Genomic DNA, 57671 nt, shown 5'->3' with positions numbered 1-57671 from the left:
TTCCAGTTCGCCGAACTGGGCGGCGTCGTTGGCATCCGCGATAGAACCGGGGCGCAGTCCGTCGCCGAGGCTGAAGGACACGTCGTAGGCCTTCATGATTTCGCAGATGTCTTCGAAGTGCTCGTACAGGAAGCTTTCCTTGTGGTGCGCCAGGCACCACTTGGCCATGATGGAGCCACCGCGGGACACGATGCCGGTGGTACGTTTCGCGGTCAGCGGCACGTGATGGAGCCGCACGCCGGCGTGGATGGTGAAGTAGTCTACGCCCTGTTCTGCCTGCTCAATTAACGTGTCCCGGAAGATTTCCCAGGTCAGGTCTTCGGCCACGCCGCCCACTTTTTCCAGGGCCTGGTAAATGGGCACGGTGCCGATGGGCACCGGCGAGTTGCGGATGATCCACTCGCGGGTTTCGTGGATGTTCTTGCCGGTGGACAGGTCCATCACCGTGTCGGAACCCCAGCGGATACCCCAGGTCAGTTTTTCGACTTCGTCTTCGATGGACGAGGTGACCGCCGAGTTGCCGATGTTGCCGTTGATCTTCACCAGAAAGTTACGGCCGATGATCATCGGCTCGGTTTCCGGGTGGTTGATGTTGGCGGGAATGATGGCGCGGCCACGAGCCACTTCGTCGCGAACAAACTCGGGAGTGATCTCCGGCGGCAGGTTGGCACCGAAAGATTGGCCGGGGTGTTGATCCGCCAGCAAGCCATTGTCACGAGCTTCCTGCAGCTTCATGTTTTCCCGGATGGCGATGTATTCCATCTCCGGGGTGATGATGCCCTGGCGGGCGTAATGCATCTGGGAAACGTTCTTGCCCGGCTTCGCTCGCAGGGGTTTACGCTCATCCATAAAGCGCAACGGGTCGAGCTGGGGGTCTTTCATGCGCCGGCGGGTGAATTCGGAGGTGTAGCCATCCAGCTGCTCCACATCGCCCCTCTCGGCAATCCAGTTGGCGCGAACCGGGGGCAGGCCTTTTCTCAGGTCGATGGAGGCCTCAGGGTCGGTGTAAGGCCCGGAAGTGTCGTACACAACGACCGGCGGGTTCTTTTCGCCGCCCATTTCCGTGGGGGTGTCTCCCACAGTAATTTCCCGCATAGGCACGCGCAGATCGGGTCGGCTACCCTGCACATATATTTTTCGTGAGCTTGGTAATGGTTTGATTGCTGCGGAGTCCACTTTCGCGGAGTCGCTGAGGTAAGCTGGCAAGTCCGTCATGATCTGCTCCCGTTGAGGCTGATGGTGTCGGGTCGCGTATGACGGAGTTACGACAAGATGCCACCAAAGGCATGTTGACGCGGTTCATATGGTCTTAATTCCTACGCCGGTATTATCCGGATCAGGTCGCGGGTTCTGCGTTGCAATCTCAGCCGATCGCCATGTTCTGGCAATTCGGCACCCCGTCAAGACGCGATAAGTATTTTGTTTTGCTCACAAAATGGTTGAGCTATGCAAGTGTAGAGGCCGGACTGATTATTGTCCATAATGGTCAACCAATACCTTTGGGTCACTATCAGGGCAGCTCTATCACTCTGCGCGATGGCCTTCCGATTCCCGTATCCCGATCACGGATGCCCGGAGATAGCATGTCAGGAGAAACAATGAAGAAACGTTTACTTCCAGGATTGATCACCCTGCTCGCAGCCCAGCCTGCCTTTTCTCTGGATCTGATGGAAACCTACGAGAAAGCGCTATCTTACGATTCGGGCATTGCCTCGGCGCTGGCACAGTTCCAGGCGCAACAGGCGGCCAGCGATGTCAGCAGGAGCACACTTCTGCCACAAGTCGGCGCGTTTGCTGAGGCCAACCACACAGATTTCGACGCCAAGAATGGCCCGGGAGACAGCTATAAGGCCCTGAACTACGGCGTTCGGCTGAGCCAACCGGTGTTTCGTGCCGACAGCTGGTTCCGCTACGATGCCAGTCAGTTCCAGACCGAAGCCGCCCAGGCTCAGTACAACCTGGCCCAACAGCAGCTGATTCTGGACGTCGCCACCGCTTACTTCAACGTGCTGCGTGCCCAGGATACGGTGACAACCGCACGCGCCACCGAAGCAGCCATCCAGCGGCAGTACGAGCAGGCTCAGGAACGCTTTGATGTCGGCCTGATTGCGATCACCGAGGTCTATGAGGCCCGCGCCAGTTACGATGACAGTAAAAGTCAGCGCATCGCCGCTGAAAACCAGCTCAACGTTGCCCGTGAACAACTGGCGCGTTTGACTGGCGAATACGCAGAGGATCTGGAAAACCTGCGCGAGAACTTCCCGCTTGGCCGACCGGAGCCGATGGATCCTTCAGCCTGGGAAAACACCGCACTTGAGCAGAACTGGGTTATTCAGTCTGCGCTTTATCAGTTGAATGCCAACGAGGCCAACCTGAAGGTCGCGAAATCCGGCCACCTGCCTACGCTTGACCTGTTTGCGTCTTATGGCAAGTCTGAACTGGATGGCGCCAAGAATACCCAGCAGGAAGGCACACAAGGCGTTATTGGCCTTGAGCTGAACGTTCCCCTCTACATGGGTGGCGGCACACAAGCCGGCGTGCGCCAGCAGCGCTCACTGGTTACCGCCGCGCAGGAAGACCTGAACACAACGCGCCGGGATGTTCGGGTTAACACCCGCAGCCTGTACCTGACCGTAAATAATAACGTTGAAACCGCCTCAGCCCTGGAACAGACCATCATCTCCCGCCGCAGTGCGCTGGACGCGACCCGTGCCGGTTACGATGTGGGAACCCGGAACATTGTGGAAGTGCTGGATGCCGAGCGGGCGTATTACGTGGCCCTTCGGGATTATGCCAATGCCCGTTACGATTACGTGATTAACACGTTACAGCTGAAACAGGCGGCAGGCACTCTGAGCCCGCAAGACCTGATTGAACTGAACAACTGGCTCAGCGCCAGCGCCAGGGGCATCGAAGCTCTGGCAGAAGAAGATCTGACCCTGGACGACCCCACGCAGTAATGGCACTGTCGTCTGTGTGATTCCGGTGGCGACTGCCCCGGAATCACAGCCTTTCTATTATCCCCTCAACCACCCTGTCTAATGCGCCCCGGTTTTTGTTAACCACCGCCAGTGCTCGCTCCCCATAGGCTTTGCGTTCCGCCGGGTTGGCAAACAATAGATTGATCGCCCGAGCCAGATCGTCTGCCCCCTGAACCAACTGCACACCCTGGTCTGCCAGCAACCGTTCGTAGATGGTCTCGAAATTGAACACATGAGGCCCGGAAAACACCGGGATACCCCAGGCTGCCGGCTCCAGCGGATTGTGACCGCCCCGTTCGATCAGTGAACCTCCCACAAAGGCAAGGTCGCTGGCGCCGTAGAGCATCATCAGCTCGCCCATGGTATCGGCCAGATAAACCTGCGCGCCCCCGGCACTCTGCGCCTGAGATCGCCGTGCAACCTGAAAGCCCAGCTCCTGTGCCATGACCGCCACGGCGTCAAAGCGTTCCGGGTGGCGCGGAACAATAATCAACAGGGCATCAGAGTGTCCCGCAAGCACCAATCGGTGAGCCTGAAGCAGCTGTTCATCCTCGCCACTGTGTGTGCTGCCGGCGATCCAGACCGGACGGGGGCCAAGCGTGGTACGAAAACGTTCAGAGGCAAGCCGGACATCCTCCGGGATGTCTACATCGAACTTCACACTGCCCGTCACCTCAACGTGGCTTGCGGCAACCCCAATTCGACGAAAGCGTTCTGCATCTGGTTCTGCCTGGGCCGCCACCCAGGTGATGCTTTTCATGATCGGCGCCGCCAGCCCCCTGACCCGCTCGTAGCCCCTGGCAGAGCGCTCCGACAGCCGGGCGTTGATCAGAAACGCCGGCACGTTTTTGCGGCGGCACTGGCTGATCATATTGGGCCAGATCTCGGTTTCCATGATGACCAGAATGCGGGGATTGACCCGCCGAAGAAATCGACGGATGGCGCCCGGTGTGTCGTACGGCGCGTAGGCATAGGTTACCCTGTTACCAAACATTTTCCGGGCCTGGGCAAGGCCGGTGTCGGTCATGGCGGTCATCAGAATGGTGGCACCGAGATTGCGCGCCAACAGTCGACGCACCATGGGGCCGGCGGCGATGGTCTCGCCCACGGAGACCGCATGCACCCAGATTACGGGCCCGGGTATGGAAGGCACGTGGCCCAGGCGATGCTGCCAGTCTTGCCTGAGCGCCGGCGCCTTGCGGCCTTGCCACCAAAGCCGGATGAGAATAAACGGCAGAGCCAGGCGAATCAGCAGGGAATAGATAAACTGGAACACGCAGGACTCCCGGCAAAACAGTGCGTTATCATAGGGCGAAAAATGTCGAGGGGTTGCATCTTGCCCCCGGGTTAAACGTTTGTCGATGCAGGATTCACGATTTTGAAAAAGAAGTACCGCAAACTTCCAAGGAATACCGACTATTCAGCTTACCGTCATCCTCGCTGGTGGCCAACCTGGCTGGGTATCGGGTTGATGTGGCTGGTAGCACAGCTTCCCCTCCGTGTTCAGTGGTGGCTTGGCAAGGTGATCGGGTTGCTGGTTTGGAAGTTAGCTAAAAGCCGGCGGCACATTACCGAGGTCAACATCCGGCTGTGCTTCCCGGAACTGAACGAACAGCAACAGACCGCCCTGGTGCGCAACGCATTTATCGCCAATGGTATCGGATTGATGGAGCTCGGCATTGCCTGGTTCCGGGACCCGGCCAAGCTGACCGGCATGACCCGCATTCACGGTATCGAACATTTCGAGAAAGCGCTGGAAGCCGGCAAGGGTGTGCTGCTATTGGGCGGCCATTACAGCACGCTCGACCTGGGTGGCAGCCTGGTCACCGAATACATAGAAGCCGACGTCATGCAGCGTGATCACAACAATCCGTTGATGAATGCCGTAATGACCAGGGCCCGGGGCCGGCGCTATGGCAACGTACTAGGTGCCCGCGACCTGCGCGGCCTGTTCAGGAGCCTCAAGAAAAATCGCGCCGTGTGGTACGCGACAGATCAGGACTACGGCCGCAAGGACATCGTGTTCGCCCCCTTCTTCGGCATTCCCGCCGGCACCATCACAGCCACCTCGCGAATTGCCGAACGCAGCGGCTGTAAAGTCGTGCCCTTCAGCCATTTTCGCCGCGATGACAAGCCCGGCTATGACATCTATTTCCACCCCGCCCTTGAGAACTTCCCAAGCGGTGACGACCTGGACGATGCAACCCGGATCAACGCCGTCATCGAGCAGGAAATCCGCAAAGCGCCAGACCAATACCTGTGGATGCACCGGCGCTTCAAAACCCGCCCTGACCGCGAAGACCCCGGCTTTTACGGGCGCAAGCGCAAGGAATAACCCGTGAGCAATCACTCGCAAGCACCGGTTGTCTGGCTGCTGACAGACAACAAGCCCGGCCACAAAAACCAACTCAAGGGGCTGGGCAATCGCCTGCGGGTGCTGACCGGCGCGGCGCTCTACTGGATCAGTGCCGAAGAATACCCGGTACCTCTGTGGCGGGCCCTGCTGGGTGTGGCCCCAGCTATGGATACAGCACTGCCCAAACCGGACCTGATTGTGGCCGCAGGCACCGGTACTCATCGTTTATTACTGGCACTTCGGCGCCTGGGCAAGGCCAAAGCCCTGGTACTGATGAAACCGGCCTTCCCACTGGGCTGGGTAGATGGCGCGATTATCCCGATCCATGATGAGGTAAAGCCCGCTAACAACATCCTGCACACCGAAGGCGTGATCAACACCATCACACCCCTCGCCCGGCTGACCAGCAAACCGGAAGCCCTGATCCTGGTGGGTGGGCGTTCGGAACATTTCGATTGGGACGACGATGCCATTCTGAACCAGGTCAGTGACCTGATAGCCCGCTACCCTCAGTGGCGCTGGACCATCACCGATTCCCGGCGCACACCAGAAAGCACCACCGATCGGCTGGCCGAATTGCAGAGCCCGAAAATCTCCGTAGTGCATCACACCCGTACCCACGACGACTGGCTCAGCCACCAGCTCGCTGCTTCCCGCGCGGTCTGGGTAACGCCGGACAGCATTTCCATGGTGTGCGAAGCCGCCACTTCCGGCGTGCCCACCGGCCTGCTGAGTTTGAATGCGCGTGCCAACAGCCGAGTGGCGAACGGAGTAAAACGCCTGACAGAGCGGGGGCTGATTGCCCACTGGGCAGACCATGCCAGCGTGATGGCCGAACAGGCAGAAAGACATGAACGCCTCTGGGAGGCCGACCGGGCTGCCCGATGGGTGGCGGGCAACTATTTGGCTGCTTTTCAACAATCAGGAAAGGAGGCCAGACAATGAAGATTCTCCAGGCTCTTCCTGCGCTCTATAGCGGTGGCGTGGAAAGAGGCACGGTGGAATTCGCCGCCGAGCTGGTCAAGCGTGGCCATGAGTCTTTTGTGGTCTCCAACGGTGGGCCCATGGCAGAGCAAGTGCGCGGCCAGGGCTCAACCCACATCCACATGCCCATCCACCGGAAAACGCCCGCGTCTTTCGGGCAGATTCTGCCCATGCGCAAGCTGTTGCAGGAGCTGCGGCCTGACATTGTTCATGTCCGCTCCCGCATGCCCGCCTGGATTATCCATCTGGCCCTGAAGACCCTGCCTGCCGACCAACAGCCCGCCGTTGTCTCGACCTTTCACGGCATGTATTCCGTTAATCCCTACAGCGCCATCATGACCAGGGCGCACCAGATCATTGCCGTCTCCAATTGCGTGCGGGATTACGTGTTCAAGAATTTCGAGGTAGCGGAAGACAAGCTGACGGTGATCCAGCGCGGCGTCGACATCGACGCCTTCCGCAACCGCGCCATCAACGACCAGTGGCTGGACATCCTCCTGTCCCGCTTCCCCCAACTGGCCGGCAAGAAAATCATTATGATGCCCGGCCGCATTTCCCGCTGGAAAGGCCAACTGGACTACCTTGAAGCCATGGCCCGCATTGTCCGCCAGCGGCTGGACTGTCACGGCATCATCGTGGGCGGGGCCGAACCGGGAAAAGAACGATTCCTGCAGGAGCTTGAAAAAGAGCGCAGCCGGCTAGGCCTGACCGATAAAGTCACATTCCTCGGCCAGCGCAACGACATGACCAACCTGTATCTGTTCGCTGATGTGGTTTGCCACATGTCCACCAAGCCGGAACCCTTCGGACGCACGGTGACCGAAGCCCTGGCGTCCGGCACGCCAGTGGTGGCCTACAACCGGGGCGGTGCGGCGGAAACGCTGCAGGCATGCTTTCGGGACGGACTGGTGACGCCGGATGATACCGGGGCATTCGCCAGTGCGGTGCTGGGATTGCTGGATAAGCCCCGGCCAGAGATTGAGTTGCCGGAGCGGTTTTTGTTGCGGGCGCAGACGGAGGCGACGCTTCGGGTATACCAGCAGGCCCTGAACGGGAGGCCCGATTGAAGGTCGCCCTGATACTCGCAACGCCTGGTAGTGCCTGGGGTGGCATGGAAAAACATGTGGCGGACCTGGCGGAAGCCCTCACGAGCCTCGGGCATGAGGTGCACATAATCGCCCATCCTGACTACCGCTCGCACTTCCCATTCGCCGAGTTTCATCCGTGCCCGATGAAGCTGAGCCGAAACAACCCCTGGCTTCGTTGGTGCGTTTCCCGGATATTGAAGCGGGTTTCTCCCGATATCGCCCACGCCCACGGCAATAAAGCCGCCGTCATACTCGGCAGGTTGCCTCGTCAGACCTGGCAAACCGTAGGGACGATTCACGGAAGCAAATCAAACCTTCGCCCTTTCCTTGTGCTGGACAAAGTCATTGCCGTCAGCGGGTCGATCTACGAGGGCCTTAGTCACCGGTCCCTTCATCTGATTTACAATGGAATCCGGAAGGAAACCCCGGAATCGCCCCCCGGCAACTATCCACTCCCCGAAACAACGAACGTCATTGCTGCCGGGAGGCTGGAGCCAGTAAAGGGGTTCGACATGCTAATCCAGGCATGGAGCATGATCCATGACCGCTTTCCGACGGCACACCTCACCATCTTTGGTGACGGCTCTGAAGCCAGAAACCTGCATCGGCTGATTGGCGATGAAAGCCTGAGACACTCGGTGACGATGGCAGGACACCAAACAACGCTGGCATCGGCATTGTCCAATGCAGACTTGATGGTTCTCAGCTCAAGGCGGGAGGGGTTTCCTTACGTTTTGATCGAAGCCTTGGTGGCCGGACTGCCGGTGGTCTCAACCCCGGTTTCCGGCAGTGTCGACCTGCTTCCCGAGAACGCGCTCGCCAGGGACATTTCCGCGCAGGCTATCGCCGACGTCATCGCCAGCGCACTGAACAACCTGGATGGTCTTCAAGAATCTGAGCAATCCGCATTCGACTATGCGCAGACACATCTCACGCTCAGGGGCATGGCAGAGGCAACCGTCAGAGTGTATCAAGCCGAATAGCACCTGTGAGAGCGTCTTACTGCTCCTCGCCACCGGAACCACTGATTCTCTCGAGCATCTGCAATTCCCTTGCCTTCGCCAACCGCATGAAATTACGGTTTGCGGCCACTACTGAAACACTGAACCCGAACCAGCCATTCAATACCTGACGGTGGATCAGGTAATACTTCAAAAACTTCAAAGGAAATTCGACCATCAAACGCGGGGTCGAAATTCGCCTCCCCTTCTCATAGAGGAACCGGGCCTGCTCACTGGACAGTTGAATGTACTTTCTCTCCATCTGCTCCAGAGAAATCAATGTCCTGTGCAAGACATCGCCTTTGAGCTCCAACACGCTACCTGTATGCACTCTAGGCCGATCATCGTTACTGTGTTTTTCCGCATGGATCGCAGCCCGTTTCCGATTGTAGAGCCGCAGGATCTTCTTGGACTTGTCGTGCCGAAAAGGGTGCCTCGGGTTGGGGGACGACAAAACCCAACGCATACGATAACCAGCGATATCCGGAGAGATCGGCTTGGAAAACAGCTGCTTGATGTTTCGTACCAGGGTATCGGAAAGCACTTCATCAGCATCCAGATCAAGTACCCAGTCGTTCGCACACAGGCTGGCGGCATAGGCCTTCTGGCTCGCAAAGCCTTCCCATTCCCGATAAACCACCCGGGCGCCCGCGGCCTCTGCTAGTTCACAGGTTCGGTCTGTACTACCCGAATCAACAACGATGATTTCATCAGCCCAGTCCTTCACCTTCTCAAGAGATTCCGGCAGCCTCTGCTCTTCATTCAACGTGATGTAGTAAACCGATAACGGCAGTTTCATCATAAACACCCGCAAACTGGACCCTGCTCGGCCCCAAACACTGCCGAGTTAGCGCACCTGTGATAATATTCAGCCATCAGAAAAGGACAATGCTGACCGAAAGCTACGCGTGGAGCAAACACATGATTCACCCCGTCATTATGGCCGGAGGCACCGGCTCTCGCCTTTGGCCGTTATCCAGGCAACTGAACCCCAAGCAGTTCCTGAAACTGACGGACCAACATCTATCCATGCTGCAGCTGACCGTGGCCCGGCTGGATGGGATGGAATCCGCCGATCCACTCCTGATCTGCAATGAAGACCACCGTTTTCTGGCGGCCGAGCAAATGCGCCAGGCGGGCTACAAAGATGCCCGAATTATTCTGGAGCCCTGTGGGCGCAACACGGCACCGGCCATCGCTCTGGCAGCCCTGCAACTGGTCAAGAACATCGATGAAAATCAGAACCCGCTGATGCTGGTTCTGGCCGCAGACCACTTGATCAAAGACATCGCTGCGTTCCAGAGCGGCATCCAGAAGGCCATTCCTCTGGCTCAGGAGGATAAGCTGGTGACCTTCGGCATAGTACCCGGCCATGCGGAAACCGGTTACGGCTACATCCAGCAAGGCCCGAAATTGGCCGCCGACAGTTTCAGTGTCAGCCGGTTTGTAGAGAAGCCCGACCAGACTACCGCGGAAGAATACCTCGCATCCGGTGATTACCTCTGGAACAGTGGCATGTTCCTGTTCGGCGCCCGCACCTACCTTCAGGAACTGCAGAAACACCGCCCGGACATTCTCGCCATCTGCCAGGCAGCGCTGGACGACGCCAGCGAGGATCTGCACTTCACCCGCGTGAATGAAAGCGTATTCGCCGAGTGCCCGGAAGATTCCATCGATTACGCCGTGATGGAAAAGACCGATAACGCCGCCGTGGTAGCGCTCGATGCCGGCTGGAGCGATATTGGCTCCTGGTCCGCCTTGTGGGAAGTTTCCGAGAAAGACAGCTGCGGAAACGCATTCAGCGGTGATGTCATTGCCCATAACACAGAGAGCACTCTGGTCCGGGCAGACAGCCGCCTTGTGGCCACGGTTGGCGTGAAAGATCTGGTGATCATTGAAACCAAAGACGCCTTGCTGGTCGCCCATAAAGATCAGGTCCAGGATGTCAAAAAGGTGGTTGAACGCATCAAGAATGATGGTCGACACGAGCACATGAATCACCGGGAAGTCTACCGGCCCTGGGGTGTCTATGATTCCATCGATAATGGCCACCGCTACCAGGTGAAACGCATCACCGTGAAGCCCGGCGCCAAGCTGTCTGTCCAGATGCACCACCACCGGGCAGAACACTGGATTGTCGTCAGCGGCACCGCAAAGGTAACCAATGGCGAGGAGTCGTACCTGGTGACCGAAAACCAGTCCACTTACATACCGGTCGGCCAGATCCATTGCCTTGAAAACCCCGGTGTTATTGATCTGGAACTGATTGAAGTGCAGTCCGGATCCTATCTGGGCGAAGACGATATTGTACGATTCGAGGACCGGTACGGCAGATCATGAGCAAATTCAAGTATTACCTGATTGCCGGCCTGTTGCGGATGGTTAGCTATTTACCCCTGGGAGCCGCACAGTTCATCGGCAAATGGCTGGGGCTCCTGGCCTGGAAACTGGGCGGCAGGCCAAAGAAGATCACCGACATCAATCTGGACATCTGCCTGCCGGAACTCACCGAAGAGCAGCGCAGGGACCTTTCCAGAGACTCGCTGGCCCATACCGGCATGACGGCCCTGGAGATCCCGCTGATGTGGGAGTGGCCCGTCGATAAGTGCCTCGGGTTGATCAAGGAAACGGAAGGCCTGGAGCTGGTTGATGAGGCCCTGGCGACCGGCAAAGGATTGATCTTGCTAGCGCCCCACCTTGGCAACTGGGAGCTGGCCGGCCTGTTTTTCTCCTCCCGGTATAAAATGGCCGCACTATACAGCCCTCCGCACATCAAGGAATTCGAAGATTACATGATTCGGGTGAGGGGGCGCCTGGGCTCCGAACTGGTGCGCGGCGACCGTAAAGGCCTGATGCGCCTGATGGGTATTTTGAAGGAAGGCGGCGTAGCCGGCATTCTTCCCGACCAATCTCCCCGGGGCAAAACCAACGCCTACGCGCCCTTTTTTGGCATGGACGTGATGACCATGACCCTGGTCGGCAAGTTGGTACAGAAAACCGGGGCCAATGTTCTGGTGACCTACGCCGAGCGCCTGCCCAACGGCGAAGGCTTCAAGATTCTGGTCACTCCGGCGGAACCTGGCATTGGTGCCGATGATACAGTGGCCGGCGCCACCGCCTTGAATCAATCCGTGGAAAAGGTGGTGCGAATGGCCCCTGAACAGTACCAGTGGGAGTACAAACGTATGCGGCACCGGCCGCCGGGGAACCCGAATCCTTATAAGCCCGGGCAGATTTGCGACTAACCGCCCGGCTGCCAGGAACTCCCTTAGGATTGCAAGGTTGCGGAGTAGAGTCCCAGGTAACGCTCCGCTACCGATGCAGGGCTGAACGCTGTTAAGCCAGCCTGGGCAGCGTCTGCGAAAGCGGCGGCCTGCTCTGGGTTATCGAGGATAAACTGAATCGCCGAAGCCAAAGCCTCCGGGTCACCCGGAGATACCAGAAGACCATTCGCTTTATCGGAGATCAGATCAGGAATGCCTCCGGCTTTGGCCCCAACCACCGGCACATGATGTTGCATGGCCTCAAGAATCGTTGAGCCAAGCCCCTCGGAGAGTGAGGGGAACACGAAGACATCCAGAGCTGCCAACCAATCCCCGACGTTATCTTTATGCCCCAGAAAACTGACGTTGGGCAAACCCTGTGCCTGGGACTTGAGCCACTGTTCATCTGGCCCTTCTCCCAGGAAAATGAACTGCACGTCTGGCCTGAGGCTGCCCAGCAAACGCGCTGCCTCAATCGTGATGTGATAACCCTTGTGCTTCAGGAGGCGCCCCACTTGGCCAACCAGGCGTTTGGCGGGATACTGCTGCCGGATAGCTTCAACGGCGTCTGGTGCGGCGGGAAAGCCTGAGAAACTCGAGGGAATGATGACAGTGTCCACGCGGCCCAGTCGCTGTTGTACAACTGATTCAATGGCCGAACTCAGGCAGGCGACGGTGGCGGCTCCGCCATAGGCCGCAGACGTCAGGCGCCCGGTTCCGATGGGATTATCGACTCGCCGTGTGACGACGTAAGGCGTTCTACGCAGGCGGGACTCAATCCAGGCCCAGTAGACTGATTTACCGTCGTGGCAATGAACGAGGTCCCAATCCCCCTTGCCGTGGCCCAGCAGAAAATGTGCAGTCTCTCGCCTACCGAGCGATTGGATGCTTTCCAGCTCAGCCCATAGACGACTCCCCGGCCGGGCCACCAGCGATTGCTGAATGCCACGCTTCGCCAGCTCCCGAATAAGGTTTACGGTCTGTCGCTCACCACCGGAAAAACCTCCGGCCAGATTTACGTGGCAAATGTGCATACCAACTCGGCCCCGTCGATGTTTTAATGGCGGCAGTGTAAGAGATCGACCATGAAAAGGACATAACACTGTGAAGCTACTTGTAATCAGCTCCTATGTAGATACCTGGAACTCTGTTCGGCCAGAAGCCGAAATGCTGATCGGGCTGGCAAAATTGGGTGTCGAAGTTGAGCTGATGACACAACCGGATGCGGAGTACCGCTCCCGATTTGAAGAAAACGGCATCAAGGTACACGGTTTCCATCCCCGAAAGAAAATAGAGCCTGAAGCCATTCGTCGAATTCGTCACCTCCTGATCGAAGGCAAGTTTGACGCCGTGTACTGTTTTAACAACAAAGCCATCGCTAACACCAACCTTGCGGCAATCGGCCTGCCAGTCAAAGTTATGACCTATCGAGGCCAAACCGGCAATATCAGCCGCTGGGACCCAAGTGGCTACCTGACCCACTTAAGCCCACGGGTGGATCGAATTATCTGCGTTTCCAAAGCAACCCGCGATGACCTACAAAAGCACGTCTGGGGCAACAAAGACAAAGTTTGTACGGTCTATAAAGGCCACGATCTCGACTGGTACCAGGATACTCCGGTAGACCTCAAACAATTCGGCGTACCGGATGGCGCCTTTGTGGTTGGGTCGGTGGCAAATATCCGCCCCAGAAAAGGACTGCCAATTCTGCTGAAAGCCACACACCTTTTACCCGCGGACAGCAACATCCACCTATTGCTCGTGGGCCGGGGAATGGACAATCCAGAGGTTCAGGCTCTAATCCAGGCCAGCCCGATGGCCGACAGAATTCACCTGACTGGATTCAGAAAAGACGCGCCAGCCATCATTGCGTCCTGCCAGGTATCCGTGCTGGCTTCGACCAAACGCGAGGGGCTTCCAAAAACGGTGATTGAAGCTATGGCCTATGGCGTTGCACCAATCGTCAGCGATACCGGAGGAAGTGCGGAGCTCATTGAAGATGGCGTTTCCGGCATACGCGTAACGCCCGGTAGCGCTGAAGAAATTGCTGCAGGCATTCAGCGGCTGCATGAATCCCCAGAACTATGCGCAAATATGGGCCAAAGCGCTCGAGATAGAATCGCCTCGCACTTTCACGTACAGCATTCGTCTGAAGCCCTTTTGAAGGTGCTGAGCGAAACCGTCAACGGCGAGTTTTAATCCAGAGTGCTGCGTATTTGTTGAAGGCATAAATGGCGGTGGTGACGGCCAGCAAAAACCCATGCCGGCCGTCCAGAAAACCCCTTTGAAGCAGATACTTCCGGACAAATGCGCCTAAACTGTGGGTGCAGGCGGAAAACAGCGAGGCTTTCTTGCCACGGCGGGCCCGCCCCTCGGCCCAATCCTCCGCATAGCGGACGGATTTCGCCATGTAATCCGGGAAATTGGTCGCGGTATAGTGCAACAAATCCCCGTCAAGCGTTTCTACGCTGGCATCGGGACAGTGCACCTTTTCATGCACCAGCGCATCGTCATAACCGAATTCTTCACGGCGGTACAACCGGACCACTTTGTCGGGATACCAGCCAGAGTGCCGGATGAAACGGCCAAAAAACCACGACAACCGCTTCACCTGAAACACCTTCTTCGCCGGAGCCTGTTCGATGGCGCGCTGAATGGATGAGGCCAGTTCCGGGGTGACCACTTCGTCGGTATCGATCCAGAACAACCACTCGCCCTGCGCGTGGCTTTGGGCCCTCTGACGCTGCGGACCAAAGCCTGGCCAGTCGTCCGATTGGAAAATGCGCGCCCCGAATTGCTCGGCGACGGCCAGCGTATCGTCCGTAGAACCAGAGTCCAGCACTACAATCTCATCGGCAAAAGCCAGACTCTCCAGGCATTTGGCATACTCAGGCCCTGCGTTTTTGGTAATCAGTACCGCGCTGAGTTTCACTGGCACGCCTCCAGAACTCGCTGCACGGAAATACCGGTCAAGCAGTTGTAATGGCCAAAACGGCAGGTGCGCTCAAAGCAGGGACTACACTCCACCGGATGCCGGACAATCGTCGCCTTATCCGTCAGCGGAGGCGTGAAATCCGGGCTGGTGGAACCGTAGATGGCAACCACATCAGCACCAGATGCGGCGGCCACGTGCATCAAGCCGGAATCGTGACTGACCACTTTGCGGCAATGACTGAACAGGTCCACGGTATCTTCCAGGCGGGTTTTGCCACAAAGATTGAACACGCCCTCCTGACCATTGGCAATCTGCTCACCCGGCTCCATATCTTTCGGACCGCCCATAACCCAGACCTGAAAGCCCTGCTGCACCAGTTTTTCAGCGAGCGCCCGGTGGTTTTCAAGAGGCCACTGCTTTGCTGGGCCGAACTCCGCACCGGGGCAGATGGCAATGGCGGGGCGTTCCGGGTCCAGGCCCAGTTTGCCCATCACGTCGTTCAGGTTCGCTTTGTCAATCGTCAGTGACGGTTGTGGCACATCAAACCGATAGGTTTCGTAATCCGCCTTGCTGGCCCCAAGCCCCATGTAGCGCCACACGGTTTTGTCGGTGATGGTAGAGCCGTCTCGAGTTGGGTGTCTGCGCCGGGCATCGGTCAGTAGAATCGAGCGCCCTTCCCCACTGAAACCCACTCGCTCGGGAATGCCTGCAAAGAAAGGGATCAAAGAGGACTTGAACGAACGCGGCAGGACAATGGCTTTATCATACCCTTTCAGCGTTCTGGCCAGTCGCCACTGAGCCTTCAGGGCCAGCTCGCCACTTTTCCAGGGTGCCGCAATGCCTGTGTTGACCTCAGGCATACGGGCGATGATCGGGAGCGACCACCCGGGAGCCAGCACATCGACTTCTGCTTGCAGGTCCTGCTGCTTGAGGGACATGAACAGCGCCTGGGCCATGACCATGTCACCCACCCAGGACGGCCCTACCACCAGGTATTTCATCGGTCCAGCCAGGCCAGATAGCTCTCAACACCGCTGGCCACATCAGCAAAATCAGCGGTGTAGCCAACATCACGCAAAGCGGTAATATCGGCCTGCGTAAAGCTCTGATAGCGCCCTTTCAACTCATCCGGGAAGGGAATGAACTCAACACTGCCCTTGCCGTGGTAGCGGATAACAGCCTCTGCCACATCCAGAAACGACTGGGCGCGCCCTGTACCCAGGTTGAAAATGCCGGATTGTTCGGGGTTGTCGTAGAACCAGAGGTTGACCTTGCAGACATCATCCACGTAAACGAAATCCCGCTGCTGACCACCATCAGAGTATCCATCCCACCCCTCGAACAGCTTGGGGTTCTGGCCGGCCTTGATCTGTTCATGCAGGTGATAGGCCACGGACGCCATCTTGCCCTTGTGCTGCTCCCTCGGGCCATACACGTTGAAGTAGCGGAAACCAACAACCTGGCTGCGGGCGGAGGGCAGAATCTTGCGCACGTACTGGTCAAACTGCCACTTGGAATAACCGTAAACGTTAAGCGGTCGTTCGCACTCGCGCTCTTCGCGAAATTCATCACTGGCTCCGTAGACGGCGGCACTGGACGCATAGAGGAACGGCACCTTGCGATCAAGGCACCAGTGCAACAACACCTTGGAGTAGGTGTAGTTGTTCTCCATCATGAACTTGCCATCCCACTCGGTGGTGTCTGAACAGGCCCCCTCGTGGAAGATGGCCCTTATACCCACCGGCAGGTCATTCGCTTTGACCCGCTCCAGGAACTCGCCTTTGTCCATGTAATCCGTGACATCCAGCTCCGCCAGGTTCCGGAAACGGGTACCGTCGGTCAGATCGTCCACCACCAGAATATCGGTTTCGCCACGCGAGTTAAGGGCGTGAATAATGTTGGCTCCAATGAAACCGGCACCGCCAGTGACGACAATCATGGTAAGGCTCCTGAAATTTCTGTGCGGAGAGGCCAGAAGATGGCCGCTGTGTTCAGCCGTAATACTAACCTCTTTTGTACCTGCCTAAAACAACCAGAGCCCGAGTCTCCATCGGCCAGAACCATGATGAACACTGGATTAACGGGCGGTTAGTCTGTGAAAAAGCATATGGGACGCCTGTTGCGGCCATGGTACACTTCGCGTTTGGAACTGGTGCTGCCGCACCGGGTCGACTTTGGGATTGTTCATACCGGAGGCTCACATGTCCCAGCAAAGCAGTTACCTCGCCACCCTGGAACGGCACCGCAAAACCTTTGCAGTGATGGAAGAACACCAGGAAGCCGTCGAGCAACTGTTGGAGCTGACGCGCCAAAGCCTGAAACGGGGCGGCAAGATCATTTTCTTGGGCAACGGCGGCAGTGCTGCAGATTCGCAGCATTTGGCGGCCGAGTTCATGGTCCGCTATAAAAAAGAGCGCGGCCCCCTGGCCTCCATCGCCCTGACCACAGACACGTCCATTCTGACAGCACACCCGAACGACTACGAATTCGAGACCGTATTTGAGCGACAAGTTCTGGGCCTGGGAAAGCCTGAAGATCTGGTGATCGGCCTGACCACCTCCGGCCAGAGTGAGAACATCAACCGGGCCCTGAAAGCTGCCAACGACATGGGCGCCGCAACCGTTGCTCTGACCGGCCGGGATGGCGGCAAGGTAAAAGACATCGCCAGGCTGTCCATCATCATCAACAGTGACGAAACCGCCCGCATCCAGGAGGCCCATATGTTCATCGGCCACTGGCTGTGTGAAGCGATGGATGAGGTGGTGCTGTCCGGAGGCCTTGACTGATGCTTGATCTGGCCCGGCTGGACCAGCTTCAGAACGCCTCTGTGCTGGTGATTGGCGATGTCATGCTCGACCGCTATTTCATTGGTGACACCAACCGCATTTCACCGGAAGCACCGGTGCCGGTGGTACGCGTCGCACACACAGAAGACCGGGCCGGCGGTGCCGCCAACGTTGCCAGAAACATTGCCCACCTTGACGGCCAGGCCGCCATTCTAGGCATCATCGGCAACGACACAGACGGTCGTTTGCTGAAAGATCTTCTGGTCAAGGAAAAGGTCCATTCCGAGCTCCTGGAACTGGACGACGCACGCACGATATCCAAAACTCGCATTATCTCCCGCCATCAACAGATGGTTCGGCTAGACATGGAAGACACCTTCCCCGTCGCCCAGGCCGAAAGCGTCAAGCAGCGTTACGGCGAACTGGTTGAGCAATACAATACCGTCATCATCAGCGACTACGCCAAAGGCACCCTCGCCTGTGTTGGCGACTTGATCCAGGCTGCGCGAAAGGCCGGCAAACAAGTGCTGGTGGACCCGAAAAGCAAAGACTTCTCCCTGTATCGTGGCGCAACCGTCATTACCCCAAATCTGAGTGAGTTCAAGGCCGCCGGCGGAGATGCCTCCTCAGATGACGCCATGCTGCGCTCGGCCCGCGCCATGCTGGCCGACGCGGGCATCGATACCATGCTGCTGACCCGTAGCGAGCAAGGCATGAGTCTGATCACCCCGACGGAGCACCACCATTTCCCGGCGGAAGTCCTGGAAGTAAGCGATGTCACCGGCGCCGGTGACACTGTGATTGCTACACTGGGTACCTTGCTGAGCGCCGGGTTTGATCTGAAAGACGCCGCCTGGCTGTCCAACCTTGCGGCTGGCATTGTGGTCGCCAAACTAGGCGCCGCAACCGTTTCCCCGGAGGAACTGGCTGCCCGCGCCAGCCACCAGTGGTCGGCCAAGACCAGCGGCTACCACCCCAGTGTCGAGCAGAGCCTGCTGCACATTGATTACGCCCGACAACAGGGCGAACGGATTGTCTTTACCAACGGTTGCTTCGACATCCTGCACGCCGGCCATGTGCGCTACCTGGCCCAGGCCCGAGCGCTCGGTGACAGACTGGTTGTCGGGCTGAACTCCGATGCCTCCGTGCGTCGCCTGAAGGGCGAGGAGCGCCCGGTGAACTCACTGGAAGACCGGATGGAAGTGCTATCCGCCCTGGCCTGCGTGGACTGGGTCATCCCCTTCGGTGACAACACTGAGGAGAACGACACCCCGGAGCAACTCATCAAACGGGTGAATCCGCAGGTGCTCGCCAAAGGCGGCGACTACTCAATCGACACCATCGTCGGCGCGGACTTTGTTCAGGAAAACGGCGGTGAGGTTGCCATTCTGCCCACGGTTGAAGGCCGTTCCACCACCGGGCTGATCAAGAAAGTTCGAGGCTGATTTGTCTGCGCCACGCTCCATCTGCCTGCTGCGCCTGTCAGCCATTGGCGACACCTGCAACGCCGCTGCAGTGGTGAATGCCATCCGGCAACATTACCCGGAAGCTGAGATCACCTGGGTGATCGGCAAGGCTGAAGCCGCGCTGATGGCAGGCATGGACGGCGTCAAATTTGTCGTGTTTGACAAGAAGCAGGGCATGGCCGCATACCGCAACCTTCGGCGCCAGCTCCAGGGCAAACGATTCGATGCCCTGCTACTGATGCAAGTCGCCCTGAGAGCGAACCTTGCCAGCTTGTGTATTTCTGCCAAGCGACGAATCGGCTACGACAAAGCCAAGAGCAAAGAGCTGCACAGCCTGTTTATCAATGAGCGGATCGAGCCAACGGACAAGGTCCACGTGCTGGACAATTTCCGACAGTTCCAGAAAACGCTGGGCATCCCCCTCGAAGCACCCGACTGGAACATTCCGGTTAATGCGGAAGAGCGGGACTGGGCCAAAGCCCAGCTCGACCCGGGCACCCGCAAACACCTTATTATCACCCCCGCCGCCTCCAACGCCGAGCGCAACTGGCTACCGGACCGCTACGCCGCGGTAGCCGACTACGCCGCCAGTCAGGGTTTTTCCGTGTATCTGTGTGGCGGGCCGGCCAATCATGAAAAGCAATTGGCGGCCAACATTCAGGGCCACGCCAAACACTCCCTGCATAACCTGGTTGGCCAGTCGAGCCTGAAGCAATTGTTCGCCCTGATTGGCGAGGCCAGCCTTGTGCTCGCCCCAGACACCGGTCCGACCCACATGGCCGTTGCCGCCGGCACGCCGGTTATCGGCCTGTATGCTCACAGCAACCCGAAACGTACCGGCCCCTACCTGTGGCAAAACTACGTGGTAGACGCCTATACCCCCGCACTGAAACAGATGCGAGGGGAAACGCCGGAACAAAGCCGCTGGGGCCAGAGGCTCAAGGGCGAAGAACTGATGGAGAACATCACGACGGAACACGTTATCGACATGTTGGACCGCTGTATTCAGGAACAGAACCTATGACCAACAAAGCCGTATTTCTGGACCGGGATGGCGTGATCAACGTGGATCACGGCTATGTTTATCGCAAAGAAGATTTCGAGTTTGTCGATGGTATATTCGAGGCCTGCCGGCACTTCCAGGAACAGGGTTATCTGCTGATTGTCGTCACCAACCAGTCCGGCATTGCCCGAGGCATGTACTCAGAAGCTCAATTCCAGGAGCTAACAGACTGGATGGTAGAACGATTCAAGGAACAGGGTGTGACCATCACCAAGGTCTATCATTGCCCCCACCATCCGGACTTTGGGCCTGCAGATGAGAGGGACTGTGATTGCAGGAAGCCTAAGCCGGGGATGATATTGAGGGGGCTTGAGGAGTTTGAGCTGGATCCGGCGGAGTGCATTATGGTCGGGGATAAACCAAGTGACGTTGCAGCAGCGGAACGAGCCGGTATCGGCACAAAGGTAAGGGTGTTGACTGGCAGCCTCCTTGTGACGTTGCCGAACAACGAGGCATCACTATCTCTGCTAACGCATATTGGCCAGATTATCCACGATAGATCATCGGTCTAGTGTGATTACACAAGACCAAATAGAAAGGTAAGGAACGGGAATGCCACATCAGCCTTCAATTGAGATTTCTGGCAATTCGGGATGCACCGTAAGGCTGCTTACTCATGACCAGCGAATCATGGTTGAAAAAGAATGCGCACTCCCGTCGTATATTCCGCGTCTCCAGGCACAAATTCGCAAACAAGACAACTTCCGACACGCACTTACGAACCCTGCCATAATAGTCCCAGAACTCTATGATGAAGCGGATAATCCCGGCCTCTATTCCGCACGAATGGAATTTCTACCCTACCTGAACTTCATCGACTTCCTTGGCGTTTGTTCCGTGCCTGCGTTAATGCAAAGTATCAAAGCAATCGAAGGCTTCATCGATCACAACCTGCGAACCGAATACCAAACAGTTAATACGTCGGCTTTGTTAAAGCTGGATGAAATCTCTCGCAACATTTCAGGAGAGCCTCAAAAACAAGAGATCGACCAGCTCTTCGGGAATAAATTGCGTGACCGATTAACAAAAAAAGAAATTAATATTCCGAATGGTTGGTGTCACGGCGATTTTACCCTGTCCAACATCGTTTTTTCTGCCAATGGTAATTGCATCGGCCTATTCGATTTCCTGGACAGCTACATCGACTCCCCAATCATGGACCTAGTCAAGCTTCGACAGGATACACACCTTCACTGGTCTCTCACCAAGTCCAAAAAGCCATTCTCTCATCTTCGAGTCTGCCAAGGCCTCCGGCAATTGGATATATTTACAAAAAGTAAGCTTTCAGCTCTCGGAATCTCCGGGAAAGAGTACAACATACTCCAATCTGTCAACGTTCTAAGAATTTTGCCGTACGCCAACGACACAACCACTTTAAATTTCATTCAAACATCCCTGAAGACTCTGGAGGACTAAATGCACCTTATTCTGCCAGTTGCTGGAAGCTCATCACGGTTCCCAGACATGAAACCAAAATGGCTCCTTACTCACCCCAGGGGCCACATGATGATTGTTGAAGCGATCAAGAAGCTGGACCTGGATAAATTTGAAAGTATCAACTTGATCTGCTTACAGGAGCATGAAGACAAACATTCCGTAAGAATCGCGATTGAAACTCAGTTTGATGAAATTGGCCACAGAAACAAACTTCGTTTTATCATGCTGGAAGAACGCACACGAAACCAGCCCGAGACGGTTTATCAAGGACTCAAGACTGCGGGCATCACCGGTCCAATATTCATTAAAGACTCTGACAACCAGTTCTCTGCTCCCATTAGGGAGGGAAACCACGTCTGTTGTCTGGATCTCCACGAGCTAGAAACCGTTAACGCACGAAACAAAAGCTATATAGACATTGATGAGTATGGCTTTGTCCAAAATATTGTTGAGAAAAAGATCGTTAGCTCAACATTCTGTGTGGGAGGCTACGTTTTTGAGTCAGCCCAAACCTTTATGGACACTTATGAAAAACTGAGCAGCGACTCTCCCGACCTTTACATATCTAACATTATCTATCAGATGCTCCTGGACGGCCATACGTTCAACGCCCTGCATAGTGAAGATTATTGTGACTGGGGAACGATTCGCGAATGGAATCAATATAAGGCTCAATACTCTACGCTTTTCGTAGACCTTGATGGAACCCTGGTAGAGAACTCGGCCCAGTACAACTCACCGTACTGGGGCGAAACAAATGGCATAACAAAGAATATTCAGGTCCTGAACAAACTACACAAATCTGGAAAGGTTCAGATAATTATCACTACATCGCGGAAGGAAAGCTTTCGAGAAGCGACCATCAAGCAACTTAAGCGTCTAAATATTCCTTACGATGATATTATTTTTGGCTTGGTGCATGGCCGGAGAATCGTAATCAATGATTACGCAAGAACAAACCCGTTCAAAAGCTGTGACGCAATAAATATCAAACGCAACAGCGACGACCTCAAAGAAATGCTTGAAGAGTCTATTGGCTTTGATATTGGCATATGAAACCTGGTACGAGCATGAGAATGAGCGACTTTTCTGACATTAGCGTGGTTGTCCAAGGCCCCGTGCAGAGCTTTCAGGACCGCGAACAAGAATCAGGCATTACCCAGAAATGCCTGGAGTCAGTTCGGCAGCACCTTCCTGGTAGCACGCTGATTCTCTCAACATGGCCCGGCCAGGAACTCGCTGGGCTCGATTACGATCGGCTCGTCATATCCGAAGATCCCGGGTCTAATGTCAGGTTTTTTGGAAGGGACGGCGCGCCACATCGCTTCAACAATAACAGGCAGATAGTATCAACACGTGAGGGCTTGAGAGAGGTCACCACGAAATACGCGGTCAAATTACGTAGTGACAACTATCTGACGGGAAACAACTTCGTAGCTCTGCAATGTGAATACCCCAAAAGAACCTCAACGCATTGCTTTCTGAAAGAGAGAGTTGTCGTCTCAAACGTATTCACCAGACAGTACGCTAAAGGATTCCGGGTACCCTTCCATCTCTCTGACTTTTTCTATTTTGGCTTAACCGAAGATCTGAGAACCCTTTGGGATCTCGATCTTTTTGAGGATGCCCAAGACCCTATTCACGATAATGAAGGTGCCCTGTACAAAAGTTATCCGCCCGATTGCACTCAGATGTTCTGGATAAAGGCCCTACAGAAATTTGACACTTCAATACATGTCAACGAGTTACTTGATCGATCAGCCAGCCGGCTGGAGCAGTCTGATCTTTGTTTCGCCAACAACCTGGTAATAGCCTCCCCTGCCGACCTCGGCTTGGGGCTTTGCCAGAAGTTTCTCGGAACCGCCCGAATCTCACGTACCAAAGGGCAATGCGCCCAGTGGCAACACTGGGAGTGGCAAGAGATTTATCGCCGTTACTGCGACCCGGATTTCCCTAAAGCACCGGCTTCAGTGAAGGCAAACCTGTTTCTGAAACGCTTGGTCCATGTGCATCCTGTCAAGCTGGAGACCATCGTCAAGCTCTACAAAAACAGACGCAGCAGTGAGTCAGGCGGCATCAAATGACCCCAGCACAACATGGCCTGGCATCCGCCCTCAAATATTTACTGCTTATCGTCATTGGCACCTTCCCTGCACTCAGCGTCATCGTTGATGGGTACGGCAGTGCCCTTTGGTATCTTTTGGGGCTCGCTGGAATCGTCTCATTTGCGATCAGCGCCAACGTTCGCAGGAGACTTTGCTTTGAACCAAAGGCCCTGCTATTCGTTGCCGCACCTTTTCTCTTCTTTATGTGGTCAATCATTATTTACTGGCTCGTTGATCCCAGCGATTTCGCAAAATCCCGTGTGGAGCGACACGCCCTGCTCTTGATCAGCATTCCTGTCATCGCACTCCTGTTTCACGCGCGGTTCCGGGCAAAGGATCTGTTACTGAGTTTTTCGCTGAGCGGTCTGGTGTTTCTGGCGTATTGGATTGTGCACGACGGCGAGGGCAGGTTAGACGGACTGGTTCATGCCATCCATTTTGGCAATATCGCCCTTATTACCTTGATACTCTGCGTTGGAGGATTACTCACCCAGAGCAAGCGTCACTGGTATGTGATAGCCGCGATGGGAAGTGTTGGCGCACTGATAGCCTTTATGGAGTCCGGATCCCGGGGCGGCCTGGTTGCTTTGTTTCTGGCACTTCTCGCCATTGGATTCTGGTTCAGTGTTACCCGAAACCAAATCCGTTACTTTGTCATTACACTCGCTCTCGTCGCTTCGGTTGCCATCGTCTCGGTCAAATTTGTTGACCCAATATCCGAACGATACGAGTTAACCCTGAATGAGATTGATAAGTTCTCAGAGGGTCAGATGTATACCTCCATGGGAATGCGCCTACTCATGTGGGATGCCGCGCTGAACGTTGTCACCGAGGCCCCTTTTATTGGCTCAGGTTTCTCGGGATACCGAACGGAAATCCTGACCCGGATTTCCGAAGGGCAACTAAAACCACTCATGTCAGATTTCTCTTCCGAGCCACACAATCAATACCTGTATCAGCTTGCCTCTCACGGCCTGATCGGTCTGTTTCTTCTACTTTTGATGCTGACCCTTCCCTTGTTCTACTTGGCCACACCTCGCCCTGGCAGCCATCTGAACCACCATATTCTGCGTGTTACGCTGGCTGTGATTTTTCTATCGTTCATCTTCTTTGGACTTACCATCACTCTGTTTGATCAGAGGAGAATTCTTCAGAACTTTGGATTGTATTATTCTGTCGCAGCCTGGTTCATCTGTAACACTAACAGGAAGAGTCTACATTGAGAGCCGTCATCGCTATCAGGCAAATCCAAAGACACACGGGTGCGGTTCGGAACGTTATCGAGCACTGCAAGTACCTCAAGGCCCTGGGCTATGAAACTACGATCATAGCTGAACGGTATAACCGAGAAATCCTGGATGAGTGTGGAGCGGATTTTGTTCGCATCATGCGATGGCCAATCAAAGGGGCCTATCGCCGAACCTGGTTTGATAAGCGTGTACAACACTGGCTGAGAGCAAACCCCTACGACCTCTTTTTCAGTCATGGTGACAGCCACAGCAATGACATCCTGGTGATGCACAACTGTGTCAGATTGCATGAAGAAACATGCGGCACACCTGAACTTGATGTTGCAGCATTCCATGACTCCGTCATCTCGGCAGGAGATTATCGGGCGCTCATCACCAACTCCAAGCTTATGGCCGATGATTTCCAGCAGCGATATTCAGTGCCCAACGACAAACTACGAGTTTTCTATCAGGGCGTTGACACCAGTCTGTTCAACGTGTCTGACAAAGAAGCACTCCGGTGTAAAGCTCGCCGAGAACTGCAGCTCCCTGAAACATCCAAGGTTGTTGGACTGATCACCTCCGGAGACTTTACCAAACGAAACGTTCGTTTCTTTCTGGAGGTCGCCGGATTTCTTGCAGCAAACACATCCTTTCCGATTGAATTCCTTGTCGTGGGGAAATCCAACAGTACTCGTTTTGCCGACCAGATATCAGTAAACGGCCTGCAGTCCCGGATTCGATTTATCGACCCGGTACCAAACGTCCACGAACTGTTTCATGCCTTGGATTTGCACATATTCCCCGCCTTACTGGAAGAATATGGCCGTGTAGTTCTGGAGGGGCTGGCCTGTGGAGTGCCTACAATCGCAAGTGACAACGTCGGCGTCGCTGAGTTGATGCAGGATCACTCAGTGCCAGAGGTAATCAGTGGCTACAACCTGCAGGAGTGGGGTAAAGCCGCGCAGAACATGCTGACAGACCCTGACGCAGGAAAGCGAGCTAGTCAGGCGGCGGCAAGTCTTGCCCAACAGTATTCAATGGTAAACCAAAAACAGGCTATGGCGGATCTATTGAGCTCTCTCATCAAACGTTAGTGGATGCGTTGTACCCCTCAAGGAAAAAATGCCATTCACGCTCCAGCTCTTCGCCATAAGCCTTATTCAGGGAACGCTTCAACCGATCTAACGTATTACCTTTCCAGGAAGTCCGATAAGGGGTTCGGGAGCGCAGCTCACCTTTATCAAAGTCTATCAGGTGGGTTGAAGTCTCTCCGACCAGGATGTTGAAACAGTTCAAATCCGCGTGATACACACCCGCATCATGGAATTGACGAATCACTTGCCCGATTTCGCGCCAACGGGTTGCGTCCAGGGACAGAGCAACATCCCCTAATGGGCGAACACCTTGCAAGCGTTCGATGATAATGGCCGAGGAGTAAAGTACCCCCTTGCGCTGGTACACAACAGCCACGGGCTTAGGAACAGGAAGCCCCAAAACACGGAGCTGGACTAACAGTCGGAATTCAACGAACGCGCGCACGCGCACCTCGCCTGCGTATAGGTACCGATCACGTATCAGCTTTCCGACCAATCCTCCCCGACGGTAATGGCGAAGCACCCAATGTTCCGGGCTGCGCTCAATAAACCAGGCGCTCCCACGCCCCCCCGAAGAAACCGGTACCGCGCGCTCACCCCAATAATCAGGGTCAAACCAATCAGGGTCGAACTGCTCTGCCCACTCAGGCACCACCAGTGCGTTGATGCCATCGCGACTTATGTGTACTTCCGTATCTGAGCCCACCACCGAACCTCTCACAAGGCCATTCACCAACAACTCTAATAAAAAAGCCGCCCCACGGGAAACTTGGGGCGGCTTCTACACTGATCGAACACGATTTCCGGGTTAGCGAACTGCCGTCAGCCACTCCTGATGCGCAGCAAGCTTCCCCTTAACCGCATCAAAATACATGCTCTGCAGCTTCTCGGTAATCGGCCCACGCTTGCCTTCACCAATCTGACGACCATCCAGCTCGCGGATTGGCAGTACTTCGGCAGCTGTGCCGGTGAAGAAGGCTTCTTCGGCGACGTAGACTTCGTCACGGGTGATGCGACGCTCTTTCACCTGCAGGCCCAGGTCTTTGGCGAAGTCGATAATGGTGGCGCGAGTGATGCCTTCCAGACAGGAGGTAAGCTCCGGAGTGTGCAGCACCCCGTCACGCACAATGAAGATGTTCTCACCAGAACCTTCAGCCACGTAGCCTTCGTTATCCAGCAACAGGGCTTCTTCGGCACCGCCGGAGATGGCTTCGTTCAGGGCCAGCATGGAGTTGATGTAGTTGCCGTTGGCCTTTGCCTTACACATGGTGATGTTCACGTGGTGGCGGGTGTAGGACGAGGTGCGAACCTTGATGCCCAGCTCTTTGGCTTCCGGAGACATGTAGGACGGCCAGCTCCAGGCGGCCACCATCACGTGCACTTTCAGGTTGTCGGCACGCAGGCCCATGCCTTCTGAGCCCAGGAACGCCATGGGGCGCAGGTAGGCTTCGTCCAGGTTGTTCTCACGAACCGCAGCACGCTGGGCTTCGTTAATCTCATCCTTGCTGAACGGCATTTTCATGTTCAGGATGTGAGCGGAGCGGAACAGGCGGTCGGTATGCTCTTTCAGGCGGAAAATCGCCGGGCCGTTCGCGGTGTTGTACGCACGCACGCCTTCAAAACAGCCGAGGCCGTAATGCAGGGTGTGGGTGAGGACGTGGGTCTTGGCATCACGCCAGGGAACCATTTCTCCGTCCAGCCAGATAACGCCATCGCGGTCAGCCATCGACATTCTGTTCTGCTCCTAAAAAAGCGGTTTTCGGGGAACCGGCATTCTAGCAGGATTCTCTGCCGGAATTGAATGTTGCTTAATCGGCGAGCATCACTTTTTGCCACATGGATTGTATGTAAGCCCGCTCATCGTGAAAGGCCTCTCCCTCCACCTGGCTGTTCAGGTTCTGCAGGGCCCTCCGGTGTATGGTGGATCTCAGGGTTATGAACACCTCTCTGAGCTTTTCGGTATCTTCCACCGCCATCACGCCGGCACGGCCCAGCTCTTCCATCTGCCGGATGTTGTCACTCCACTGGGTCAGCTCAGGGTGCTCCGCACTCCAGGCCAGCATCAGGTATTGCACCAGGAACTCGATATCAACAATGCCGCCGTTGTCGTGCTTGATGTGGAACACCTCTGCCCGCCGGGCCTCGGGCGTACCAAGATTGGCGCGCATTTTTTCCCGCATATCCACCACTTCCTTGCGCAGCGCCAGCTTGTCTCGTGGCTGACAAAGAATATTATGGCGAATGGCTTCAAAGGCTTTCAGGGTATCCGGGCAGCCGGCCACCCCACGGGCCCGGGCCAGAGCCTGGTGCTCCCAGGTCCAGGCATCATTCCGCTGGTATTTTTCAAAGGCCTGCAAGGTGCTGACCAGCAACCCGGAATTGCCCGAAGGGCGCAGACGCATATCCACTTCGTACAACTGGCCGGACGGGGTCTGAGTGCTGAGGATGTGGACGATGCGCTGGCCGAGGCGGGTATAGAACACGGCATTGTCGATGGGCTTGTCGCCGTCGGTGGCCAGTTCCGGGTCTGCCTGGTGCACAAACACCAGATCCAGATCTGAGGTGTAACCCAATTCGATGCCACCGAGCTTGCCATAACCAATGATGGCGAAGTCGGTATCACAGGCGGAGCCATCAGCCCGGCGCGGATAGCCGTGCCGGCTCACCAGGTTTGCGAACGCCACATCCACCACGTGGTCCAGCACCACCTCGGCGATCCAGGTGAGGTAATCACTCACCTTCATCAACGGCAGGGTGCCTTTGATCTCAGAGGCAGCTACCCGCAGCACATGGGCCTTTTTGAAATACCGCAGCGATTCCATCTGCTCTTCCAGGTCTTCATAGGGAATCCGCAGCATTTGCTGGCGCAGGTCGTCCTGTAACTCTTCCTTGGCGGGGGGCGTGTACAGGCTTTCGGCGTTCAGCAATTCGTCCAGCAACAACGGGGTTTCCGCCAGCAAGCTGGCGATCCAGGGGCTGTCGCTGCACAGGCGTACCAGCTGGGTCAGGGCGCCGGGGTTCTCCAACAACAGCACCATGTACGCGGTGCGGCGCAGAATGGCCTCAACAAGCTGAAGCACTCGCTCAAGCGTTTCTGAGGGATTCTCTACGCCAGTCAGGGCACTTAGCAGCAGCGGCATGAATTCATTCAGGCGCCGGCGGCCCTGGGTTTGCAGCGTTTGCACGGTGCGGCTGTCCCGTAAGTCCGTCAGTTTCTGGACGCTGTCTTCAGGGCGCTCGAACCCCTGCTCAGAGAGCCACTCCACGGCAGCAGGCGTTTCCATTTCCGCCAGCCAAAGCTCGAACCAGCCATCCTCAATGCCGGCTTCGCCCTCCTGCTCCTCTTCCTCCGAGGCAATGATATTGGAAAAATGTGTGGCCACACGCTCACGATGCTCTGTCAGGGCCTTCTGGCAGGCGGACCAATCCTCGTAACCCATGATCAGTGATATCCGAGCCAGAGAAAGTGCATCGTCGGGCAGCTCCTGAGTCTGCTTGTCTTCCATGCCTTGAAGGGCATGTTCCAGGTTTCTCAGGAACACATAGGCATCCCGAAGCTCCCGAACCACGGTGGAGGGCAGTAGCTCCAGCTCCTCTAGCTCTTTAAGGATCACCAGCAGTTCCCGCTGCTGCAGCTCCCGGTCCCGGCCGCCCCGAATCAGCTGAAACGCCTGCACCACAAACTCGATTTCACGGATGCCGCCGCTGCCCAGCTTGATGTTGTTTTCCAGCCCCTTGCGGCGCACTTCTCGGCTGATCATCGCCTTCATATTGCGCAGCGACTCAAAGGCACTGAAATCAATATACTTCCGGTAAACGAAGGGCCGAAGGCTACTCATCAGCACCTCCCCTGCCCGCTGGTCGCCCGCCACTACCCGGGCTTTCACCATCGCGTAGCGTTCCCAGTCACGGCCCTGGTCCTGATAGTAGGTTTCCAGCGCTGCGAAACTCAGGGCCAGGGCGCCGCTCTGGCCGTAGGGGCGCAGGCGCATATCCACACGGAACACAAAGCCGTCGGCGGTGATCTGGTCCAGCGCCTGGATCAGTTTTTGCCCCAGACGAATAAAGAACTGCTGGTTATCCAGGGCTCGCCGACCACCGCGCGTTTCGCCCTTGCCCGGGAAGGCGAAGATAAGATCAATATCAGAAGAGACGTTCAGTTCACGGCCGCCGAGTTTGCCCATGCCCAGCACCACCATTTTCTGGGGAGCTTCCTCGCCGGTTACCGGGTCTTTGCCCCAGGGCGTTCCGGACTCTTCACAAGCCTGTTCGTACAGCCAATCCAGCGCGCCATCAATACAGGTATCGGCGAACGCACTGGTGGCGGCGATGGTTTCCTGAAGGTCGGCCCATTTAAGGAGGTCCCGCCAGATAATCCGGAACTGGATCTCCCGCCGGAATTGCCTGAGTGCGGCGTGCAACGCCGGTTCAGAATCCACCGAGCCCAGGAAAGACGCCCAGCGCTCCGCCAGCCAGGATTCGGTGGTGGGTTCTTGCAGTGGCCGTGCCTGTACCGCCGAGCGAATCTGCTCAGAATGTCGCTCTATGGTTTGCCGCAAGAACAGGCTTCGGGCAAAGGCTTCGGCAATATCGGCTTCCGTCAGGTCTGCGTCATCGGTCAACCAGCCTGGAATCCCGTCCGGGAATATCGAAGCCCAACAACCTGACACATCGTTGGCCAGTTCCGCTGGCAATGAACCCCAAGGCTCAGACATAACGCAAACCCCTGTCTCTCTGATATATTTCCGGTACTGTATAACGAACTCGCCAAGGACTGAACAGGCACGCCAACTCTATGATGCGCAATCGCCGCCCACTGAATCCCGAACATACGCAGTCTCACCTGCCCATGGGCGGCCTGATCCGCAATCGTATGCGGCGGCTCTTTGTCATACTGGGCTGCTTGCTCATCACCCAGATACTGATTATCTGGGCGGCAGAGCCTCTGACGCTGTTCGAGGCAGCGTGGATGACCATGACCACGCTGGTTACCGTGGGCTACGGCGATTTCGCACCAGAAACCACCGTTGGCCGCCTGAGCACCATCCTGCTGATGTTTATCAGTGCCATCACGCTGCTGACGTTGATCGTCAGCGACTATATTGAATACCGGTTCTACCGCCGTGAACGAATCCTGACCGGACGCTGGATTTACAACATGAAAGATCACATCGTAATCATTAACACCCCTCGCAGTGGCGGCGAGCAGTACTTCATGCGCTTCGCCTCCCAGATCCGATCCGTGCCCGAGTACCACACGGTACCCATCATGCTGCTGACCCGTCAGTTCCCGGGTGGTTTACCTGCAGAACTGTCCGATTGCGGAATGGTCCATTTTCACGGCGCGGGTAACGATCCAGAAGCCCTGAAAGCGGTGCATGCCGGCAGCGCCAAACACATCATTGTGCTCGCCGCAGACGAATCTGATCCTTTCTCAGACAGCCTGACCTTCGATATTGCCCACAGACTGGTAGAATCCAACCTGGGGGGTCGAACCACCGTGGAATGCGTGAGTGATCACAATCGCGACCGTTTCAAAACACTTGGGGTGCGCACCACGATCCGTCCAGTTCGCACCTACCCGGAGATCATGGTTCGCGCCGTGGTGGCGCCGGGTTCCGAGAAGGTGTTGGAAGACATGTTCAATTACGAACGCGACCATCCTCACCGCTATGATCTGGAGTTGGACGACCTGGTCTGGGCAGACATCGTCAGCGCCCTTGTGCGCCACGGCATTGGCACTGCCCTAGCGTATATCGATCACGACAATGAAGTGATTTGCCACCCTCCCACCAATGAAGAGGTCGAGGGCAAGGGACTGATTGTGCTGGTCCGATCAACAGACACTCCATCTGTATCTGTGGTTGAGGAGGCCCTGGACCGGTACCGGGAATTCCTCAAGCAGTGGCAAGACCTGCACAATGATGACAAGCAGACAGCCGACACAATTAACCCAAAAGAGTAAGGTAACCAATGTCATACCTGGACTCCGAATTCTACCAGCCCATTTTTGAGGCCATCGCCACCGACGACCAGGCACAGATTCAGGCAGCAGCCGCCACCTTCAATGCCGCTGACCTTGCGGAGTTTGTTGAAGAAAACCCGGATAACGAGGAAGGCATCCGCCTTCTTCGGGCCCTGACAACAGAGCAAAGCGCCAAGGTATTCGGTTATATCGGCCCCAACACCCAAACGTTGATCGCCGAGCTGTTGCCCACCCAAGACCTGGCTGAGCTGGTAACCGCCATGCCCTCGGACGAACGGGCCGACTTCTTCAACCTGCTGGATGAGAACCGCCAGCACACCCTGTTCCAGTCCCTCGCCAGCAAAGAACGGGAAGACCTTCGGCGCCTGGCAAGCTTTGAGGAAGGCACCGCCGGCGCCCTGATGAGCTCGGAATACGCGGTGATCAGCACCGGCATGTCCGCCAGCGCGGCGATTAACCTGCTCCGAAACACCGCGCCGGATAAGGAAACCATCTACCAGGCGTACGTGATCGATGACCAGCACAAACTGGTGGGTGCAGTTTCCCTTCGGAACCTGATTACCGCAATGCCTGGCACGCCGGTGGATAACCTGATTGCTACTGGCCTGGTGACCGCCAGCACCGACACTCCCCAGGAAGAAGTGGCCCGACTGATATCACGCTACGACTTGCTGGCATTGCCAATTCTGGATCAGGACGAACGGCTGGTGGGCATCGTCACCTACGATGACGCCATGGACGTAGCGGAAGAAGAAGCCACCGAAGACATCCACAAAGGCGCCACGGTGGGCAAACTGGAAACCGGCCTGAGGGATGCAACACCGTTCTCGCTCTACCGCTCGCGGGTGCAATGGCTGGTGATTCTGGTGTTTGCCAATATCTTCACCGGCGCCGGTATCGCCTATTTTGAAGACATTATATCCGAGCACCTCGCCTTACTGTTTTTCATGCCACTGCTGGTCGCCAGCGCCGGTAACGCCGGCGCTCAGTCTGCCACGCTGATGGTTCGGGGTATTGCCACTGGAGATGTAACAGTCGCAGACTGGGGCAAACTGCTGGGCAAGGAAACCCTCGTTGCCAGCGCCTTGGGGGTTACCATGGCCGCCGCCGTAATGCTGGTGGGCATTATGCGCGCCGGGCCTGAAATCGCCGTGGTTGTCGCAATAACTATGATCGCCGTGGTGATGGTGGGCAGCCTCATTGGTATGCTGCTGCCTTTCCTGCTGGACAAGCTGAAGTTCGACCCTGCAACGGCCAGTACCCCGCTGATTACCACCATTGCCGATGTTAGTGGTGTGCTGATTTACTTCAGCGTGGCCACGGCCCTGCTCGGACTCAGTTAGTGGCAGACGCTGCCAATGCCAACTGAAGCGCTCCAAGACGGGGCGCTTTATCTATCAGCTCTGGCAAAGCGTATTGGCCTATTATTGGCTGAATTTCATCCCACAGCGCTTGTACTCCCGCTTGTATAGCCGCGTTTTTTACCCTCAGCAGAGCAGGCTCTGGGCAGTTTAGCGGTTTTTGCAGATGCCAACTGAGACTGAGTTGTTGGAGAAACTCCGTGACAGACAACTCGCCAGGAGCCTGGCCCAGTTCCGGTCGATAGATTTCGGCCAGGTAGTATCCCTGCTCGGCTTTGCTCACCAGATTCAGAAACACTGGCACTTCATCTGCCAACATCCGGGCCCAGGACATCAGTGCTGCTGGGTTTCCGGATTTCAGCTCGAACTCCACTTCGTGGAGCGCTCGGGATTGCCCGCCGCCCACAATCTCGCCGGAGTCTACCGCCACTTCAACAACCGCATCCGCGGTTTCCAGCATGACCACCTGACGGTTGAAGTTGGTTTCGAAAGCCACTTGGAGTTTCTGTAGATCCAGCAGTTGTTTCAAGGGCGTACTTTCGAGCAGCGACAGATCCAGCTCAGGCCCCGGCAGCGGCCACTCCCACTCCTGCCGGCGATGGGCGCCATCAACAAATTCGCCCTGGGTTTTCAGAGTCTGAATGTAGCGATTTCCGGATTGCCTTACACGAAGTGCCGCCCTGGCCCTGTTGAGCGCTGCGTCCGGCGTATCGTAGTAGCGATTCACCAGGAGTTTTTGACCACCAGGCTTGGCCTCAGGCTGCGCAAGCAACCACTCCAGGGCTTGCGCCTGCGCCCGTTCCGATAGGGTCAGTTTGATTTCAAGTTCGACGGCCATGACAGACTCCAAAAAACGGGTCCCTAAAAATACAAAAACCGGTGACCTGAGTCACCGGTTTTTGAGACTACTTGATTAGCTGGTTAGCTGATCAGAAGTAGTAGGTAGCACCAACGGCAGCGACGGAACGCTCGCTCTTGTCAGCAACACCGTATACGCCGTTATCGCCGCCACCGAGGTAGCCTTCGAAGTAAACGTACATGTTGTCAGACAGGTTGTGCAGCGCCTGCAGGGTAACGGTGTCGATGTCGACGTCGCCCATGGAGGAGTTGGAGTCGTACTGGCTCAGCTCATAAGACAGCGCGAACTGGTTTTTGCCCAGAGTGTAGACACCCATAACACCGAAGGTATCTGCAACGTCTTTGCGGGTGTGGAATTCACCGGTCAGACGCAGGTTGTCCAGGTTGTAGCTGGCACGCAGACCGTAGGTGTTTTCGTTATTCTCGCCGCCACGACCACCGTCGTTGGAGTCAACAGCAACAGCCAGTTCCAGGGCATCTACCTGGTACATGGCAGCCAGCTGCCACGGGTAGGATTTCTTGGAAACAGCAGGATCGGCATCACCGTTCACCTGAACAGCCGCGCCAATAGTCAGGCCGCCGAAGTTCGGAGACAGGTACTGAACCATGTCGCCTTCACCGGTGTCGTACTCAACGCCCTGGCTCAGAACAGCAACTTCGTAAAATTCTGAAATTTCGGTAGTGGCGATTTCGTAGATAGTGTCGTCTTTACCTACCCACAGCTGACCAAAGTTCTCACCACGTACACCGATGTAAGCTTCGTCAATCTCGTAGATACCAGATCCACGGGAGTTGTTGTCATCAGCGTTGAAGTGGAATTCAGCCTTGAAGAAGCCCTCAATACCAGGAGCGATCTGGTGGTTGTGCAGAACGCCAATGGTAGAACCATTGTCGAAATGCTCAACTTCGGAACCGCCACCGTCGACGTTATCATGGGTAACGGCCAGCTGGATGTTACCGTAGATAGTCGGCAGGTTGCTTTCCTGGGCCAGAGCAGCGCCAGAGAAGGTTGCAGCTGCGATAGCAGAAGCAAGGATAGTTTTTTTCATGTTGCGTCTTCCTTTTTGAGTTAACTCAGGTTTTCGACGGGTTCTAAATCCCGATTTTTGCTGGCAAAAACAGCCTGGGCTGCGCTTGCCGGACTCCTGATCGCCTCCCATTTATATCCTGCGGGACACGACATTTTTTCTTTTTATATGACTCAAGCCATCAAGCTGAGCCTTACATCTCAACCACTTAACAGCTTTTCTTAAAGCTCTTAGTGATGACCCTGTTTTAATACAATGAATGTATTTTTGCAAATTTTTAACAACCGGTTTTTAGCCTTTTTGGTGCCTGCAAGGCAACCCTTTATGCCCAAAAGTTTGCCAGCTTTCCGATATGCAGATCACTCAAATTCGAGGCCAGAACAGGTTTTTCCAATCTAAAACATACAGTTAAACCATGCCAAGCCGTTTCACAACATCTTCGTCAAATCATATGCCCGACATTGCGGCACCAGAAACGCGCACACAGAGGGTACGCGCAACATTTCGGGGCATTAACGTTTCTGCGCAACCTCCAGCAAAAAGGTGACTGGCCCGTCATTGATAAGCGCGACTTTCATATCCGCTCCAAACTCCCCTTCTTCCACGCGCTCGCACCCCATTTGGTTACGGGCACTGATCAGGAACTCGCGATACAACGAAACAGCCAGCTCCGGTGCAGCAGCCAGTGAAAAGCCCGCCCGGGTGCCTGAACTGGTGTCGGCCGCAAGCGTAAACTGGGGAACAACAAGGATGGAGCCGCCCGCATCCTGAACGTTAATGTTCATACGGCCTTGCTCGTCCGGAAAAACCCGGTAGGAAAGAATTTTTCGGCACAGCTCCTTTGCCTCACTCGGTGAGTCGTCCCTTTCAACGCCCAGCAGTAACAAAAGCCCCTTGCCAATGCTGGCAATTTTCCGGCCGTCAACCGTTACGCTGGCTTCCGATACTCGCTGGATAAGTCCTTTCATTCAATCCCTTGAGCAACAACTTCGAGGGTTACAAATCAGAAACGTCGAGAGTGTATCGGCGCGCAACACCGGCCGCAACCCCTCAGATCAAGAAAAGATAATCCAGTCACCCGGCGGGCGAGTCAGATTGTGACACCACATCCTCAACGGCCCGAATCAGTGCATCGACAATGGCAGGTTCAGACGCGGAATGCCCCGCATCGCGGATAATACGTAGGCCTGCTTCTGGCCAGGCCAGACTGAGCGCCAGGGCGTTATCCAGCGGACACACCATATCGTAGCGGCCATGGACGATCACACCGGGTATTCCGGAAAGCCGCGCAGCATTTCGCACGATCTGGTCTGGCACTAAAAACGCCTGGTTCACAAAGTAATGGCATTCAATCCTTGCCAAAGCAATCGCAACATGTGGGTGAGCGAAGCGTTCAACAACCCGAGGGTTGGGATGCAAGGTAGCGCAACGCCCTTCCCAGACTGACCAGGCCTTAGCTGCCTGAATCTGCTCAAGCTCGTTGGGGCTGGTCAGCCTGCGGTAATAGGCCGACACCAGATCATCACGCTCCACGTCGGGGATGGGTGACACGAAATCCTGCCAGTAGTCCGGGAACACGCGGCTGGCGCCTTCCTGATAGAACCATTGGATATCTTTGGGCCGGCACAGAAAAATGCCACGGAGTACCAACCCAGAGACCCGCTCCGGGTAAGCCTGAGCATACACCAGGCTGAGGGTGGAGCCCCAGCTGCCGCCAAACAGCAGCCAGCGATCAATACCCAGAAACTGGCGAACGGTTTCCATGTCCTCCACCAGCTTGTCTGTGCTATTGCCTTCCAGTTCCGCAAGCGGGGTGGATCGCCCTGCCCCGCGCTGGTCCATCAGAATGATCCGGAAGCGTTCAGCATCAAAATATCGCCGGTGATTATCCTCACAGCCACCACCTGGCCCCCCATGCACCACTAACACAGGAATACCCTCCGGGTTGCCGGACTCTTCCAGGTAAAGCTCATGGGGCTCTTCCACCGCGAGGTGGTGACGAGCGTAGGGCTGGATTTCAGGATACAGGCTCAGCATGACGAACTCCGTTTAGGGATAACGGTAGTCTAGCTGAGATTTAAGGGGAGAAAGCAATGGCCGTCCCTGGCCATTCAATTCTAATCTTACTTCTTACCGGCGCGCTTACGCTCGTTCTCGGTCAGCAGTTTCTTGCGCAGACGGATCGACTTGGGCGTTACCTCTACCAGTTCGTCGTCATCAATGAACTCCAGCGCCTGCTCCAGGGTGAACTTGATGGGCGGTACCAGGCCGATCACTTCGTCTTTACCAGAGGCACGCATGTTGTCCAGCTTCTTGCCCTTGGTGGGGTTAACCACCAGGTCGTTGTCGCGGCTGTGGATACCACACAGCTGGCCTTCATAGATCTCCTGGCCCGGGTCGAGGAACAGCTTGCCACGGCTCTGCAGGGTTTCCAGCGAGTAGGTCAGCGCTGTGCCCGTGGCCATGGAGACAATCACACCATTCTGGCGGCTGGTTACGTCACCCAGTTTGATCGGGCCGTAGTGGCTGAAGGTAGACGTCAGAATGCCGGTGCCCGATGTCATGGTCAGGAAGGTATTCCGGAAACCAATCAGGCCACGGGCGGGAATGGTGTATTCCAGGCGGATACGACCCTTGCCATCCGGGATCATGTTGGTCATGTCGCCCTTGCGCAGTCCCATCTGTTCCATAATGGAACCCTGGTGCTGCTCTTCAATGTCAATGATCACGTTCTCGTAAGGCTCTTGCTTGACGCCATCGATCTCCTTGATCACAACCTCCGGGCGGCCCACGGCCAACTCGAAGTTCTCACGGCGCATGTTCTCGATCAATACGGACAGGTGCAGCTCACCCCGGCCGGAGACCTTGAACTTGTCGGCAGAGTCCCCTTCTTCTACCCGTAGCGCCACGTTGTGCAGCAGTTCTTTTTCCAGACGTTCCTTGATGTTACGGCTGGTCACGTACTTGCCTTCTTTGCCAGCAAACGGTGAATCGTTGACCTGGAAGGTCATGGATACCGTGGGTTCGTCAACCGTCAGCGCCGGCAGTGCCTCAACATTGGCGGGATCGCATAAGGTATCAGAGATGTACAGCTGATCCAGACCACTCACGCACACAATGTCGCCAGCCTGCGCTTCTTCAACTTCCACACGCTGCAGACCGGAGTGGCCCATGATTTTCAGGATACGACCATTACGCTTCTTGCCATCGGCACCGACAGCCACCACCGGAGTGTTGGTTCTGACCTTGCCACGCATAATGCGGCCGATACCGATCACGCCCAGGAAGCTGTTGTAGTCCAACTGGGAAATCTGCATCTGGAACGGGCCGTCCAGATCTACGGAAGGCGCGGGCACATGGTCGACAATCGCCTGGAATACGGCATCCATGTTGTCGTCCAGGTTTTCATGCTCCATGCCGGCAATGCCGTTCAGGGCACTGGCGTAAACAATCGGGAAGTCCAACTGCTCGTCGGTGGCACCAAGGTTATCGAACAGGTCAAATACCTGATCCACCACCCAGTCCGGGCGCGCGCCGGGGCGGTCAATCTTGTTAACCACCACGATCGGGCGCAGGCCAGCGGCAAACGCCTTCTGGGTTACAAAACGGGTCTGCGGCATCGGGCCATCAATGGAATCCACCACCAACAGCACACTGTCTACCATGCTCATGACTCGCTCAACTTCGCCACCAAAATCCGCGTGCCCCGGGGTGTCCACGATGTTGATGTCGTAGTCTTTCCATTTCAGCGCGGTATTCTTCGCCAGAATGGTGATGCCACGCTCTTTTTCCTGGTCGTTGGAGTCCATAACGCGCTCGTTTTCGAGCTCTTTACGGTCCAAAGTTCCAGACTGGCGCAACAATTGGTCAACCAGGGTGGTTTTACCGTGGTCAACGTGGGCAATAATGGCAACGTTTCTAAGCTTATCAATCACAACGGGTATCCTGCAGAATTTAGCGGCGAGCAGTATATAGAAAAGTCCATGTCGATAATATGAAGAATAGTGCCTAATATGTAACCAATCGACTAATGCACCGTTATCAGGCAGGATAAGAATCAATGCACCAATAAAGTGCACACATTCAGTGCAACCAATGCCTGTAAGCTGCACTCCGGTGCGCCAGAATCGCCCCAAAGCCTTGCCGCTGCGCTGTTCTGGCGCAAAACCGAAAAACTGGCAAGCCCCTTGCTTATCCTTGTGCAGCCGTAATTGAAAGGTAAGAGCCAATAGCTTCTGTTAAGCTGCCCTGACCTGAAAAAGATCGGGCTTCAGCCCGCTGAACGATCCGGCATAACGAACACGACATCACTACGGAGCATGCACAATGTCCAAGACGATTGATTTGATCAAAGAACACGAAGTGAAATGGATTGACCTGCGCTTCACCGACAGCCGCGGAAAAGAGCAGCACGTCACCCTGCCCGCCACCGAAGCCGATGAAGATTTCTTTGCTGACGGCAAAATGTTTGACGGCTCCTCTATTGCTGGCTGGAAAGGTATCAACGAATCCGACATGATCCTGATGCCGGACGACGAGACCGCCGTACTGGATCCGTTCACCGAAGAAACCACCGTCAACATCACCTGCAACATTGTAGAGCCGTCTACCATGCAGGGTTATGAGCGCGATCCCCGCTCTGTTGCCCGTCGTGCCGAAGAATACCTGAAGTCCACCGGCATCGCCGATGGCGCGCTGTTTGGCCCGGAGCCCGAGTTCTTCGTGTTCGACTCCGTTAAATGGAACGTGGACATGCAAGGCGCGTCTTACCACATTCACTCTGAAGAAGCTGCCTGGGTTTCCGGCGAAGACTTCGATCGCAACAACATCGGCCACCGCCCAGGCGTGAAAGGCGGCTATTTCCCGGTTCCGCCGGTCGACAGCCTGCACGACCTGCGTGGCGCCATGTGTGCCGCCATGGAATCCATGGGTCTGGAAATTGAAGTACACCACCACGAAGTGGGTACCGCTGGCCAGTGTGAAATCGGCGTTGGCGCCAATACCCTGACCCGCAAGGCTGACGAAGTTCAGATCCTGAAGTACTGCGTACACAACGTGGCCCACGCCTACGGCAAAACCGCCACCTTCATGCCCAAGCCGGTGGTTGGTGACAACGGTTCCGGTATGCACGTACACATGTCCCTGAGCAAAGACGGCAAGAACCTGTTCGCTGGCGACAGCTACGCAGGCCTGAGTGAAGCCGCCCTGTACTACATTGGTGGTGTGATCAAGCATGCCAAGGCCATCAACGCCTTCACCAACCCGGCCACCAACAGCTACAAGCGTCTGGTTCCGGGCTTCGAAGCTCCGGTTATGCTGGCCTACTCTGCGCGTAACCGTTCCGCGTCCATCCGTATTCCGTACGTAAACAGCCCGAAAGCACGTCGTATCGAAGTGCGCTTCCCGGACCCGGCAGCCAACCCGTACCTGGCCTTCGCTGCGCTGATGATGGCCGGCCTGGACGGCATCCAGAACAAGATCCACCCTGGCGATGCCATGGACAAGGATCTGTATGACCTGCCGAAGGAAGAGGCTCTGAACATTCCGAAGGTTGCCGAAACACTATCTGAAGCGCTGGACTGCCTGGAAGCAGACCACGAGTTCCTGACCCGTGGCGGCGTGTTCACCGAAGACATGATCGCAGGCTACATTGACCTGAAACGCGGTGAAGTTGAGAAGCTGAACATGACCACTCACCCGGTTGAGTTCCAGCTTTACTACTCCTGCTAATGCAATGCACCAATAAGGTGCAGGGCATTTAAGCCTGAAAGCCCCGCCCCGTGCGGGGCTTTTTTGTGCCGTTTTTCTCAAATCCCGCCAAACACCCCGCGCCCTTAACGATATGTAACCAAGGGATCGCCCTCCGGCGTTGAAATGCCTGCACCCGCCGCCGATAATCGAGACAGTTCACTACCGCAGGTTATTGTCATGAAAGCACCGCTCACGCTCGCAACCGGCTTGTTACTGCTGGCCACCGCATCCGCCCACGCAGAGGTTTACCGCCATGTGGATGCCCAGGGCAATGTAACCTTCTCGGACGAGCCCATGCAGGGCGGGGAAGAAATCGAGGTTAAACCGGTAACCACCATCACACTGCCAAAGCCTGACGCGGTGAGAGAAACCGAACAGTTGCTTGAGGAAGTGGAGCGCGAAGGTGCAGCCTATGAGAGCCTTTCCCTGATCTCCCCTGAGAACGACCAGGCCTTCCACAGTGGCAACGGCGACGTCACCTTTGAAGTGCGTAGCACACCGAGCCTGCGGCGCGGTCATCGCTATGAGGTTACCCTGGACGGCCAGCCAGTTGGCCAAAGCACCTCAGGCTCCATCACCGTCCGCAATATTGACCGGGGCACCCATCAGGCGGGCGTGCACATCGTGGATCGCGATGGCATACAGGTGAAAAGCGGCCAGCCAATCACCTTTACCATTCACCGACCTTCGCGCCTGAACTGATATTTACGCACTACTTTAGTGCAACCGCACCACGATAAAGCCATACTTTGGGCAGCGAAGGGGCAAAACCCCGGCTGCCTGTAGCGACAAGCTCCCCATCTGCACCAACCTACAGCACCCGGATGCCCTCCGGGCCCTGCTGTGCCCGTACTTAGACCATCGTCGTATCTCAGCAGGCAAAACTGGTTCGTTTTTTGCAAAACCGGGGTAACCACTATGAGTTTAAAACGGAAACCAAGCATGTCGTTCCAACCATCCATCTCGCTGGGAAGCGGTTATAAGAGCATTCTGGACAGCCTGACCACGGCCGTTCTGGTGCTGGGAAACGACCTGACCATCCGTTACCTGAACCCCGCCGCCGAAAGTCTTTTTGAAACCAGCATGACCCGTAGCCAGGGCCTGCCCCTGAAAGACGTTCTGCTCGATTCTGCGGACGCTCTGAAAACCCTGTATGCAGCAGCAGGCAATGGCCAATCCTACACCCGGCGAGAAGCAGAGTTCGCTTTACTGAGCGGCTCAAGGCTGACGGTGGACTATTCGGTGACACCCATCAGCCTTGAGCCCATGGAGCTGTTGATCGAGATCCAGCCCCGGGACCGGCTGATGCGCATCAGCCGCGAGGAAGACATCATCTCCCAACAGGAGACCACCCGGATCCTGGTTCGCGGCATGGCCCATGAAATCAAGAACCCATTGGGCGGCATTCGTGGCGCGGCTCAACTGCTTGACCGGGAGCTGAACGATGAAGACCAGCGCGAATACACCCGGGTAATCATTGACGAAGCAGACCGCCTGCGCAGCCTGGTCGATCGTATGCTCGGCCCCAACAAGGCGTTGAAGATTGCACCCACCAATATCCATGAGGTGCTGGAGCGGGTACGTACTCTGGTTGAGGCTGAGAGCAAAGGCCGGGTCCGCCTGAAACGGGATTACGACCCCAGCATCCCCGAGTTCCCGGGCGACAAGGAACAACTGATCCAGGCGTTCCTGAACATCGCCCGCAACGCTATGGAAGCCGCCTTCGAGAACGAAGGCGCCACGCCTTCCGATGTACCGCCGACCATCACTTTCCGTACCCGTGCGCTTCGCCAGTTCACCATCGGCCACCGTCGTCATCGGCTGGTGTGCCGGGCCGACATCATCGATAACGGCCCGGGTATTCCAGCGGATCTTCTGCAGAACATCTTTTATCCCATGATCAGTGGCCGGGCCTCAGGAACCGGCCTTGGCCTTTCCATTACCCAAAGCATCATCGGCCAGCACCGAGGGCTGGTGGAGTGTGAGAGCGAGCCCGGAAGAACCGATTTCATCATCTTCCTGCCTCTGGAGGACAACCAATGAGCCAACCGGCAAACGTCTGGATTATCGACGACGACAAGAGCATTCGCTGGGTGCTGGAACGCGCCCTGAACCAGGCCGGTATGCAGCCGCGGGTTTTCGACAGCGGCGAAAGCATCATGATGCGACTGGAACACGAACAGCCCGATGCCATCGTCAGCGATATCCGCATGCCCGGAGTAGACGGCATCACCCTGCTTTCACAGATTGTCGATAAGCATCCGGATGTGCCGGTGATCATCATGACCGCCCATTCGGACCTGGAGAGTGCGGTTACCAGTTATCAGACCGGTGCCTTCGAATACCTGCCCAAGCCCTTTGATGTAGACGATGCCGTAGCCCTGGTTAAACGCGCTGTGGCCCACAGTCATGAAAAACGGGCCGCCAGCGAACCCCAGGCCGACAGTGCCCAGCGCAACACCGAGATCATCGGTGAAGCCCCGGCCATGCAGGAAGTGTTCAGGGCCATCGGCCGCCTGTCTCACTCCAACATCACGGTATTGATCAACGGAGAAAGCGGCACCGGTAAGGAACTCGTCGCTCAGGCCCTGCACAACCACAGCCCCCGGGCCCGCAACCCGTTCATCGCCCTTAACATGGCTGCCATCCCGAAAGACCTGATTGAGTCTGAGCTGTTCGGCCACGAAAAGGGCGCCTTCACCGGTGCCGGTGCAGCCCGCCAGGGGCGGTTTGAACAGGCGAACGGCGGCACCCTGTTTCTGGATGAGATCGGTGATATGCCAGCCGACACCCAGACCCGTCTGCTGCGAGTATTGGCCGATGGCGAATTCTATCGGGTAGGTGGCACTACCCCGATTAAAGTGGATGTGCGTATCATCGCCGCCACTCATCAAGACCTGGAAAAACTGGTTCAGGCAGGTAGCTTCCGGGAAGACTTATTCCACCGCCTGAACGTTATCCGCGTGCATCTGCCCAAGCTGGCGGAGCGGCGGGAAGACATTCCCCGCCTGATGCAGCACTTCCTGAAGCGGGCCGCCAAGGAACTGGCGGTAGAGCCCAAGTTGTTGCGCCCGGATGCCGAAGAGTACCTGACCACCCTGCCGTGGCCCGGTAACGTCCGCCAGCTGGAAAACACCTGCCGCTGGCTGACCGTGATGGCCAGTGGGCGCGAGATTCACGTAGATGACCTGCCCCCCGAACTCCTGCACCAGGCGGAAAGTGAGCACAGCGCCACTGGCCAGACCTGGCAGGAAGGCCTGAAAAACTGGGCAGAACAGGAACTGAAGCGCGGCAAGAAGTCGATCCTGGACACCGCCGTACCGGAGTTCGAGAAGATTATGATTGAGGTGGCCCTGAAGCATACCGGCGGGCGCCGCCGGGATGCCTCCGTGCTGCTTGGCTGGGGCAGGAATACGCTGACCCGGAAGATCAACGAACTGAAAATCGATTCTGCTGAGGACTCGGAAGACTAAGCAGCCGTCAATCCTGGGCGACGGACGCCGCTGGCTGAGTGCAGATTTGAACCAGCCCGGCATCAATGGCGAAGAAGACCAGCTTCGCCATCGACTCGATTCCAAGGCTGCTCTTAATGGCGGTCACCGTATTGGCCACGGTTTTCTTTTCGATTGCCAGGGCATGGGCAATTTCATCATTGCTTAACCCGCGAGCCAGCATGGAAAACACTTCAAACTGGCGGCGCGTCAACTGCTGCAGTTTTGAGGACTCAGACGCCTGATCATTGAAAGACGATTTCATGATCAGATCGTATTCAACAAAAATTTCACCTTCTGCAACTCGCTGAACGGCCTTGATCAGGGTGTCGGTCTCGCAGGACTTGGTGATGTAACCCATGGCGCCCACCTGAAGGGCGCGCTTAACGATGGGAACTTCGTTGTACATGCTGAAAAACAGGATACGCGCGTCTTTCTGATCTTCCAGAATACGGGCCGCCGCTTCTATGCCGCTGATGCCCGGCAACCCTACGTCCATGATGATCAGGTCCGGCTGATGCCTTCTGCTGAAGTCGCAGGCTTCCTCCCCAGATGCCGCCTCCATAATTTCACAGGGTTCCAGGGCCATCGACAACAGGCTGACATAACCCTGTCGCACCACCGCATGATCATCCGCAATCAGAATTTTCATCTCGGACTCTTTTGTTGTTGGTATTCGCCAGCCAAGATTATCACAACCCTCTCGGGCGTTTGTTCCCCCCTGAAACGAAAAAAGCTCCGGCCGCAGAGCAACCGGAGCATCAGAAGAAAAATGCCGGGAAAAGGAAGGAAACCCGGCCAAGCGATATGACTAACCGAGGGTCATATCAAAAACTCACTGTTGCGCCAGCAACCACGGTTCTCGGAGCGCCGGGGCGGATGCCGTCCTGCACATCCGAGATATACAGCTTGTCTGACAGGTTGCGCCCCTGAACCCACAAGGTTGCATCCGTGGTGGTCGGCAACTTGTAGCTTGCCCGTGCCGAGAACAGGGTACGGCTCGGCACCTTGCCCGCCTCGCCGTCAGAGGTCAGCTCACGGGTATTTTCGATATCACTGTAGAAGGACCCCAGATGGCTGACAGTGGCGCTCAAGTGCCAGCCGGCCATGTGATCCATCCCAACGGTGAAGCTGCCTGCCCGGGTCGGGATTTCTGGCACGTGATTATCGTCCAGGGGTCCGGTGGTGAAACGGGCATCGGTGTAATTCAGCGCAGCTTCGGCGAACAGGTTGTAATCCGCCAGATAGAAGGCAGAGGAATCGATTCTGGCGCCGACATCGACGCCGGTAATGCGCGAATCCGCTGCGTTTACAAACAACGCATCACCGAATTCGTCCACATCATCACGAATCAACGTGTCCTTGATGCGATTGTGGAACACGGCGGCATCCAGGCTGACGCCTTTGATTGCGCTGGTACGGACACCCAACTGGCTGTTCACGCCGGTTTCCGGGGTGAGCGGAAACTCATCCGAGCGAGCCGAGGCAGGCGCATAACCGCGATGGATGCCGGCGTAGATCTCTGATTGCGCAAACCCTGTGTAAAGCAGACTTATGCCGGGCAGGAACAATGCGTTGGAATCCTTTTCCCGAACACCTTCGTCACTGCTACCAGGGCGAAACACCGTGTCTTTGTATTGGTTGTAGGTTTCATAACGAAGGCCCGGGGTCACCGTCCAGTCGCCAAAGCTCATGCTGTTCTGGATATATCCGGAAACCGCTTCAGCATCGTATTCCACCAGGCGCCCGTCACGGGTGTAACCATCCTCGCCAGAGACGGCAAACAAACGGCCCCGGTTGCCCTCATCCAGTTTCTCACCCGGCAGACCAACGGGGCGGCGGTCCTCAAAGCTGTGGTTCTCGTAGCGTACGCCGGTCTGGATACGATGGGTCAGCCCAAGCGCTTCGATGTTGGCCCACTCCAGTCGGCTCTCCAGCCCAAGGTTCTCATAACGGCGATCCCGGCCTTCCATCACGCCGCCGTCTGCAGGTGCCGTGCCGCGGGTCTGGAAACGCGGGCGGTCCAGGTCTGTAAAGAAGACTTTACTGGACACGCTGACATCGTCCGTCACCTGCAGGTTATGGGTCAGGTCGTACTTCAGGTAGTTCACCGAAATGTTGTTATCTTCGCGCCCCTCATCGAAACGGCTCTTGTTGCGGGGCGCGTCACGATACTCCTGCAGGGAGAGGTTCGCTTCGTCGTAACCATCGCTGCGCTCACGCAAGTAGGTCACAGACGCCGCCAGCTGGTTGCGTTCATCAACCTGCCATTCCAGGCCAGTGTAGAAATCGTCGTACTGATGCTCTTCTACATCAAAGGTTCCGTCAGCACGCTTGCCGGTGTAGGAGAGCACCATGCCGACATCGCCTTCAGTGCGGCGATGGTGAATATGCTGCTGGATGGTGTCCTGGTTGCCCACGCCCACTTCGATGACGGTTTCCGGCACCGGGGTAGGTTTCAGGTTACGGAAATTGACGATGCCGTGGTTGTTCAGAGGGCCGTGGACAATCTGCCCGGCGCCCTTGTAAACCTCAACGCGCTCCAGGCGCTCCAGCGGCGGGGTGTAATGCGCACCGGAATCGAGGTATGCACTGTTGTTGATCGGCGTGCCGTCTTCGAGCAAGAGCACCTTACGGGAACGGCGCGGCGGTGCACCGCGAACACCAATACCGGAGCGCCGGCCGAGGACATCATCATCAATGGTGCGCACGCCCGGCACAAAGTCCAGGGCATCATGCAGGGTGTAGGGCTTATACACATCGATCTGGTCACGGGTCAGCACGCTCGCGGCACCCGGCATGCCCTCAACAGACGTGGGCACCAGGCTACGCACATCCAGTGCCGGCAGATACACTGCCTCGCCTGTCTGCTGGGCCATCACAATGCCCGGAACGGAAGCCAGAACGGCGAAACGCACCGCGCGGGTTATTGGTTTCAACATCAAACTCATCGTATTCCCCTTAGCACAGGTTTTTATTGCTGTTGGGGTAACCTTAGAGTGGGTAACGATTCGGGAGAACTGAACGATGGAACCTGAGGAGGCCTACTTTGGGTCGGGACATTTTCCCGTTAAAGCCGGGCGTTACCGCAGGGAGAAGGCGACGGGCAAGGTCACCGTCAACTCGGGCCGGCCATAATCCGCAGGCACTCCGGGTAACGGTACCGCCCTGGACAACATATCCCGCACCTCGTCATCCAGGGGGCGAAAGCCCGCACTCTTTACCACCCGGGCGTCTGCCACCTGGCCTTGCCGGTTAACCGTAAAGGTCACCTCGACCACACCTTCCCGACGCATGCGGCGGGCAGAATCGGGGTAACGTTTATAGCGGTTCAGGTGGCCCAGTAACGCTTGCAGATAACGGGCTTCATCGTTCACCACACCACCGGTATCTGCCTGTGTCGCGGGGGTTGCCGAGGCATCTTCGGCGGGGGCCAAGTTAGGCTCTGCGGTGGGTGCCGGGTCGGCGCCACTGATTTCGGGCACCTCCTGCTCCTCTACGTCCCTATCGGGTTCTGACGTTGTCGATACTGGCTCGACAGGCTCCGGCTCTGGCTCTGGCTCTGGCGTTGGTTGTGGCTTGGGCTCTGGTTCTGGCAGGGGTTCTGGCTTTGTTTCTGGCGAGGGCGCGGGCATGGGGGCATGCAAGGAATCAGGCTTCTGCTGGGGCTCCTCTTTCGGGGTGGCCCGTACCGGCTCCGGATCAGTGTCAGAAGGATTTTCAGCAGGCGACATGTCAGCACTCGCCAGCGTCACGAAAACACCATCGGTCCCTTCATCCGCGGCCACATCCAGCACCGGCTGGTGCGCCAATACACCCTGCACGATCAGAAAGGCTCCGGCATGAAACGCCAGTGCACAGAGCGCACCCGCAAACAGATACCGACGTTTCAACCCCATCACGGGCTCCGCCGCGTGGACAGGTGCACCGATTCAAACCCTGCTTCCGACACCCAGGCCAACACCGGCTGCCATTGCTCTGCCGTTAACGCTTGATCAATCCTGACCAGCACCGGGGATTGGGAGCGCGCCGCTCCATCCACACCCCAGCCATCCGCCAATACCCGCGAGAGCTCGTCGTGCTGGACCGGGGTGCCATTGAGAAAAACCTCACCACCTTCCGTCATCAGAATCTCGACCTGCGCTGACACCTCCGGTCCGCCGGAGTCCATGGCTGGCGGAACAAACGGCAAACCACCAGACGCCCGAATCTGACCGGCCAGCATGAAGAAGATCAGCATCAGAAAGACCACGTTGATCAGCGGTATCAGATGATCGTCATTACTCGCCGCCGGAGCGCTGCCACGTTTGATTTTCATAATGCCGCCCCAGTGTTCACCGAGACGCTGGCGGCTCCCAACCCCCCTACCTTATCGAGCAACCAGACCACCTGTTGTATTGAACTCGCTGGATTGGGTGTGAGGATCACGGATCGGTCGCCTCCTGCGAGCATGTCACTCAGCTGCCTGTCATCCAGAAACACGAGCGGCTCATCCGGCAGGATTGGTCGGCCATCCGGTGCCATCCCCAGCATCAATGGTGGCTCACCGGAGACCTCCGAGCCCTCGCCCGTCGACACCATCAAGTCGAGACTTTGCCACTGGATAAACGAGGAGGTCAGCATGAAAAACAGCAGTAGAATGAACACCACATCAATCAGTGGTGTCAGACCAATCAGCTTTCGGGAGGGTGCCGCAGGGCGATCAAGCTGCATGGCCCCGCCGCTCATCACTGGCGTTAAGAGGATTAGCCGCCGGCTCAGACACATTCACCGCGCCGGAAGTATTGCCAACCAAGGGTCCGGTAAACACCGCGGTCAGCGCATCTTCCATCTCATCCACCAGGCGGTCCGTTTTACGCTCAAGGTAGCTGTGCAACATGACCACGGGAATGGCCACAATCAGGCCCGCCGCCGTGGTCAGCAGCGCCTGCCAGATCCCTCCCGACAGCACCGACGGGTCCACCTGGTTACCGGCCGCTTCCATCTGCTGGAACGCCAGAATCATTCCCATTACCGTACCCAGAAGGCCCAGCAATGGGCTTAATGTGGCAATGACTTCCAGCGGCTTCAGATAGCACTTGAGCGACGCCAAGTGCCGGGACGCCTGGCGGGCCAGCTCCTCCCGAACCAACGGCGCGTCACCATGGCGCATCACCGAGGCCATGGCACTGGCCACCAATGCCGGAACCGGCTGCTGGCACGTCATCAAGAGACTGTGGGCGTCACGCACTTGGCCGTCCCGCCACAAAGACAGACTGTCCGAAACTTTGGTTTTGGATTGCCAGGTGGCCAAAAACAACTGCAGGGATTTGCCAATAATCAACGTGACGGCAACCATGGAGAATACCAACAAGATCGCCACCACCGGCCCGCCAATACCCAGCAATTCCACCAACCCGGGCGTCAACACACCCATTTCCACCAACGGACTCAACCACTCAGACATCACGTCACCCAATCCCGCGCAAATGGCACTGATTCAGCCTGAGCCTGACACAATGCCAGGACCGCCTGAACCGCCCTTTGGTCGCCACTTCCCCAACTTTGGTTGTACTACGGAAAGACGCTAGGTATCCCGACTTGTCCGCTGATACTGTCGAAACGAGTGGATGAGGAGAACAACGCGATGAAATTCTGGATAACGCTACTGGTGGCTGGCATCACACTGCCCTTTCAGGCTCACAGTGAAGGCGACCTGACCAGACAAACGCCCATCGTAGTGGAAGTCGAACTGGGCACGACCGAGGGTGAGATGCGATTCAGCCCATCACACCTCGAATTTGAGACTGGTAAGCTCTACCGGCTGGTGCTGATCAACAACAGCCCCCAGCCACACTATTTTTCCTCCAATGGTATGGCACGTTCGGTATATACCCGCAAGGCACAAACCTACGCACCCGACGGCCAGCGCACAGCCGAAATCAAAGGGCACATCCATGAAATTGAGGTATTTCCAGGCCACAAGGCGGATTGGTGGTTTGTGCCGGTACAAACCGGAGAGTTCAACGACCTGACCTGCCCGGTAGCCGGTCATCAGGAGGCAGGAATGACCGGCAGCATACGCATTTATTGATAACGCCGGTGGCTCAGTTAGCGGGTACTTCCCGCCAGTAGATGATGCGGTCGTTGCCTCGGTAGACGCCGAAGGTGGCGGTGGCGGAGGGGTCTGCTAACACCCCATCGTTGTTCCAATCATCTTCCAGCCACTCCGGAACATCCCAGGTCAGCAGATCGGTGCCCTGGGTACCAAGCGGTTCCAGGCGCAATGGCCCGGCTGTGCCCTGGTCGAAAACCCCGGAATCCGCCAGCAGCGCATGGTGAGTTTCGGCCGAATCAATATCGGTCGTTGTCCACGTGGTGCAACTGTCCGCATCATGGGTAACAAACCGCCCGCCCTCAAAAGACTCTACCCTGAACGGCATAAACAAGGCCTCCACCGTTTCCGGGCCGTAAACGTTCTCCATGATCAGCCGACCGTAGCGGATCTCAAAAGAGGCCTCCGGTTCGAAGTCATAGGGGGCCGCCTCGGCCTGAACACCGTCGGTATCCTGAACCGATGTGACGGTAAATTCTAACTGCGGCAAGAATGGCTCTATACGCGTGACCGGGCTCTTCGGATACTCGAACTGATCGTTCGGGTTGAACGAGAACAATATAAGTCCGGGTTCCTGTACGCTGAGTGCGGCCGCCTCCTGAGTGACAGAAAACGCCATTGGGTCGCCATTGGCATCGGTTGCAGCAAGGTCCTCAATGGGAACAAGTGTTGAGACGCCGGCCACCGATAGGCGCCTGAAGCCGTCGAACGTGTAGTTTCGGGTTCGCCCGCCCTGTACAGACAACGGCTCAAGCAGCGCGGTGGGCGCCATCAACCAACCGAACGGTTGTCCCGTGTAAGTGAACTGCCCTGTCCCGCACTCCGCTTCAAAGGCGCCTGGGTCCACCGTGACCCGGAAGCGGTCAGGATAGAAGCGCCCGACCGGAGCACTCCGGCCCTGCGGCAGATCCCGCCCCAGATAAGCCCCGGGCGCCGGGCTTGTGAGAAAGCGGAATACCCCCACTTCGGGCTGATTTACAGCTACCGTGGTTTGCGCATCAACGGCTCGAGCATGATCGTAACTACCAGGAGAAACCTCACCGGTCTCGCCACCGGCAGGGGCCACCAGCTCCACCTGTAAAGGAATACCCGGCAGTTCGAAGTTTGGCGTGACCGGATTACCAGCACAGAAATCCACATCTGTGTCACTCTGCCAACCTGCTGCGGTAATGGTCAGGTCAAAGGATTCCCCTGCCCTGCGGAACAGCGGGCAGGTCTCATCACCCTGGGAACAGGACGATGCCGCGAAAACACAAAAACCGGCGGGCACGCTGACAAAGCTGTCCGCGCCGGGCATCAGCAGGCCGGCATCTTCGGTTGCCTCGCTGCCCCGATACAGTGCGTTGAGCTGCATCTGCCCTGCGTCCGGGTAGGCAATATCGATTTCGGCTATACCGCCCGCACCAAAGCTAAGCTCCACGCCAGTCGATGAAGTAGAGTTGTTCCCAATCGCAACCCCATCAACCTCAACCAATCTGCTGACAGGTCTATCCGTGTCGCCAGGCGAAACGTAGGTTGACCAGAACTGGATTGTTTTGTTTACGTTTTCGAAGGCGGGCACACAGGCTTGAGTCTGATCATCACGACGCACCGCACGCAGCTGAATCGGGCCCGAGGGCCGATGAGACACAAGATCCGGTACTTCGAAGGCCAATCCTGAATCCACAAAGTTCAGGGTACAGTTGCCTGGCGCAAGGGGGCCGTTCCCGATTCGGCAAAGCGTTTGTGACTGGGGCCTAGTAGAAGGCTGGGATCCGACCACGCCAAGGGTGACTGTATCTGGCACAGTATTTTGCAGGGTTGCAGTCCCAACACCGCCCGTGATGTTCACGACGTTACCGCCGAGCCAACCGTTCTCCGGGGCTAGTGTTGCAGCTACCGGGTCAGTGAATAGCTCGTTGCAATTGGCATCGGCGCAAGCTCGGATAGTCACCGTCTCCGGCTGACAAGTCAGAGCAATACCGTCGTGATCAATTTCAAAATGATCAACTTGCGCCCCAACGGGGTTCAGCTTCAACGCGCACAACTGCAGCTCATCCAGCTCGTGGATGTTCGTTGAGCCACCAGTGGAACCAGTCAGCGATAACAGGAAATTTTCGGGTACTGCTGCCTGACCGTTCGAACTCAGCACATTAAAAGGCGCGATTAATTCGTTGAAGCCGCTGCCGGTATCACGCTCGACAGATACGATTGCCTGGCCAGAAACCCTTGAATCAACCGTTATACGGTAGCGGTGAGAACTATTCGGACCAGTGGCATCGATACCGGGACTCAGCGTCCCTGTACCCGCCAGGTATCGATACCCTGAAGCGCCAGAGCCCGAGCCACGAATCGAAACCGAATCGACAATCCGCCCGGGACCACCTTGCCGTCCCTCGGTTGGGGACGAAAAGTTTCCAAACTCATCGATACCGATACCGAGCCACCCCCCCGCAAAACCAGCATCGCCGTTATTGCGTTGGGCATAGCCAAGCGATCCCCCAAAACTTCCGGGTTGTGGCGTGATGGATGCATCAGAGAGCACCACCGCAATACCATCCGCGCCAGAACCTCCGTACGCATAGTAGTCAAACTCCAACACTACAAGGTTTTCGGCACCAGGAATCTGCCGCTGCAACGTAGCCGCCGTTGACTGGTTGCTGACAGCTTCAGTCATGCGAAGTCGGCCGCCTACGATACTCGGGGTGAAACTTCCCGCAGATACTGCCGTTACCCAGTCGCCGGGATTTAGCGCCGAATCGGTGAAGTCATCGGCAAAACACTGGTCTGGCTCTTCCACAACATAACTGATACGAATCTTACCTGGCGCGCCAGAGCCGCCACTGGCATTGAAACAAAAAGAAACAAAACCACAGTCAGCGCCACCGCCACCTCCGCCGGGCGAAGCTCCCTGTGCGCCTGAAGAGTTTGAACCACCATTTCCACCAGCACCGCCTCCGGTAACCGCAGCTCCGCCGCTGCTTCCCGAGCCGTTATTCCCTGGAGATCCAGACCCTGCAGAACCTCCGCCACCACCGCCACTTGCGGATGCATTCGCGCCACGCCCACCACTGAATGTCACATCGCCAACACTGCCAGCCGCGCTTCCACCGGCTCCCCCCGTGGAGTTATTTTGGCTCACTCCGGCACCACCCTGAGCGAGCAATACTGACGGACTGTCAAACCAAGTGCTGGCACCAGCATTATTGCCCCCACCGCCGGCACCAATACTGAGATCAAAAGTCTGGCCAGCCGTCACCTGGAATGACCGGGCGGCGTAAGCCCCACCGCCACCGCCACCCGCTTCAACTGCACCTCCGAAGAAACCACGTGACACAGAACCGCCCCCGCCGCCGCCGCCCCAGACCTCAACAGTGATATTCCTAACATTATCTGGAACCGTGAACTGGTCTGGGCCTGGCTCATTGATCTCGACCACTTCCTGAGCCAACCCGTGAGCTGCAAAAAGAGCAAGACTCAACAACAGCATCATTCCGCGCATCACTGAACTCTCTTTCTTACGTGATCCGAAGCTCAAAGTAGCCTGACCTCAACCGTTCTTTTCCCTTCACTGGGTGTCGAAATACCGCACCGGCCTTCGCTGCGAATGACAACCCCCTGACCAGGCGCGTTCGTAAAGCAACTCACTATCGCGCTGCACTCTTTCAATCCGCCTACTGTGAAGGAGAAAGTACCAGAGAAACACTGGGGGCCACTAATCGGTTGGAGCGCCCTGCCAACGCCAAGCTGCGCACCACTTTCCGCGGCCAGAAAAGCCCGCTGTGATTGAACCTGAAAACTGACACTGTTGGCCGAGCTCTCCTGAAGCTGGGCCATGCCTATTACCAACAGGGCCAACACAGTGATCACGAAAACGGCTACCGGCAAGCCAGCGCCGGTTTGTTGTTTAAAAGACAGTTCAGGGTACATTGCGAATTTGCACCTCCTGGCTCATTCGAGTGGTCTCGTCACCATTCAGGTTTGCCAACTCAAATTCAAAATTCACAACCGCAGCCCGCTGCAACGAGGGTAGCGTTACTTTTAGATTGAACGAACCGCCGACCAGGTTGGCACTCATAACCTCCCGAGTTCCACCGGCTCCGTTCAGGGCAGCAGCAGAAGGCTGAGTAGAACCTGGAGAGTACCCGCTGAATCGATAAAGCCATTGCCCAACCTGACAGACACTGACCGGGCTAGCGATGGCGTAAACGCGTTTTTCCGGTGAGCGCTCGCGAAAACGATGACTGGCGGACAGTTCAATGGTTGTATCACTATCGCCGACCGCATTAATGGCCGGTGAAACCGGCCCAGGATTGGAGGTGCCGTAGAGATCGGACTGGGCCGAGCCGTAGCCGTACACCACCAGCCGGGCACCGGCGGGGACTGCGCGGCCGAAGGGTACTATGCTCACTTCATCAAAGCTTGGGCCTGTTGTCAGGGATTCATAGCCGGTGCCGGCAATGACCGGCAGCCACTCCAAGCATTGGCCGTTCTCGCGAACGGACAGGGGAAACGCTTCGCGCACCTCCCGGGTGATTTGCTCACTGATCACCACGCCTTGCAGCGCACGCTGTTGCCGTTCGCTAACGTCCAGCGCACCACGCGTGGACAGGGCAACAAACTGCACCGAAATGGTGGCGACTATGCCCAACAGCACGATGACCATCACCAGCTCGACGAGGGTGAACCCCTGTTGCCGGCGCATCAGAAATTCCCCCGGTAGGCGCTGAACAGGTAGGTGTTCCCGGAGGGGTCGGTAATGGTGATGTCGATGCGTTTGGCTTCGTGATTGCTCAGGCCCACTTCGGTGCCGGCACAGGCCACCGAAATAGACACCTGAAAATTGTTGTAGCCCGGAAGCGTTTCTTCCTCGCTGTTCTCGGGCGGCGCGTTATTCAGGGTGTGATAATCGTCCACGTCGTTGAAGGTGCGCCGTGTTTCGCCATCCGGCCCAAGGTTGTTGCAATCTGCGTCGCCGACATCCACCGCTCCACCGCCCACGGGAGAACCGTGGGCGAAGGATTTTGCGAGGATTTCGTCCATGTAGAGTTGCGACAATGCCACCGCACGGGTCTGGTTCAAGGGATCAGCGCTTCGGCCGGTGATCAAGGCAAAGGCACCAACAACGCCAGCGATGGCAATACTGATAATGACAATGGTCATCACCAGCTCCACCAGGGTCGCGCCCTGCTGGCGAACACCGGGGCGCCGGCAAGACCTCATGAACAAGGCCCCTGATACACGGCGCCAAGGGAGCTCAGACACAGGGTAAAGTCACTGTCGCCTGAGATCTGGAATTGGAGACTTTTCTCCCTGAAAGGGCCAGCCAGGCGCCCCATGGGATCAAAGTTAATGGTGAGTCCGCCGCCGGGGATGGCCGCCAGCCCGGATTGACCGGCTTCCTGATACGCCATACTGGCGCCCTCACGGCGGATGGAAAACAGGGAATCCGCCGCCTCGAATTCAAAAGCATTCGAGGTTTGGCGGATGGTTACAGAATTGGAGGGATTGCCCGCCAGCGCTGCTTGTTGGGCAAGCAGCGTGGCGGAGGCTAGTTGTTGGGTGGCTAGCAATGGCGAGAACGCGGTGTTTCTGGCGAACAGGCCGACTCCCAAGGCGGAAAGTACGCCGATAAGGATAATGACCATCAGTAATTCAACCAGGGTGAATCCCGAGGCCCAAGCAGCACTCACGGTCCTCATACCCCCTCCATAACTCCGATTGAAGTCGGGTTAGTTAACCACCTTTTGATATGAAAGCTGAGGACAACGGCTTGCCCTCAATAACCATTCCCCCGCTCGATTAACAGTCAGTGACATCTACCGTAATGACCGGCGCAGTATCAGCATCTGCTGCTGCGGTAAAGGAAACCTGACAGTTAGCGGGAGTCGCCGCACCATTTGCGCGAACGATAATTGGATTCCCTGCGACCACCGTATAGTCATCGGCGTTAATCTGGGCAGCATCTAAAATACCCGCCTGGGTCGCTGCGGGGTATCCGAACACGGTATCAACACTAACGCCATCAAGCTGGACAGTACCCGTGGCTGCAGCTGGATCACACGCTTGGCGAGCAAGACAGGCAGAACGGACGATAGAGTTAGCTGAACGAATTGCGCCTGCTGCCCCCTGGACAGTGCTGACCCGGGCATCCCCACCCAAATCCGCAAACCGCGGCAAAGCAAACGCCGCCAGAATACCCAAAATCACAATCACCATAACCAGTTCGATCAGGGTGAAACCTTTGTCTTTCCGTGAAGCAATTGCTGTCATCGCATTCATAGTGCTACCTCTTCGCTCTTCGTTAAGTCGTTTTGAAATTCAATTGATTAATTAATCGTTGTTGTTATTTCACCGGTGTCGGCATCGTAACCAATGGTGCTATTTTGCCCATCCAACTGGTACGTAAAGATACAGTCGCCACCGCTGACCGTGGTTACGTATTCAGGGTTCGCTCCACTCACTGTTGGTGCATTCGACTGAAGCACACCCAGCCAAACCTCTTGGCATTTCGCTGGTGTCATCACAGGACTGGTATCGTCCGAAGCTACTGACGTTGGCCAACCATCGTCGCTGACATCGACATTGCCATTGCCGAAGCCCTGGACATCAATTTGTGCTGTGGTGAATCCATTGGAAACCCACTGCGTTTTAGTCAGCGCCACACCGGCAGCCAATGCCCCAGCAGTGGCACGAATGCTGGACTGATGCGCCTGCTCCGAAAGCTGCGCAAACCTCGGCAGCGCGAAGGCCGCCAGTATCGCCAGGATGGCAATCACCACCACCAGCTCGATCAGGGTGAACCCCTTCTGTTTTTGCCTGCTGTTGTACTGCATCATTCGTCGCCTCTTGCCTGTGATCTGTCGTGTTATCCCGTCAGCGGCTGGCGTCCTGCCCGCTCACTGTGGTTTCTGTCAACGGCACCGGTGCCAGTTTCAGGCCGGTTGGCCGCTGTGCTTGCACCCGCAGGTTGTTCCGGCTGCGGTTTGCAAATTCGGTTGTCACTGTCCAGGCGAAGGGGTGGCCGGGTTCTGCGAGCTGCCCTTCAATGGTTATCGGCTGCTTTGGGTTATAAATTAACCAACCCTTGCCATCTTCGCCTGTTTCTTTTTGTTGCCCGGGGCGAAAGCACCAGCCACCTTGCTTCAGCTCCCCTTCGCTACATTCGCCCGAGTACATGGGCCATTGGTGGTCCAGCCAGTCAAAGGGGTTACGCCCTTCCAGTTCTTCCAGACTGCCCTGCCGGCTCAGCATGGTTTCGGCCCCTTTCACCACCAATGCCGCCCGCAACTGGCTCAAAATCATGTTAACGCTCTGTTGTTCCGCCCGCTG

The 57671-nt window shown here is 56.6% G+C and carries 52 protein-coding genes and 1 riboswitch (2 of these 53 cut by a window edge); of the genes, 24 read left to right on the top strand and 28 right to left on the bottom strand.

Translation table 11 applies throughout. The annotated features are described in order from the left end of the window. Positions 1–1215 carry the 5' portion of a phosphomethylpyrimidine synthase ThiC gene (gene thiC, locus QUE75_RS04025; RefSeq protein ID WP_286253809.1) on the bottom strand. Its footprint begins 663 nt before the window's first position, so 1215 of the gene's 1878 nt are visible here — the first part of the coding sequence; the start codon lies at positions 1213–1215; its stop codon lies beyond the left edge, outside the window. An 81-nt stretch (positions 1216–1296) separates the two neighbouring features. Beyond that, positions 1297–1410: riboswitch (TPP riboswitch) on the bottom strand. A 188-nt stretch (positions 1411–1598) separates the two neighbouring features. On the opposite strand from thiC, the gene QUE75_RS04020 reads away from it, so the two are divergent. Next, on the top strand, positions 1599–2960 hold the full coding sequence (locus QUE75_RS04020; protein WP_106693273.1) for a TolC family outer membrane protein: 1362 nt from the start codon (positions 1599–1601) through the stop codon (positions 2958–2960). Between the two features lie 43 nt (positions 2961–3003). Here QUE75_RS04020 and waaA read toward each other — a convergent pair whose 3' ends face one another. Continuing rightward, positions 3004–4257 (bottom strand): lipid IV(A) 3-deoxy-D-manno-octulosonic acid transferase, encoded by a 1254-nt coding sequence (waaA, locus tag QUE75_RS04015; RefSeq protein ID WP_286253806.1) that lies wholly within the window; start codon positions 4255–4257, stop codon positions 3004–3006. Positions 4258–4359: 102 nt separating this feature from the next. On the opposite strand from waaA, the gene lpxL reads away from it, so the two are divergent. From lpxL to QUE75_RS03995, 4 genes are read left to right on the top strand one after another with little or no spacing between them, the layout of a single operon-like run. Continuing rightward, complete coding sequence (gene lpxL / locus QUE75_RS04010; protein ID WP_286253805.1) at positions 4360–5316, top strand: LpxL/LpxP family Kdo(2)-lipid IV(A) lauroyl/palmitoleoyl acyltransferase; 957 nt, start codon at positions 4360–4362, stop codon at positions 5314–5316. 3 nt (positions 5317–5319) lie between these two features. After that, positions 5320–6282, top strand: a complete 963-nt coding sequence (locus tag QUE75_RS04005) for a mitochondrial fission ELM1 family protein (RefSeq protein WP_286253804.1) — start codon at positions 5320–5322, stop codon at positions 6280–6282. Continuing rightward, positions 6279–7388 (top strand): glycosyltransferase family 4 protein, encoded by a 1110-nt coding sequence (locus tag QUE75_RS04000; RefSeq protein WP_286253803.1) that lies wholly within the window; start codon positions 6279–6281, stop codon positions 7386–7388. The genes QUE75_RS04005 and QUE75_RS04000 overlap by 4 nt, the downstream gene beginning before the upstream one ends. Next, on the top strand, positions 7385–8392 hold the full coding sequence (locus QUE75_RS03995) for a glycosyltransferase (protein ID WP_286253801.1): 1008 nt from the start codon (positions 7385–7387) through the stop codon (positions 8390–8392). The genes QUE75_RS04000 and QUE75_RS03995 overlap by 4 nt, the downstream gene beginning before the upstream one ends. 16 nt (positions 8393–8408) lie before the next feature. On the opposite strand, the gene QUE75_RS03990 is transcribed toward QUE75_RS03995, so the two are convergent. Continuing rightward, positions 8409–9209 (bottom strand): glycosyltransferase family 2 protein, encoded by an 801-nt coding sequence (locus tag QUE75_RS03990; protein ID WP_286253799.1) that lies wholly within the window; start codon positions 9207–9209, stop codon positions 8409–8411. Between the two features lie 122 nt (positions 9210–9331). Between QUE75_RS03990 and QUE75_RS03985 the strand changes: the two genes are divergently transcribed. Then, the gene (locus tag QUE75_RS03985; RefSeq protein WP_138438165.1) at positions 9332–10750 is read left to right on the top strand and encodes a mannose-1-phosphate guanylyltransferase/mannose-6-phosphate isomerase; all 1419 of its coding nucleotides are present in this window, start codon (positions 9332–9334) and stop codon (positions 10748–10750) included. Further along, positions 10747–11655 carry a lysophospholipid acyltransferase family protein gene (locus QUE75_RS03980; protein ID WP_106693281.1) on the top strand — a complete coding sequence of 303 codons (909 nt, stop codon included), beginning with the start codon at positions 10747–10749 and terminating at the stop codon, positions 11653–11655. Before QUE75_RS03985 ends, QUE75_RS03980 begins: the two co-directional genes overlap by 4 nt. A 23-nt stretch (positions 11656–11678) precedes the next feature. Here the strand turns inward: QUE75_RS03980 and QUE75_RS03975 are convergent, their stop codons facing one another. Then, entirely contained in the window at positions 11679–12707 is a 1029-nt protein-coding gene (locus tag QUE75_RS03975; RefSeq protein ID WP_286253795.1) for a glycosyltransferase family 4 protein, read from the bottom strand. A gap of 133 nt (positions 12708–12840) precedes the next feature. Here QUE75_RS03975 and QUE75_RS03970 point away from each other — a divergent pair, with 133 nt between their 5' ends. Beyond that, complete coding sequence (locus QUE75_RS03970; protein ID WP_286253793.1) at positions 12841–13872, top strand: glycosyltransferase family 4 protein; 1032 nt, start codon at positions 12841–12843, stop codon at positions 13870–13872. Here QUE75_RS03970 and QUE75_RS03965 read toward each other — a convergent pair. The 3 genes from QUE75_RS03965 to rfaD are packed head-to-tail and all read right to left on the bottom strand — an operon-like array spanning position 13856 to position 16547. Further along, positions 13856–14605 carry a glycosyltransferase family 2 protein gene (locus QUE75_RS03965; RefSeq protein ID WP_286253791.1) on the bottom strand — a complete coding sequence of 250 codons (750 nt, stop codon included), beginning with the start codon at positions 14603–14605 and terminating at the stop codon, positions 13856–13858. The two genes, QUE75_RS03970 and QUE75_RS03965, sit on opposite strands and share 17 nt — an antisense overlap. Next, positions 14602–15609 carry a lipopolysaccharide heptosyltransferase II gene (waaF, locus tag QUE75_RS03960; RefSeq protein WP_286253788.1) on the bottom strand — a complete coding sequence of 336 codons (1008 nt, stop codon included), beginning with the start codon at positions 15607–15609 and terminating at the stop codon, positions 14602–14604. Before waaF ends, QUE75_RS03965 begins: the two co-directional genes overlap by 4 nt. Further along, a complete protein-coding gene (rfaD, locus tag QUE75_RS03955; RefSeq protein WP_286253786.1) occupies positions 15606–16547 on the bottom strand; it encodes an ADP-glyceromanno-heptose 6-epimerase in 942 nt (313 codons plus the stop codon). The genes waaF and rfaD overlap by 4 nt, the downstream gene beginning before the upstream one ends. A gap of 262 nt (positions 16548–16809) precedes the next feature. Between rfaD and QUE75_RS03950 the strand changes: the two genes are divergently transcribed. From QUE75_RS03950 to QUE75_RS03910, 9 genes are read left to right on the top strand one after another with little or no spacing between them, the layout of a single operon-like run. Further along, the gene (locus QUE75_RS03950; protein ID WP_286253784.1) at positions 16810–17394 is read left to right on the top strand and encodes a D-sedoheptulose-7-phosphate isomerase; all 585 of its coding nucleotides are present in this window, start codon (positions 16810–16812) and stop codon (positions 17392–17394) included. Then, the gene (gene hldE, locus QUE75_RS03945) at positions 17391–18839 is read left to right on the top strand and encodes a bifunctional D-glycero-beta-D-manno-heptose-7-phosphate kinase/D-glycero-beta-D-manno-heptose 1-phosphate adenylyltransferase HldE (protein WP_374815348.1); all 1449 of its coding nucleotides are present in this window, start codon (positions 17391–17393) and stop codon (positions 18837–18839) included. The genes QUE75_RS03950 and hldE overlap by 4 nt, the downstream gene beginning before the upstream one ends. A 1-nt stretch (position 18840) precedes the next feature. After that, complete coding sequence (locus tag QUE75_RS03940) at positions 18841–19884, top strand: glycosyltransferase family 9 protein (RefSeq protein WP_286253780.1); 1044 nt, start codon at positions 18841–18843, stop codon at positions 19882–19884. Beyond that, complete coding sequence (gene gmhB, locus QUE75_RS03935; RefSeq protein WP_286253778.1) at positions 19881–20435, top strand: D-glycero-beta-D-manno-heptose 1,7-bisphosphate 7-phosphatase; 555 nt, start codon at positions 19881–19883, stop codon at positions 20433–20435. The genes QUE75_RS03940 and gmhB overlap by 4 nt, the downstream gene beginning before the upstream one ends. 40 nt (positions 20436–20475) lie before the next feature. Continuing rightward, positions 20476–21339: an aminoglycoside phosphotransferase family protein gene (locus QUE75_RS03930; RefSeq protein ID WP_286253776.1), complete on the top strand. Its 864-nt coding sequence runs from the start codon at positions 20476–20478 to the stop codon at positions 21337–21339. Next, entirely contained in the window at positions 21340–22416 is a 1077-nt protein-coding gene (locus tag QUE75_RS03925) for a hypothetical protein (RefSeq protein WP_286253774.1), read from the top strand. Positions 22417–22436: 20 nt separating this feature from the next. Next, positions 22437–23444 carry a WavE lipopolysaccharide synthesis family protein gene (locus QUE75_RS03920; RefSeq protein WP_286253772.1) on the top strand — a complete coding sequence of 336 codons (1008 nt, stop codon included), beginning with the start codon at positions 22437–22439 and terminating at the stop codon, positions 23442–23444. Further along, on the top strand, positions 23441–24688 hold the full coding sequence (locus tag QUE75_RS03915; RefSeq protein WP_106693299.1) for an O-antigen ligase family protein: 1248 nt from the start codon (positions 23441–23443) through the stop codon (positions 24686–24688). Before QUE75_RS03920 ends, QUE75_RS03915 begins: the two co-directional genes overlap by 4 nt. After that, positions 24685–25791, top strand: coding sequence for a glycosyltransferase family 4 protein (locus tag QUE75_RS03910; protein ID WP_286253769.1), 1107 nt, complete (start codon positions 24685–24687; stop codon positions 25789–25791). The genes QUE75_RS03915 and QUE75_RS03910 overlap by 4 nt, the downstream gene beginning before the upstream one ends. Here the strand turns inward: QUE75_RS03910 and QUE75_RS03905 are convergent. The 3 genes from QUE75_RS03905 to glnE all read right to left on the bottom strand — a co-directional run bounded on the left by QUE75_RS03905 (position 25781) and on the right by glnE (position 30506). After that, a complete protein-coding gene (locus QUE75_RS03905) occupies positions 25781–26512 on the bottom strand; it encodes a 3-deoxy-D-manno-octulosonic acid kinase (RefSeq protein ID WP_286253767.1) in 732 nt (243 codons plus the stop codon). The genes QUE75_RS03910 and QUE75_RS03905 overlap by 11 nt on opposite strands. Before the next feature lie 87 nt (positions 26513–26599). Beyond that, positions 26600–27523 carry a branched-chain amino acid transaminase gene (locus QUE75_RS03900; protein WP_072678366.1) on the bottom strand — a complete coding sequence of 308 codons (924 nt, stop codon included), beginning with the start codon at positions 27521–27523 and terminating at the stop codon, positions 26600–26602. A gap of 76 nt (positions 27524–27599) precedes the next feature. Further along, positions 27600–30506 (bottom strand): bifunctional [glutamate--ammonia ligase]-adenylyl-L-tyrosine phosphorylase/[glutamate--ammonia-ligase] adenylyltransferase, encoded by a 2907-nt coding sequence (gene glnE, locus QUE75_RS03895; protein WP_286253763.1) that lies wholly within the window; start codon positions 30504–30506, stop codon positions 27600–27602. An 80-nt stretch (positions 30507–30586) separates the two neighbouring features. Here glnE and QUE75_RS03890 point away from each other — a divergent pair, with 80 nt between their 5' ends. Beyond that, positions 30587–31756: a potassium channel protein gene (locus QUE75_RS03890; protein ID WP_286253762.1), complete on the top strand. Its 1170-nt coding sequence runs from the start codon at positions 30587–30589 to the stop codon at positions 31754–31756. An 8-nt stretch (positions 31757–31764) separates the two neighbouring features. After that, complete coding sequence (mgtE, locus tag QUE75_RS03885; RefSeq protein WP_286253761.1) at positions 31765–33120, top strand: magnesium transporter; 1356 nt, start codon at positions 31765–31767, stop codon at positions 33118–33120. Here the strand turns inward: mgtE and QUE75_RS03880 are convergent. The 5 genes from QUE75_RS03880 to typA all read right to left on the bottom strand — a co-directional run bounded on the left by QUE75_RS03880 (position 33113) and on the right by typA (position 38959). After that, positions 33113–33976 carry a CYTH domain-containing protein gene (locus tag QUE75_RS03880; RefSeq protein ID WP_286253760.1) on the bottom strand — a complete coding sequence of 288 codons (864 nt, stop codon included), beginning with the start codon at positions 33974–33976 and terminating at the stop codon, positions 33113–33115. The genes mgtE and QUE75_RS03880 overlap by 8 nt on opposite strands. Before the next feature lie 91 nt (positions 33977–34067). Continuing rightward, entirely contained in the window at positions 34068–35045 is a 978-nt protein-coding gene (locus QUE75_RS03875; protein ID WP_286253759.1) for a porin, read from the bottom strand. 491 nt (positions 35046–35536) lie between these two features. Next, positions 35537–35992 carry a D-aminoacyl-tRNA deacylase gene (gene dtd / locus QUE75_RS03870; protein ID WP_106693306.1) on the bottom strand — a complete coding sequence of 152 codons (456 nt, stop codon included), beginning with the start codon at positions 35990–35992 and terminating at the stop codon, positions 35537–35539. Positions 35993–36098: 106 nt separating this feature from the next. Further along, entirely contained in the window at positions 36099–37061 is a 963-nt protein-coding gene (gene pip / locus QUE75_RS03865) for a prolyl aminopeptidase (protein ID WP_106693307.1), read from the bottom strand. Between the two features lie 86 nt (positions 37062–37147). Next, positions 37148–38959, bottom strand: a complete 1812-nt coding sequence (gene typA / locus QUE75_RS03860; RefSeq protein WP_072678372.1) for a translational GTPase TypA — start codon at positions 38957–38959, stop codon at positions 37148–37150. Between the two features lie 391 nt (positions 38960–39350). Here typA and glnA point away from each other — a divergent pair, with 391 nt between their 5' ends. From glnA to ntrC, 4 genes are all read left to right on the top strand, one after another. Then, a complete protein-coding gene (gene glnA / locus QUE75_RS03855) occupies positions 39351–40754 on the top strand; it encodes a glutamate--ammonia ligase (protein WP_058090032.1) in 1404 nt (467 codons plus the stop codon). 198 nt (positions 40755–40952) lie between these two features. After that, complete coding sequence (locus QUE75_RS03850; protein WP_286253756.1) at positions 40953–41477, top strand: DUF4124 domain-containing protein; 525 nt, start codon at positions 40953–40955, stop codon at positions 41475–41477. A 240-nt stretch (positions 41478–41717) separates the two neighbouring features. After that, positions 41718–42818, top strand: coding sequence for a nitrogen regulation protein NR(II) (glnL, locus tag QUE75_RS03845; protein WP_156471785.1), 1101 nt, complete (start codon positions 41718–41720; stop codon positions 42816–42818). After that, positions 42815–44248 (top strand): nitrogen regulation protein NR(I), encoded by a 1434-nt coding sequence (ntrC, locus tag QUE75_RS03840; protein WP_286253752.1) that lies wholly within the window; start codon positions 42815–42817, stop codon positions 44246–44248. The genes glnL and ntrC overlap by 4 nt, the downstream gene beginning before the upstream one ends. Before the next feature lie 7 nt (positions 44249–44255). Here ntrC and QUE75_RS03835 read toward each other — a convergent pair whose 3' ends face one another. From QUE75_RS03835 to QUE75_RS03810, 6 genes are all read right to left on the bottom strand, one after another. Continuing rightward, the gene (locus QUE75_RS03835) at positions 44256–44918 is read right to left on the bottom strand and encodes a response regulator transcription factor (protein WP_286253750.1); all 663 of its coding nucleotides are present in this window, start codon (positions 44916–44918) and stop codon (positions 44256–44258) included. Positions 44919–45093: 175 nt separating this feature from the next. After that, a complete protein-coding gene (locus QUE75_RS03830) occupies positions 45094–47208 on the bottom strand; it encodes a TonB-dependent receptor family protein (RefSeq protein WP_286253748.1) in 2115 nt (704 codons plus the stop codon). A 141-nt stretch (positions 47209–47349) separates the two neighbouring features. Then, positions 47350–48165 carry an energy transducer TonB gene (locus QUE75_RS03825; protein ID WP_286253746.1) on the bottom strand — a complete coding sequence of 272 codons (816 nt, stop codon included), beginning with the start codon at positions 48163–48165 and terminating at the stop codon, positions 47350–47352. Further along, positions 48165–48584 (bottom strand): ExbD/TolR family protein, encoded by a 420-nt coding sequence (locus QUE75_RS03820; RefSeq protein WP_286253745.1) that lies wholly within the window; start codon positions 48582–48584, stop codon positions 48165–48167. The genes QUE75_RS03825 and QUE75_RS03820 overlap by 1 nt, the downstream gene beginning before the upstream one ends. After that, positions 48581–48979: an ExbD/TolR family protein gene (locus QUE75_RS03815; RefSeq protein WP_286253743.1), complete on the bottom strand. Its 399-nt coding sequence runs from the start codon at positions 48977–48979 to the stop codon at positions 48581–48583. The genes QUE75_RS03820 and QUE75_RS03815 overlap by 4 nt, the downstream gene beginning before the upstream one ends. Then, positions 48969–49712, bottom strand: coding sequence for a MotA/TolQ/ExbB proton channel family protein (locus QUE75_RS03810; RefSeq protein ID WP_286253742.1), 744 nt, complete (start codon positions 49710–49712; stop codon positions 48969–48971). The genes QUE75_RS03815 and QUE75_RS03810 overlap by 11 nt, the downstream gene beginning before the upstream one ends. A gap of 180 nt (positions 49713–49892) precedes the next feature. On the opposite strand from QUE75_RS03810, the gene QUE75_RS03805 reads away from it, so the two are divergent. Further along, positions 49893–50339, top strand: coding sequence for a cupredoxin domain-containing protein (locus QUE75_RS03805; protein ID WP_286253740.1), 447 nt, complete (start codon positions 49893–49895; stop codon positions 50337–50339). A 13-nt stretch (positions 50340–50352) separates the two neighbouring features. Here QUE75_RS03805 and QUE75_RS03800 read toward each other — a convergent pair whose 3' ends face one another. The 7 genes from QUE75_RS03800 to QUE75_RS03770 form a co-directional block, all read right to left on the bottom strand. After that, positions 50353–53841, bottom strand: a complete 3489-nt coding sequence (locus tag QUE75_RS03800) for a DUF6701 domain-containing protein (protein ID WP_286253738.1) — start codon at positions 53839–53841, stop codon at positions 50353–50355. 417 nt (positions 53842–54258) lie between these two features. After that, positions 54259–55044: a PulJ/GspJ family protein gene (locus tag QUE75_RS03795; RefSeq protein ID WP_286253736.1), complete on the bottom strand. Its 786-nt coding sequence runs from the start codon at positions 55042–55044 to the stop codon at positions 54259–54261. After that, positions 55044–55562, bottom strand: coding sequence for a type IV pilus modification PilV family protein (locus tag QUE75_RS03790; RefSeq protein WP_286253734.1), 519 nt, complete (start codon positions 55560–55562; stop codon positions 55044–55046). Before QUE75_RS03790 ends, QUE75_RS03795 begins: the two co-directional genes overlap by 1 nt. Further along, complete coding sequence (locus tag QUE75_RS03785; RefSeq protein ID WP_396631686.1) at positions 55559–56041, bottom strand: type II secretion system protein; 483 nt, start codon at positions 56039–56041, stop codon at positions 55559–55561. Before QUE75_RS03785 ends, QUE75_RS03790 begins: the two co-directional genes overlap by 4 nt. A gap of 100 nt (positions 56042–56141) precedes the next feature. Beyond that, positions 56142–56621, bottom strand: coding sequence for a type II secretion system protein (locus QUE75_RS03780; RefSeq protein ID WP_286253731.1), 480 nt, complete (start codon positions 56619–56621; stop codon positions 56142–56144). Between the two features lie 47 nt (positions 56622–56668). Then, complete coding sequence (locus tag QUE75_RS03775) at positions 56669–57178, bottom strand: prepilin-type N-terminal cleavage/methylation domain-containing protein (RefSeq protein ID WP_058090018.1); 510 nt, start codon at positions 57176–57178, stop codon at positions 56669–56671. A 37-nt stretch (positions 57179–57215) separates the two neighbouring features. Then, positions 57216–57671, bottom strand: the 3' portion of a protein-coding gene (locus tag QUE75_RS03770; RefSeq protein WP_286253727.1) for a hypothetical protein. It continues 126 nt past the right edge of the window; only the last 456 of its 582 coding nucleotides appear in the window; its start codon lies beyond the right edge, outside the window — the gene reads right to left on this strand; it ends in the stop codon at positions 57216–57218.

It is taken from the genome of Marinobacter shengliensis, from assembly GCF_030297115.1.
In the GTDB taxonomy this organism is placed as follows: domain Bacteria; phylum Pseudomonadota; class Gammaproteobacteria; order Pseudomonadales; family Oleiphilaceae; genus Marinobacter; species Marinobacter shengliensis.
This window is presented reverse-complemented; position numbering and strand designations above follow the sequence as displayed.

Coding starts and splice junctions, on each gene's coding strand:
- QUE75_RS03815 (WP_286253743.1), bottom strand. CDS start 48,979: ATGCAGCTTGATCGCCCTGCGGCACCCTCCCGAAAGCTGATTGGTCTG.
- QUE75_RS03950 (WP_286253784.1), top strand. CDS start 16,810: ATGTCCCAGCAAAGCAGTTACCTCGCCACCCTGGAACGGCACCGCAAA.
- glnE (WP_286253763.1), bottom strand. CDS start 30,506: ATGTCTGAGCCTTGGGGTTCATTGCCAGCGGAACTGGCCAACGATGTG.
- QUE75_RS03835 (WP_286253750.1), bottom strand. CDS start 44,918: ATGAAAATTCTGATTGCGGATGATCATGCGGTGGTGCGACAGGGTTAT.
- glnL (WP_156471785.1), top strand. CDS start 41,718: ATGTCGTTCCAACCATCCATCTCGCTGGGAAGCGGTTATAAGAGCATT.
- QUE75_RS03920 (WP_286253772.1), top strand. CDS start 22,437: ATGAGCGACTTTTCTGACATTAGCGTGGTTGTCCAAGGCCCCGTGCAG.
- waaF (WP_286253788.1), bottom strand. CDS start 15,609: ATGAAATACCTGGTGGTAGGGCCGTCCTGGGTGGGTGACATGGTCATG.
- QUE75_RS03900 (WP_072678366.1), bottom strand. CDS start 27,523: ATGTCGATGGCTGACCGCGATGGCGTTATCTGGCTGGACGGAGAAATG.
- QUE75_RS03800 (WP_286253738.1), bottom strand. CDS start 53,841: ATGCGCGGAATGATGCTGTTGTTGAGTCTTGCTCTTTTTGCAGCTCAC.
- gmhB (WP_286253778.1), top strand. CDS start 19,881: ATGACCAACAAAGCCGTATTTCTGGACCGGGATGGCGTGATCAACGTG.
- QUE75_RS03790 (WP_286253734.1), bottom strand. CDS start 55,562: ATGAGGTCTTGCCGGCGCCCCGGTGTTCGCCAGCAGGGCGCGACCCTG.
- ntrC (WP_286253752.1), top strand. CDS start 42,815: ATGAGCCAACCGGCAAACGTCTGGATTATCGACGACGACAAGAGCATT.
- QUE75_RS03820 (WP_286253745.1), bottom strand. CDS start 48,584: ATGAAAATCAAACGTGGCAGCGCTCCGGCGGCGAGTAATGACGATCAT.
- QUE75_RS04020 (WP_106693273.1), top strand. CDS start 1,599: ATGAAGAAACGTTTACTTCCAGGATTGATCACCCTGCTCGCAGCCCAG.
- QUE75_RS03980 (WP_106693281.1), top strand. CDS start 10,747: ATGAGCAAATTCAAGTATTACCTGATTGCCGGCCTGTTGCGGATGGTT.
- dtd (WP_106693306.1), bottom strand. CDS start 35,992: ATGAAAGGACTTATCCAGCGAGTATCGGAAGCCAGCGTAACGGTTGAC.
- QUE75_RS03780 (WP_286253731.1), bottom strand. CDS start 56,621: ATGAATGCGATGACAGCAATTGCTTCACGGAAAGACAAAGGTTTCACC.
- QUE75_RS03875 (WP_286253759.1), bottom strand. CDS start 35,045: ATGAAAAAAACTATCCTTGCTTCTGCTATCGCAGCTGCAACCTTCTCT.
- QUE75_RS03850 (WP_286253756.1), top strand. CDS start 40,953: ATGAAAGCACCGCTCACGCTCGCAACCGGCTTGTTACTGCTGGCCACC.
- QUE75_RS03880 (WP_286253760.1), bottom strand. CDS start 33,976: ATGGCCGTCGAACTTGAAATCAAACTGACCCTATCGGAACGGGCGCAG.
- QUE75_RS03990 (WP_286253799.1), bottom strand. CDS start 9,209: ATGAAACTGCCGTTATCGGTTTACTACATCACGTTGAATGAAGAGCAG.
- QUE75_RS03810 (WP_286253742.1), bottom strand. CDS start 49,712: ATGTCTGAGTGGTTGAGTCCGTTGGTGGAAATGGGTGTGTTGACGCCC.
- QUE75_RS03925 (WP_286253774.1), top strand. CDS start 21,340: ATGCACCTTATTCTGCCAGTTGCTGGAAGCTCATCACGGTTCCCAGAC.
- QUE75_RS04000 (WP_286253803.1), top strand. CDS start 6,279: ATGAAGATTCTCCAGGCTCTTCCTGCGCTCTATAGCGGTGGCGTGGAA.
- glnA (WP_058090032.1), top strand. CDS start 39,351: ATGTCCAAGACGATTGATTTGATCAAAGAACACGAAGTGAAATGGATT.
- rfaD (WP_286253786.1), bottom strand. CDS start 16,547: ATGATTGTCGTCACTGGCGGTGCCGGTTTCATTGGAGCCAACATTATT.
- QUE75_RS03785 (WP_396631686.1), bottom strand. CDS start 56,041: ATGAGGACCGTGAGTGCTGCTTGGGCCTCGGGATTCACCCTGGTTGAA.
- QUE75_RS03985 (WP_138438165.1), top strand. CDS start 9,332: ATGATTCACCCCGTCATTATGGCCGGAGGCACCGGCTCTCGCCTTTGG.
- QUE75_RS03830 (WP_286253748.1), bottom strand. CDS start 47,208: ATGTTGAAACCAATAACCCGCGCGGTGCGTTTCGCCGTTCTGGCTTCC.
- QUE75_RS03890 (WP_286253762.1), top strand. CDS start 30,587: ATGATGCGCAATCGCCGCCCACTGAATCCCGAACATACGCAGTCTCAC.
- QUE75_RS03775 (WP_058090018.1), bottom strand. CDS start 57,178: ATGATGCAGTACAACAGCAGGCAAAAACAGAAGGGGTTCACCCTGATC.
- QUE75_RS03805 (WP_286253740.1), top strand. CDS start 49,893: ATGAAATTCTGGATAACGCTACTGGTGGCTGGCATCACACTGCCCTTT.
- mgtE (WP_286253761.1), top strand. CDS start 31,765: ATGTCATACCTGGACTCCGAATTCTACCAGCCCATTTTTGAGGCCATC.
- QUE75_RS03930 (WP_286253776.1), top strand. CDS start 20,476: ATGCCACATCAGCCTTCAATTGAGATTTCTGGCAATTCGGGATGCACC.
- pip (WP_106693307.1), bottom strand. CDS start 37,061: ATGCTGAGCCTGTATCCTGAAATCCAGCCCTACGCTCGTCACCACCTC.
- QUE75_RS03795 (WP_286253736.1), bottom strand. CDS start 55,044: ATGCGCCGGCAACAGGGGTTCACCCTCGTCGAGCTGGTGATGGTCATC.
- QUE75_RS03825 (WP_286253746.1), bottom strand. CDS start 48,165: ATGGGGTTGAAACGTCGGTATCTGTTTGCGGGTGCGCTCTGTGCACTG.
- QUE75_RS03915 (WP_106693299.1), top strand. CDS start 23,441: ATGACCCCAGCACAACATGGCCTGGCATCCGCCCTCAAATATTTACTG.
- QUE75_RS03970 (WP_286253793.1), top strand. CDS start 12,841: ATGCTGATCGGGCTGGCAAAATTGGGTGTCGAAGTTGAGCTGATGACA.
- QUE75_RS03975 (WP_286253795.1), bottom strand. CDS start 12,707: ATGCACATTTGCCACGTAAATCTGGCCGGAGGTTTTTCCGGTGGTGAG.